The sequence below is a fragment of the Photorhabdus aballayi genome, from assembly GCF_026153155.1.
GTDB lineage: Bacteria > Pseudomonadota > Gammaproteobacteria > Enterobacterales > Enterobacteriaceae > Photorhabdus > Photorhabdus luminescens.
Genome location: NZ_JAPFCD010000023.1, coordinates 1 through 57671, shown reverse-complemented (window position 1 = coordinate 57671; position 57671 = coordinate 1). Strand labels below are relative to the sequence as shown.

Below are 57671 nucleotides of genomic sequence, written 5' to 3'. Positions count from 1 at the left end.
TTAGATATTCTTGCCTCTTGCATACACGACCTATGGTGTGCGAAATATTTAGTCGATAATAAGACGGCTATGCAAGACTCAGTAACAAAACTCGAAATTGAGTACAATTTGCAAATTAATTTTTTAAAACCTTATCAAGCATTCAATGAAAAAGAGAAAGCGTTTGAGAAAAGATTAATAAAGAGCGATTTAAGTATTATATCAGAAGTAATAAAAAATCTTTATTTATACGATGATAATATTATATCTGATGATTTTAATTATGAGACATTACTTTCTACAAACGATACTATTTTTTCTGATTTAATGACAATACTAGGCCATAGTGACAGCATAATAGAAGTTGCAGCAAAAAGAATCCATGCTAGCTGGTTTGATATAATGAAAGAGTTTTATGCCCATGATGAAAGAGTTCAATTCCAAGAAAAGCCAAACATTGACAATTCAGATTTTATAAAAAACAGAGATGGGATACGCATTGATCTCGCCGCTGTTTATATTGTGCTCATGGAGATAAAATATAACAGCCTTTATATGGAGATTTAAAATGATACATCTATTTTTGTCACCGCATTTAGATGATGTGGCTTTAAGTGCTGGCGGTTTAATACATAAATTAGTTTCAGAAAATCAAAAGGTGGTTGTTTTAACATTTTTTACTGGATATGACGAAAATCTTACATCTCATTACTTACACTCTGCTGGTAATGATAATATGAATTCATTTATAAAATTTTATTCAAAGCGAGCTAATGAGGATATCGCTTTTTGCAATAAATTATCAGCGATTCCAATACATGGTAAAATTTTAGATTGTATTTACAGAACCGATCAATATAGTGAACCTATGTATACAAATTCCGCCATGATTTATAGTGGCTTGATACATAAATCAGATTATGCATCCGATATGGCTCAAGATCTCATCGACAAAACATTGTTAAATTATCAACCTGATTATATATATGCTCCTTTGGGAATAGGTCAACATGTAGACCACATCATAATAAATAATCTTGTAAATAATATAAAAGGTTTACATAAGTTTAAAATATTACTTTATGAAGATTTTCCTTATGTTTTAGGTGAATACCCTACTATTAACCCAGATAGTTTGGAGAATGCTTTATTAAGAAATAACAAATTTAATAAGCACGTTATATTGGTGGATATTAATTTAAAAGAAAAAATGCAAAATATCTTATTTTATGAATCTCAATTAGAACCTCTGTTTGATAATGAATCAAATCTTTTAATTTCATTGGAAAAATATCATCACTCTATTAGTAAAGAAAAAATTAAAGAGCGTTTTTGGTTAATTAATTAAAAGGTTAACAATGAAAAGAGTATTTATAATATATCATGATCTTTTTTTGAATGGATATGGTGGGGTAGAAACGGTATGTTCAAATTTAATAAATCTGATTGGCCGTGCCAACATTGAAATTGATTTCATTTTCATATCCCTAAATGATAAAAACAGAATTGAAAATCCGACGTGGTTATCTAATACTCAACATATCTCCTTTGCGTCAAGTAATTACGAATCTTGCCAGGATATTGCATGCGAACTGTCCTTGATATTAGAAAGATTTCGCCCCGAGATTTTAATAAGCTTAGACATAACATCTTGCAATATTGCTCGGCTTTCCTGTGAAAAAATTAATTTTCCAATAAAAACTTACTCTTGGCTGCATACTTCCATTAGAAATCCTACCCCACAGAAAATTAAAGATTTATGTTGTGTTGATGAGCACCTTGTAATTAGCTCTGGTTTAAGAGATCAAATGTTATCCTTTGGGATAAAAGCGGATAAGCTTCATCTTATTTTCAATCCTATCAAGATGAACTCTTTGATAATTCCTCAACCAAAACATATAGCTAAATTCTTATATGTTGGAAGAATTCTTGCTTATCAGTCGAAAAATTTAACTGAACTATTTTTAGCTCTTTCGCAATTGCATGGTGATTGGGAATTACATATGGTAGGCTCAGGTGATGATGAGGTTTATTTAAAAGAATTATCTTCACAACTCAATATAAATAACAATATTATTTGGCATGGTTGGCAAGATCAGCCTTGGGAATTTGTGATGGATAACATAAAAGAGGTGTCAGCTTTTATTTTAACATCAAAATATGAAGGTTTTGGCATGGTATTAGCAGAAGCCATATCTTATGGTATCTATTGTATAAGTTCAGATTGTCAGTGTGGCCCGAACGATATCATCAATGATTTAAACGGTGAGCTTTATAAATCAGGTAATATTCTTGAATTATCTAAAAAATTACAGCTCATTATTGATGAACGTAAAATAAGAGATCATCAGGCAATAAAAAATTCTATTGCTTTTCTTTATGAGGATAATTTTCTGTTAAGAATCACTAAAGCTTTATCCCTCCAGCCATAACATAAGTATTACCGGCCAGAAAGTGTGATGAAAGTTAAACCTGATGCCCTCCTCATTTGGAGAGCATTTGTTTTGCAATGGTTTACCCCTTGTTTTTGATACTGTTGATAAACGTTTTTCGTGCAGTTGAAGATCCAAGGCGTTCCGCTTCATCCAACAATTTGAGTGCTTTATCAATATTGCCGTTCTTAATTTCCTTTTTAATTGCATCATTGAAATAACGTTCTGTATCACTCAAGACCGGTTTGACTTTTTGCGGCGTGGATGGCGTTACCGTGGCTTGTGTTGGCCCGACAATGATCGGTTCTTGTGCTGGAGTTGAGAAAACTTGACCAATCGTGATATTGCCGGCGTTTTGTTCTGATTTTACTTTCAGCTTCAACGTACCTGTTTGCATATGGCGGGCAACGGGATCTGGAATAGCGGGAACGGCATTACCGACGCCTTGAGCGTAAGCTTTGGCGGGATCAACCATTTGGGTGGATTGCTGTAAATCGGTATGGGTGGTGTAAACCAGTATATAAATTTGTTGTTGCCCCAATGCTGGTGTGAGCTTTAGTGTGCCTTCCAGCCGGTCGGTGGACATAACCCCCGGACGTTCATATGGAAAATAGCTGCTTGGGTAAAATGCGGCAGGGCGTAACCCTTGATCCAGTACTAAAACATTGGGTACGTAAACTTGTTTATCTTGTACTAAGCTGCTCAGGGTAATATCCAGAGAGCCTCGGTTTGCCGGCAGCGCGAATGCTGCTATCGGCCCCTGAATATCTCCCTCATTAAGATGTTGAGATGTGGCATTGAGGATAATGGTCTGAGTATCACTGGTATTAATCGGTTGCCAGCTCAGTTTTTGCAATGCTGTTATTGAGAGGGAAGGGGCAACAATATCCTGTGTCGTGGTTGCTGGAGTTGTTGTAGTGATAGATGTTGCATAGCTTATCAGAGGAGCTGTACTACAGAGTACAGCACTAAGGCAACATGAGAGCAGTTTAGTTTTCATTTCTTACCCTTCCCTTGTTCGGTTGAAAAGAAAGAGACTGATACCCACGGGCAAAAGGCATATCAGTCTAAAAGGCGATCATCTGATTTATCTGAGATCAAATCGTTATAACTGGATTACCACCAAGCTTCGAATTGTGCCCCAAAGGTGAATTCATCATCGTCGCCACGGCTGAATTTATGCGTTGCCGTATCACGGTAGGCCATGCCATTAATGTAACCGTCGTTGTTGCTTGCATGACCCCATTTTTCATCCCATTTTGCATAAGTAGCGAACAGGCGAATGGCCGGACGGGACCAAATGCTGTCGCCTGCCTGCCATTGTTGAGCGAGGGTGATTTTGTACTGATCATTGGTGTCATGAGTACGTTGGGATTTGACGTTATCATAGCCAATGTCCAGCAGTGTACTCATCGTTGATGTCCATTTGTACATTGGACGTACCCCAACCGTATACCATGTGTTGCCATTGTTGTTATCACGGTCAGTATCCTGATACATCGCTACGTACATCAGATCCCATTTTTCTGCAAGATTAATCGCGCCATGATTCAGAATACGCAACATGTGACCGTCATTGTTTACGCTGGCGCCTTCAGAATGACCGCTGTTGTAGGAGGTCATAGAATCGGTGGCGTACTGTACGACAAATTTATTAAAGCCTCCTAACATGCTCTGTGTATGTTCGGCGGTAAACATGAAACCATCTTTGGACGCATTACGATCAAGGTGGTAGTGCTCTCGCGCATTGGCGCGCCCATAGTCAAAACCAAGTTCCAGACTACCGCCTGGGTTAACTTCCAAACCGGATAGACGTATATCGTAGACATCATTGGAGGTGGGAATTTCTTTGCGCTGGCTAGCAATCCAGCCATAAGAACCGCCAGATTCGGTATTGCGGGTAACCGCCAGAGAGAGCTTGCTAAAGCCGAGATCGATATCTTGCAGGCCAGCGCCCGGACCAGAGATATCCCAATAATAGAAATCGATCATATGTACGTCATGGCGCTGGTAAAAGCGTTTACCTGCCCACAATGTTGAGCCCGGTAACCAGTCGATGATGTTCTTCGCTTGAACATTCACTTCACGGAATGCAGGATCGGTGGATTCCCAGTCATTTTGTTGCGCCACGGAATAAGCCACGTTGGTATCGAAGTAGAAACTCTTATTACCGTCCTTCCATAGCTCTTGACCTAGCTTAAGTTCAGCATAGGTTTCACATTCATTACCTAAACGGTATTTGCTTTGTGCGCCGGTGCTTTTGAAGCACTGTTGCTCACCGCCGCTGCCGGTCCAACCAATACCAGAACGGGCGTAGCCGTGGAATTCTACGGCCGATGCCTGAACAGACAGTAATCCGGCCATAATTGTTAGTGAGATAGGTAATATACGCATTGATTTCATCAGTTGTTCTCCTGTCGTTTTGTGATTAGCTCAGGCTTAAACACCGGGTTCTTTATGCAGACGCTGGCATGCCGTTCCGTCTTCTCGGAATAAATGGCAGCGGTGGGGAGGTAATCCGATGGTGAAGGTCGATCCTTCTTCCACCAGCACAACATCAGGCTGGCGATAAACCAGATTCTGACGAATGGCCGGGATTTCAATGTGAACCTGGGTTTCATTTCCTAACTGTTCGACAACCTGCACTATGCCTTCCAACGTGACATCAGCAATATCACTTGGCAGGAGGTGTTCGGGACGTATTCCCAGAGAGACATTACTGCCTACTTTTACCCCCTTGCTTTCTACGGGCAGCCAGATTTGCTGTCGGTTGGGCAGAGTAATTTGCACCTGATCAATAGCGGTAGCCGTGACTTTAACTGGCAGGAAATTCATTTTGGGCGAGCCAATAAAACTGGCGACAAAGCGGTTAACCGGATAGTGGTATAGTTCAAGCGGTTTGCCAACCTGGGCAACATCGCCACCATCCAGTACCACGATTCTGTCGGCCAGCGTCATCGCTTCAACCTGATCGTGGGTGACATAAATCATCGTGCGTTGCAATCGTTTGTGCAGGCGTGAGATTTCAATGCGCATTTGGACCCGCAGCGCGGCGTCCAGGTTGGAAAGAGGCTCGTCTAACAGAAAAACGCTGGGTTCAGCGACCAAAGTACGGCCAATAGCAACACGTTGACGTTGTCCGCCTGATAGGGCTTTAGGGCGGCGATCAAGCAGGTGAGCGAGTTGAAGCATCTCGGCAATTTGCTTTACCCGTTGCTGAATATCACTTTTTTTGGCGCCAGCCAGCTTCATGCCGAATGACATATTGTCTGCAACAGACAGGTGGGGATACAGTGCATAAGACTGAAAAACCATCCCAACGCCGCGTTTGGCGGGGGGCACATCGTTCATGCGGATGTTATTGATCAACAAATCACCGGAAGTGACATCTTCCAGACCCGCAATCATCCTTAATATTGTCGATTTTCCACAACCTGATGGACCGACAAAAACGATAAATTCGCCTTCTTGTATCTCAAGGTTGATGTTCTTGGAAATAATAGTTTCACCATAAGCCTTCGATACATTATGTAATGTGACGCTCGACATGTGTTCCCCCGGACTTATCACCGCAATTCGCGATGAAAAATAATAAACCAGAGTGTGTTTAAGATGACGGATGAGTAAATCCTCCATACCCAAGTTTTTTATGGGGGAGGAGTCAGGAGGATGAGATAAGCGTTGTTGAGTGGGTTAGGTATGAGCTACTGGATAAATTGTGAGACTCATCGCAAAAAAAGATGTCCCTTTTTGTGGTCAACGGCACGGTTCTGTTGTTTTTGGAATAGAGATCACAGCCATTCCGGGCAGGGCGTAGAGTAGGGGAGGATGAGTCTTTCCATTGTTGATCGCACACTAGGCCAGCATTCTCCGCCAATGTAACAAAACAGTTCACCCTGAACCTATTCAAACTACTATAAGGACGGAATGATGATAAAAACAACCTTAAAAGTAGGCGCTCGTACCCTGGCGCTTTCTGTTTTAGCCTCACTAGTACTTTCTGCCTCTGCTTTCGCAAAAATTGAAGAAGGTAAGCTAGTTATCTGGATCAACGGCGATAAAGGCTACAATGGCCTGGCGCAAGTTGGTAAGAAATTTGAAAAAGATACGGGTGTCAATGTTACGGTTGAGCATCCAAACAAATTTGAAGAGAAGTATTCACAAGTTGCAGCAAGCGGTGATGGTCCGGATATTATTTTCTGGGCGCATGACCGCTTTGGCGGCTACGCCCAGTCTGGTTTGGTGGCGGAAATCACGCCGGATCAGAACTTCAAGGACAAGTTATTTCCATTCACTTGGGATGCTGTGCGCTACGACGGTAAACTGGTCGGTTATCCTATCGCGGTTGAAGCTCTCTCTCTTATCTACAATAAAGACTTGGTGAAGACCCCGCCAAAAACCTGGGAAGAGATCCCTGCTCTGGATAAAGAGCTGAAGAGCAAAGGCAAAAGCGCCATTATGTTTAATCTGCAAGAGCCTTATTTCTCTTGGCCGTTGATTGCTGCGGACGGAGGGTATGCTTTCAAGCTGGAAAATGGCGCATACGATGTGAAAAACACCGGAGTGAATAATGCAGGTTCCAAGGCAGGGCTGAATTTCATTATCGATTTGGTGAAAAATAAGCATCTGAACGCAGATGCTGACTATTCCATTGCCGAAGCCGCGTTCAACAAAGGTGAAACGGCGATGACCATCAACGGTCCGTGGACGTGGTCCAACATCGACAAAAATAACATAAATTACGGCGTGGCGTTGTTGCCGACCTTTAAAGGTCATCCGTCTAAACCGTTTGTCGGCGTATTGACGGCAGGTATCAATGCCGCCAGTCCGAATAAAGAGTTAGCGAAGGAGTTCTTGGAAAACTATTTGCTGACCAACGAAGGTCTGGAGATGGTGAATAAGGATAAACCGTTGGGCGCTGTGGCGCTGAAATCCTATCAGGATATTCTGGCCAAGGACCCACGTATTGCGGCCACGATGGAAAATGCTCAAAGAGGCGAAATCATGCCGAACGTCTCACAAATGAGCAGTTTTTGGTATGCCGTGCGCAGTGCGGTGGTTAATGCGTTGACCGGCCGTCAGACCGTTGATGCTGCACTTAGTGATGCAGAAGCCCGTATAACCAAATAACTTGTGGGCACTCTTCTTCTGAAGGGTGTCTCTTTCCTGCAACCAGTAAGGATGCCTGTTTGCAGGAGGATTGATTAAGCTATCCGCAAAGCTGTTACGTCGTAGTAAAAAGGAAGAGCATTATGTCAGCGACGCTCGAAAAAACATCATGGTGGCAGCATTCTGCTCTGAAATGGTTTGCAGTGAGCCTGTGTATACTCTTTACCGGTTATCTGGTGGTATTGATGTACTCACAGGGCGAGTATCTATTCGCGATACTGACACTGGTATTGTTAGGAATGGGGACTTACGTTTTTGCCAACCGCAATACTTATGCCTGGCGCTATGTCTATCCGGGTATAGCTGGAATGGGGCTGTTTGTACTGTTTCCGCTTATTTGCACCATCGCCATCGCCTTTACCAACTATAGCAGTACCAATCAACTGACTTTTGAACGTGCCCAATCGGTCCTGATGAGCCGTCAGTATCAATCAGGGCAAACATTTACTTTTAAGCTCTACCCAAAATCGGAGTTGTGGGTTTTGGCGCTGAGCGCGCCGGGACAGATTAAGCAACTGGTATCCGAGCCATTTTCTCTGTCAGTAACAAAAGAGACGACTTTACATTTGCACGAGCAGGACAGTATTCAGAACGGTGAAGCGGCGACATTGCGCATTATCACCCAGAATCGACAGGCGCTGAACCAGTTGGTTGCTGTTCTACCGGATGGTAACCGGCTGAAAATGAGTTCACTACGTCAATTCGCTGGCGTTCATCCGCAATACTCTCTTGGGGAAGATGGTAAGACCCTTACCGATAATCAAACAGGTACGCTTTATCGCCCCAATACGGATACCGGTTTCTATCAGTCTATTAATGTTGAGGGAAAATGGGGCAATGAGACTCTGACGCCGGGATTTACTGTTGCCATCGGTTGGAAAAATTTTCTGCGGGTGATACAGGATGAAGGTATTCAGAAACCGTTCCTGGCTATTTTCGTTTGGACGGTTGTCTTTTCTCTGTTCACTGTGGTGCTGACTGTGGCTGTTGGCATGGTTCTGGCTTGCATTGTGCAGTGGGAGGCGCTGAAAGGCCGTGGTGTTTATCGCATGCTGATCATTCTGCCTTATGCAGTGCCGTCATTTATTTCCATTTTGATTTTTAAAGGATTGTTTAATCAGAGTTTCGGCGAGATTAATCTGTTGCTTAACGGCTTGTTTGGTATTAAACCTGCTTGGTTTGCCGATCCGACGATGGCCCGAACCATGCTGATTATAGTGAATACCTGGCTTGGGTATCCCTACATGATGATCCTCTGCATGGGATTGTTAAAAGCAATACCGGACGATTTGTATGAAGCGTCGGCAATGGATGGGGCGGGGCCGTTGCAGAATTTTTTCAAGATTACCTTCCCATTGCTGATTAAACCGCTGACGCCGCTGATGATCGCCAGTTTTGCCTTTAACTTTAACAACTTTGTTCTGATTCAGTTGTTAACCAATGGCAGGCCGGATCGCATTGGCACCACGACACCGGCAGGTTATACCGATTTATTGGTGAACTATACCTACCGTATTGCTTTCGACGGTGGTAGCGGTCAGGATTTTGGTTTGGCTGCGGCGATTGCCACAGTGATCTTTTTGCTGGTGGGTGCTCTGGCGATTATTAACCTGAAAGCCACCCGTATTAAATTTGACTAAGGAGGGAATGCAATGGCGATGGTTCAACCGAAATCACAGAAATGGCGTGTATTGGCGACGCATTTGTTGATGTTAACCTTTATTGCCATGATCGTATTCCCGCTGTTGATGGTGATTACGATCTCCCTGCGGCCGGGGAATTTTGCGACAGGTAGTTTGATCCCGGAAAGCATCTCTTGGGAGCATTGGAAATTAGCGCTTGGCTACAGTGTGGTGTCGCCGGATGGTCATGTTACACCACCCCCTTTCCCCGTTATGTTATGGCTGTGGAACTCTGTTAAGGTCGCCTTTATTACCGCCGCAGGTATCGTGACATTATCAACTACCTGTGCTTATGCCTTTGCCCGTATGCGTTTTCGCGGTAAAAGCACCTTGCTGAAAGGCATGCTCATTTTTCAGATGTTCCCGGCAGTCCTGTTCTTAGTCGCGTTATATGCCCTGTTTGATCGTTTGGGGGAATATGTGCCGTTTATCGGCCTTAATACCCACGGCGGCGTGATTTTTTCCTACTTGGGGGGCATTGCGTTGCATGTCTGGACGATTAAAGGTTATTTCGAAACCATTGATGGCTCTTTGGAAGAGGCGGCTGCGCTTGATGGCGCGACGCCGTGGCAAGCTTTCCGTATGGTGCTGCTACCGCTTTCGGTGCCGATTCTGGCAGTGGTATTCATTCTTTCCTTCATTGGCGTCATTACGGAAGTACCTGTTGCTTCGCTGCTTCTGCGAGATGTGAACAATTACACTTTGGCGGTGGGTATGCAACAGTACCTTAACCCACAGAACTATCTTTGGGGAGATTTTGCTGCCGCTGCTGTACTCTCAGCGCTCCCTATTACCATCGTCTTCTTGGTTGCTCAGCGCTGGTTGGTCAATGGTTTGACCGCCGGGGGAGTAAAAGGATAATCGCAATATTCACCAGTATATACAAAGAGGCAACTTGAAAGAGGACGGGTATAAATCCCTTTAATAGATTGAGATTAAAGGGATTCATGGAAGTATCAATTATTGCTGGTGGTGAACTTGACGATTTAATTGCCATGACAGGAGGTCGGTAAATACCTGCCAACGTTGGAACTGTTTGGTTTGGTCTGCTGTCATTGGTTGGGGGTCACCGAGTAACAATCCCGTTTGCTGTGCCCACGGTCGAAATTCACCTTTGCCTATCATGACATAAGCCCCTTGCGGTGTAATAGTGACTTCTGGGTTGTATCCTTGACACCAGATAGGGTCCAGATGTTCAGCCAGCAAATTACAGCCGGTACGGTAGTAAGCTGTATGTGACAAACTTAAATGGTAGAGAGTTGGCCAGATATCTTTATGACTGCCGACTCTGGTAGCATCAAAAAACGTGTTTTGGCGATAAGCGGGTGGTACGTAGAGATAAAACGGTACACCGTGGCCGATTGCCAGTTCGTGAGCATCTGGATAGCTGATACCCCGAATATTATGGTCACCGGTTGCTGCAATAATAGTATGAGAAGCTAATGACTGAGATTTTACCCAACTAATAAATTGCCCTAATTGATCATTGGCGTAACGTAGGGTATGAAAAACCTCTTGTAACTCATTACCACTAGCCAAATGACTTAAACGTTGTTTCTCGGTATCACTCAGCTTGATGTCGGTTTTCTGATAGCTTTCTGGTGATCTATACGGTGGGTGATGGGTAGTAGACAATGACATAATCAGAACATGTTCCCCATTCTTTTCTGCCTGAGTCAGGCGATCTTTAATATAACGGAACATGAACTCATCAGGCACGCCCCAAGTACCAAATTTGGCTTCTGGATAGCGTTTTTTCAGTCCATTTTGATCGATAAATTCACTGACTCCCAAGTTTGGCAGGAACTGATTCAAATTACGCCATGCTCCGTTACCCGATGTGACGAAAATGATTTTGTAACCATTCGCCAGATAGGGTTTAAACATATTGCTGGTGAAATCAAGACCCTGCGCTGTAGATTGGCTAATTGCACTGTTCGGGCTGCGAATCAAGAAACGGCTCAAACTGTCAATGGTGCCATCTCCTTCGGAAACGAAACGTTCAAAACGCCAGTCGTTTTGCCAGTGCTGGCGTAGGGTACCAAAAACATCAAGGTCTGGGCGATCCAGGCTTTGTAGGTGATAACCCATACTCTCCATGACGTTAAATATGACGTGAGGCGGATTTTTTTGAGCAGTGGGGTTATCGGCAGTTTTAGCCATAAACGGTGACAGATTTGCGGGGGTTGGTTTCTCTAGGAAATGTTTTAACAACCAGCTACCTTGTGCATCTGTTGCTTCTGGGAAGTGGCTATTTTTGTAATGATCATTAAATGCCCAGTTCAGCGCCATCGGAGCATTAGGTGTCAGCATATTAAGCATTTTGACTTCTGAAACTTGTGTATTGGCCTGACGTAGTGGAAAGGTACCTATGGAGCCTCGCATACCAATGAAGCAGACAGTCAAAATAACCAGTGTCGCGATAGCAGAAATGGGCAGGTTGGTTTTGCGCATTGTGTGTGAAATAAGATAGCGTTGCCAGAGCAGACAGAGCCAGAAAACAGTAACTGCAAATAGAGCTAAACAGAGCAAACTTTCGATAACAGGATAATCGTTCCATAGAGTGTGCAGCACGGCTTGCGTATCATCTTCCACTAAGCCGAAGATGAAAATATCGAATGACCGTTCATAAGTGGCATAGTAGTAAACATTGCTTACCGTCAAAGCGCCGACTACGGTACTGAGTGTTGTTGCCAACCACGGATAGGCGTGTTGCCATATGTTGAAGCTATTTTTATTAATGGCAAATAAGCTAGCAATCAGCAGACAAGGCACAAATAGCAAACTGGCAATACGAATATCAAATAGTCCACCGATCCAGAACATTCGTTCCACGTCTTGAGTAGAATCAGTAAAAAGCTGATAACTGCCATAAGTGAAGAGAAGATAGATTCTTCCCGCCATTTGGGTTACTACCGTTATCAGCCAGGGAAGTAACAGCGCGATAAAAGCTTGTTTAAATCTAGAAAACCACATAATGCCTTCTTATTATTAATAGATTGATAAGGTTAATTTAGTGTTTAGCAAATCAAGATCCTATCTTATTCAGCAATTTACTGCCTATCCTATTAGGTTATTTTATTTGCTGTTTTTTGCAGTAGAGTCGTCAGATGTCAGATGTCAGATGTCAGATGTCAGATGCCAGATATTAGATAGGAGTATAGTGATGACTAACTGTTCAAATACTATCAGGCTGGTTATGCCACAGTGGTTTGGTGGTGACTGTCTTGTCGATCTTGCCTCTAAAGCGTTTTCGTTACAACAATGGCCTGAAATGAAAACTGCCAGTATGAAAACTTATTTATCGGCCAGCTAAATATACCGGATAAATATCTTGATGTTTTTGGGATTTTATATTTCCTCCGTATCGGGTGAAAATTGACGGCGATTTTTATTCATTCCATACATTAATCGCGATTAATTAGCCATTTTGTGTGATATTTGTCACGTTTTTTTACGTTCGTATGATAAATATCGTGATCTTGTGGTCATAACATTGAGAGAGCGAAACTCTCTGTTATTTGTCTCCACTCCATCCTACTCAGTTGGACGCGGTCTATTGTTCTCGCTAACGCCACGTATTAAATGATGGCGATTTTACGCTGTCATTTTTTTACTGCGGAACAGGCTGGCGCTATTTAAAAGAACAACATGTGATGACGTGTTTAATAGCCTCTGGCGTTATCCTCGTTTCAGGATCATGGTTCAATTGTGTAAGGTTTCAAATATGGATGGATTAGTTTTCACCTGCCGAATTGGCGCACTATCCCAGACAACTTTTCAGGTATCGCAATTTACCTTGCAGGAAGAGCTATCACAGCTTTTTAGCCTGACATTAAAGGTGGCGAGTTCACGTGACGATATTCCCCTGAATGACCAACTGGGTCGCCGTGCATCCTTGACTATTACCCGTAATGACGTGGCCGAACGGACCATTTATGGGTTGATAACCGGGGCTGAACAGGGTAATACCGACGGCCGTCGCACTTTTTATATTTTCACTATCCGCCCCGATATGTGGCTGATGACGCTGAATCAGGATAGCCGTATTTTCCATTGGCAGTCCGTACCGGAAATCTTAACGAAATTGCTGAAAGAGCACCGTATTCTCTTTGTCCGCGATACGCTCTATAAACACTATACCGAACGGGAATACACCACGCAAAAACGTGAATCGGCCTATGATTTTTGGTGTCGACTGGCGGCGGAAGAAGGCATGGTCTTTTGGTTTGAGGAAAAACAGATGTTGTTCTGTGATTGCCATCTGGGCATGCAGGCGGATATCCAGCTTACGTACAATACTCACCCTGAAACCGACGAGACCGATACCACAGCGTACCAGTGGAGTTATGGCGAATACCTGTGCCCGAATGGCACGGTTCAGAAAGACCATAATTTTCTGAACCCCAAATATGCGCTCGAGCATCAGAAGCAAGCCGACGACGATAGCGGGTACGATTCGGTGTTTGAAAGTTACGGGCGTTTCCAGCGGGATGCGGAAGGAGAATCTTTCACCCGATTGCGGCTGGAGCAGTTACAAAACTACAGCAAAGTCGGCACCGCCAAAACCCACTGCATCCGGCTTCGGCCGGGCAAAATTTTTACCCTGCAATCCCATCCCATAGCAACCATGAACGCCCGCTGGCAGGTGATCTCGGTCACGCATCATGGATGGCAACCTGTCGCGTCAGACGACGGGGGCGAGGGGACAACCCTGACAAACGAGGTCGCCTTTATTCCCGGTCATCAGGACTGGCGGCCGCCTTATCGCTACAAACCTCTGGCGGACGGTGATGAAGTCGCCACGGTGGTCGGAGTGGGAAGCGAAGAGATTTATGTGAACGAACACGGCGCGATACGGATTCATTTCCACTGGAACCGTTACGATAAAGCGGATGACGGCGCTTCTTGCTGGGTACGGGTGGCACAAGGCTGGAACGGCAACGGTTTCGGTTTTATGGCGATCCCTCGCGTCGGGCAGGAGGTAATAGTCAGCTATCTCAACGGCGATATCGATCGCCCGATTGTGACGGGGTGTACCTATAACGGCCTCAACCGCCCGCCGCTTAATTTACCGCTGGAGAAAACCCGTACCACCTTTAAAACCCGGACTCACCGGGGACAGGGATTTAATGAACTGCGCTTTGAGGATGCCAAAGGAAGCGAGGAAGTGTTTATTCATGCTCAACGGGATATGAAAACGCAGATCCTCTGGGATAAAACCGCGCAGATAGGTAATGACCAGAAAACAGAAGTGGCGCATAACCGCACGGCGATAATTAAAAACGATGATGATGAAGCCGTGCAGGGCTTTCAGACGCTTGAAGTGGGTCAAAATCAGACGGTGACCATTAAAGGTCAGCAAGCCGTTTCCGTTGGTAAAAGTCATCAACTGAACGTCGCCGATAACCAGCAAATCACCGTGGGTAAACATATCACAGTGCACTCTGAAAGCGGGCAAATCATCATTGGGAACGCAGGCGGGCAGATAGTCATTGACCCGATGGGCAATATCCGTATCGAAGGGGCCAGCATCATGATGACCGACCATATCACCGGCAAGAAATCCGCCGGTGCGCTGTTTGACTACTCCGCCCGTTATACCCTGCTCAGCGAGCAAAGCGATAAGCCGTTGGTGGATGTCCCCTACACCATTACTACTGGCGATGGTCAGGTCATCCCGGGTAAAACTGACGCGCTGGGCAGAACGATGACGGTACAGAGTGCGGCAGAAGAAAATCTGCAACTGAGTTCACCAGAAAACCCACCTAAACCGAAGCAAACCTTATATCAGGCCAGTGATAACACACCGGTAGAGCATGTTATGGAATTTACGGAGGAATAAGTATGGCAATATCCAACAACGGCAAGATGTGCCCGGCTGTCACATCAATCACCTGTACAATGGAAATAGGCGTTTTTCCTGCTGATGAAGATCCCTGTTATCTGGCGAGAAAAGCCGAATACGCTCTGCGCCTGCCGGCAATGATTGTCACCAAACTGGGCGCTATTCGCTTTCTTAATCAAGTCATTATGAGTGGGTTGATTAAGGTTGAGGAGCTTAAGCATGACTTTCTATGGCCCTATAAAGCGGAAGTAGTGTTTGCTATCCGAGGAGAGCAGGATGTCCCTTTACCCATGTTGGCGGCCAGTCAAGACTCTAAGCAGCGTTATGGTGGTAATTTGCCGCAATCCAGTAATCCGTTCGCCCGGCCTTCTGCCGAAGACGCGGAGAAATTTGGTGTTGTTAGTATCCGTCGGCCCGACATTATTCTGGTTAAAGATGAGACTCTCCGCTGGCCGGGCAGAAATGCCGCCTACTTTGATGGTTCTGTGCATCCCGATAATCTGAAAATGTTGATTGAGGTGAAATTTCCGGGGGATGATCTAAGTAGAGATCAGGAATTGGATTATATGCTAATTGCGACAGAAAAACGTTTTGGTGTAATGCGCGTCATAGATAATCGCACTGAGGAGCAAAAGCAGTATGATGAAGCGTGGCGAAAACATTATCAACCCGGCTCCCAACACTATAAAAACCCCATCCCACTGGCCCCTCTACCGCCGGGTTCGCCGCCTGATGACGAAGCTTTACCCGCTCCTCCCGCAGAGGGGGTACCGGGGACCATTCTGCAACCCCTGACAAAAAATCCACCGCTGCTCAGTACTTCCCGCTGGTCGTTTTTACCCAGCTATGAAGACTGGGTTGTCCTCGGGCAGGAGGTGGCGGGTCTGGCTGAAAACGGATTGAATTATGTCCGCGACAGTACCCGGGAGCTTCTTGCCCAGTTTGGAGTCTGGTTCAATCAAGCCGGCAAGTGGGTGTGTGAAGAAATTATTGACCCGATAAGCCATCAGGCCAGCTACGCGTTTTCCTGGGTCAGTGAACAAACGGGGAAAATCGTGACCTGGACGGAGAGCGAAATAAAAGCCCAGTGGCAGACTGTGCAACAGGGCTCAGATATCACCCTGGAAGAGCTGAAAAACATTAGCTGGATGCAGATATTAAAAGAGATGGGTGAAGGCATGCTGGAAATGGTGGTGATTATTGCCGGTGTTGCTGTTGTTATTCTGGTCACCCTTGCCGTCGCTGCCGCGCTGATTGCACTGGTGGAAATTTTAGCTGCCGCTGCCGCAGTTAGCGCCGCCGCGTTAGCCGCCGTCCTGGCAATATTGGCGAGTGTGACATTTGCCACCGCTTCATAAATTAACGGAGAGAATATGGATACTTCAGATTACTTTGCCCAGTTGAGATCACAACTGGCCGCATTTACCTTCCTCAATGGCGATGGGCTGACTGTTTCTCGTCTTGGGATTTCTATCACCCTGTTTTTTAAACAAGGCTACACCCAGAAGAAAAAACAGCGCATTCTGGCCTGCTATCGCCGCTTTCGTGAAGAGTTTGGCCCTTACTTGCGTTTTCATCGTCATTCACTGAATGGATTAAAAAAATATTCACCGGAAAATATTACCAAAGTGGAAGAAGGCATTCTGAATCAGAAAAAAAACCAGCTTTCTAGCTGGGATATTAGTGACGCCAAAAATCTCTATGAAGCCCCTCGCTATCTGATGCATTACCTGGATTCCCGAGAAATTGATGGTGACGACAGTAGCTCTTACCTGAGTCTGGTGCTGCCCTGGGATTATCTGAAAGAACAAGAGGGCATGACCCGGTTTATGGCCTGGCTGGACTTTCTGTGTGAACAACTCGAACCGGACAGTGGGGACTGCGGTTATTGTCTGGTGCTGCCCAGAGATTACCATGACTACTTTCCCTTAGAGTACCAGCTAGCGCAGCGTTACCCTGCATTGCAGGTTAATTCTGCGGTTCATACAGCCAAATTACAGTATGGACATTCCATCCGTGGCATTAACTGGATCACCTTACTGTCCAAACGATTTGTAAACCGACTGGGTGGGGAATTCTGGATACGTCATGTGCTGGCCCGCCACCTCTACCCGGATGTGGTGATTACGCCTTACTCCAATGGTCTGATGATCCGGGCTGGTCAATACCCGGACTTAACGCCACTGCCGGGCAGTGTCCCGGAGAGTTATTTTGCTATTAACCAACTGATACGCCCAATACGGGTCATTCCCCGTGAAGGCCATTCCCTGCATTTTTATGGCGCTGGTCATTTTGATGATATTTCCACCTTAGCCTGGTATGCCCGTTATGACCGGGGACCGCTGCAAGTGACCCCTTTGAAAGGTAACCATCCGGCACTGGTCAGCGGGATCTGGCAAACCGATAGCCTGCCGGGTCAGCAGTACTTCTTTGCTCAGGGGGCGACGGCTTTTGATGTTGAAGGCGCAGAGACGGGCACAACTGTATGGCATCTGATACGGGAAGCGGCAAACATGTGGGAATAACAGATTATCCACTGCCTTATAATTTACGGAGAAAATGATGGAAACTGTAGATTACTTTGCCCAGTTGGGATCACAACTGACCGAGTTTACCTTCCTCAATGGCGATGGGCTGACCGTTTCTCGTCTTGGGATTTCTATCACCCTGTTTTTTAAACAGGGTTACACCCTAGAGAAAAAGCAACGCATTCTGGCCTGTTATCAGCGCTTTCGCGAAGAATTTGGCACTCACTTGCGTTTTCATCGTCATTCACTGAAGGGATTAAAAAAATATTCACCGGAAAATATTGCCAAAGTCGAAGAAGGTATTCTTAATCGGAAAAAAAACCAGCCCTCTAGTTGGGTAGTCAGTGACGCCAAAAATCTCTATGAAGCCCCTCGCTATCTGATGCGTTACCTGGATTCCGATGAAGCTGATGGTGACGATGGCAGCTCTTACCTAAGCCTCTCACTGCCTTGGGATTATCTAAAAGGGCAAGAGGGCATGACCCAGTTTATGGGCTGGCTGGACTTTCTGTGTGAACAACTCGAACCGGACAGTGGGGACTGTGGCTACAGCCTAGTTATCCCCAGAGATTACCATGACTACTTTCCCTTAGAGTACCAGTTAGCTCAGCGTTACCCTGCATTGCAGGTTAATTCTGCGGTTCATACAGCCAAATTACAGTATGGAAATTCCATCCGTGGCATAAACTGGATCACCCTGTTGTCCAAACGCTTTGTAAACCGACTGGGTGGGGAATTCTGGATACGCCATATGCTGGCCCGCCACCGCTACCCGGATGTGGTGATTACGCCTTATTCCAATGGTCTGATGATCCGAGCCGGTCAATACCCGGACTTAACACCGTTACCGGGCAGTGTCCCGGAGAGTTATTTTGCCATTAACCAACTGATACGTCCGATCCGGGTGATACCTCGTGAAGGCCATTCCTTGCATTTTTATGGCGCTGGTCATTTTGATGATATTTCCACCCTGGCCTGGTATGCCCGTTATGACCGGGGACCGCTGCAAGTGACCCCTTTGAGAAGTAACCATCCGGCACTGGTCAGCGGGATCTGGCAAACCGATAGTTTGCCGGGTCGGCAGTACTTCTTTGCTCAGGGTGCGATGGCTTTTGATGTTGAAGGCGCAGAGACGGGCACAACTGTATGGCATCTGATACGGGAAGCGGCAAACATGTGGGAATAACAGATTATCCACTGCCTTATAATTTACGGAGAAAATGATGGAAACTGTAGATTACTTTACCCAGTTGAAATCACAACTGACCGCGTTTACCTTCCTCAATGGCGATGGGCTGACCGTTTCTCGTCTGGGCCTCTCGATTACTCTGTTTTTTAAACAAGGCTACACCCAGGAGAAAAAACAACGCATTTTGGCTTGCTACCGGCGTTTTCGCGAAGAGTTTGGTACTCATCTGCGTTTTCACCGTCATGAGCTGGAAGGGCTAAAAAAATATTCACCGGAAAATATTGTTAAAGTTGAGGAGGGTATTCTTAATCAGAAAAAGAACCAGCTTAATGCTAGAGCTTTTAATTGAAATCTCCATAAAACCAGAGCAGGTTTTAAACTGTGATTAAAAGTTATTTTTTTAACGTATGATTTTAATCGGTATCTGGTTTTAATCGTTTTTTATCTTTTGGATATCAGCTTTTTGCTAAATTTAAACATTATGATATATCGTGATTTTACGTTTAAACGAATGTTAATCATATCCGATTTATTTTGACTGACACTGTTTTACCAATATTGTTTTATAAATATTGTTTTATTGACAATTCTGAGGGTTTTTATAAATCATCAACCCTTTATTCTGTCTTTATAAATCACTAATGATATAACTTAATAGTATAGAGATACCATTAATGCTTTTTAGGATAACGCCTTTTTTATCACTTAAATCCTGCTAAGTTAATCGATTTATCTTTTCTTTATCGAACTTTTTATTGATTTTTTTGTAAAATGCTGGTGAGAAAACACTTGAATATCAATCTATTATATTAATGTTATTTTACGTGATTATTTCTTTTCAACTCTCGATTAATGGTTAGTGAATTTCGACTAAATGTAATTAATCACGCTGCTGAAAATTTTGATTAGTTTTTTTAAATCAGTCTGTTGAGTGAAATGTTTAATCTCTATCTGTTTGTGTTTTTAAATAGTCATAGTTGGTTAGGTAAATATACAGTAAGTGAGGGGTAGTATTGCTGATATACCCGCCATCTTTCAAGTTGCCTCTTTGTTGGCTGCACTCGCTCACCCCGGTCACATAGTTCGCTATGCTCCCTGGAATTCGCTCCCTTGCCGTCGCGATGCATCTTGAAATCCATAGGGTATAAATGTTTAAACATAGCCAGGAATAGGTTGTTTTCAGTCACCCTATAATTTTTAAAAAGTTGACATTAATGAGGTGTTTATTTTCTTAATCTTTATCTGGTTAATCACCAGTAAAATGGAAATGTAAGTAAAAAAACAATATTAAAAACATGATAAGCTTGAGCTGTGGTTTTCATTCTTACAGGCTGTTTTTTTAATTGGAAATCTGTTTAATAAATGATTTTTATTGATTAACTGTGGTAGGTTTAATGGTTCTTACATTTTCTTAATCGTATTTAATGTCCTTATTTTCATTAAACTGATATTTAGGTTTTCTCGTTTTTCCCTTTTCTGTATTTGATTTTTTAGGTTTAAAACCAGTAAGGGTAGCAGATCAGCTAGTGGTATTAAGATTAACGCTAGTTTCTTGAATCATTTTTAATACTGCTAAACATCTTTGCTTTTTTGGGTTAATCTAAATGCCTCTCGATTTTCTAAAATGATAGCCTCTGATTTTTCGTAAACTTTTTACAGTCAGGAAAAATATTTTATTTAAGCAAGTTGGTTTAATGCGGTTAATACGGTTAAATGTTTTGATAAGATATATTCTTGTTATTGGGTTAACACTGTCATTTTTTCCACTTTGTTTAATCAATTTAAAACCTGTTTTTTCTGATGTTTTCTCCTCCAATGTCAGCATGACATCGGATTTTTTACCCATTTTAAAAAATCCTTAATCACTGCTTTTTACTTTTGATGATTAAAGTTTTTACCTGTTTTTTCGTGGTATGCTGGGCCTCTTTTCCAGCTTTTAAAACCATACTGACAGACAAAAAGCGGCTTTTCTTAACACCTGTATTTATCATTGGTGAAAACTCAGCAATCTCAAGGATGGTTGAGATTAAAACCACCCTCGAAGATTATCAATTTATCAGCGTTATTAAGCTAGAAAGGATAACGCCCTCGGAGGGGAAATGGGCGTTACGGCATTTAATCTCTATACCCGTCATCTTTCAAGTTGCCTCTTTGTTGGCTGCGCTCACTCACCCCGGTCACATAGTTCTCTATGCTCCCGGGGATTCGCTCCCTTGCCGTCGCGATGCATCTTGAAATCCATTGGGTATATCCTCTCATGCTTTTTTACGGCATCTATCCACATCTTTCAGTAATTGGTTGACATGATCATCATCGAACAAGGCTTCCAATGTGGTATTCAGTTTACGCCGCCAGTTAGGGTATTCCATTATCGTACCTGGAATATTGACCGGTTTATCCATATCCAACCAATCTTCGGGCTGCAACCCTAACAGCGCGCAGGCACTGTGGGCAATGTAACGATGTAACCCTTGGTTTATTACCGGTGACATGGCAACCTCTTTTGCTGTGTCACCGATATGTTCCGGGATACAGCCGTAGCGATGTAAGCCTGCTAATAACCCTTGTTTGCTAGCTTGACGGTCGGTATGTAACCCTTGCAGCAGGTTTTTATCAGGATATAGCTTGAGTGATTCCCCAAGTGTCAAGTCGTCGCTTTGCCAAAATCCACGCAAGGTAGGTAAATCATGCGTGGTGATGGTCGCCATTGCTTGTATCGGGTAATCCTCCGGTGCACGGTATTCCCCATTGCCATGACGCTCAAAGTAGAGCACTTTATAAGAATAGACTCCGCCATCGCGCAGTTTGCTCACAATTTCTTCCGGCACAATACCCAAATCTTCACCAATGACCAGACAGCGATGGCGTTGACTTTCTAATGCCAGAATTGCCATCAGATCATCAACTGGGTAGTGTACATATGCTCCTTTATCGGCAGTTTCACCATAGGGAATCCACCAAAGCCTGAGCATCGACATAACGTGGTCAATGCGTAGCGCACCGCAGTGAGTCATATTTGTGTGTAGCAGATTAATAAACGGTTGGTAAGCTTGGGCTTGCAGAACATGAGGATTCATTGGCGGTAGGCCCCAGTTTTGACCCAGTGGTCCCAGAGCATCCGGTGGCGCTCCCACTGATGCTTTGGTGCAGTAGACCTCCCGATTGCACCAAGTTTCCGATCCTCCTTCGGCCACGCCAACGGCTAAATCACGGTAAATGCCAATGGGCATGCCGCTTGTTTGGCTTTGAGCCAAGCAGTCTGCAAGTTGAGTATCGGCCAGCCATTGTAACCAGAGGAAAAATTCCACTTCCTGCGGGTGAGATTGGCAAAATGTTTGTACTGCTTCACCATGCGGATCGCGATACTTTTCCGGCCATACCGGCCAGCCCCAACAAGAGTTATCTTCAACATATAGCTGGCAATGCAGAGCATCATAGGCGGCTTGATAGTAGAGACATTCGCCACCCTGAATGACAAATTGGCGGAAAGAAATTTTTGGCGAATCATGTTCTGAGCGGGTGCTGAATTGTTGATGAGCCAGACGCAATGCTGCCATTTTCAACGCCATAACTGTGGTGTAATCCACCCATTCCGCGTTGCGGGCATCTTGTAACATGCGTTGAGTGGTTGCTTCTTGCCACCATCTTTGTGCTTCTTCACTGTGTTTGAAATCCTCAACCTGATTAACATCAATGTAAATCACATTAAGCCAGTTGCGTGAAGAGGGGCTGTATGGACTGGCGCTTTCTGGCATGGTTGGATGCAGTGCATGCAATGGGTTCAACCCGATGAAGGCGCCTCCGCGTTCTGCTATCTCTTTCAGCATGTGTTTCAGGTCGCCAAAATCGCCGATTCCCCAGTTGTTTTCTGAACGCAGAGTATAGAGCTGCACACAGGCGCCCCAGAGTTTTTCTCCCCTGAGCAAAGCATCTGGTTCGTAGCAGCGTTTGGGCGCCACGATAATCTGCATAGACCAGCATTGGTTTTCTTGTATCAAAGTGAGGCGATGGTATCCCAAAGCGAGCGTGTCAGGCAGCGTTAGCTGACGGCAGCAATATCCTTGAAATTTCTCTCCTTGCTCAGTTTGTATCTGCCATTGATAGTGTTCTTCATCTTTCAGAGTGAGAGTGAAGCGTTCACCTTGAGTAAAAACTTTTACTGTCGGCAAGGGTGAAACCGGCGCGTTGGCCGGTTTGTTTACGCTTATCGCATCCAACAAGCGATGTCGGGTTTCCGTTGGAATCGCTTGCGGCTTGCCATAAGCATTAATGTAGCTGGCGACAATGCCAGCCTCGGTCGCTAAATGATCGAGGCTCTTCTCCTCCATGATTTTTCCTTATCGGTTTGCTTGCCAGATGCGCTGTTGATAATCACGGATTGTTCGGTCAGAGCTGAACATGCCCATTCGAGCGGTGTTCAGGATGGCGCTACGTGTCCAATGTTGAGTATCGCGGTACAAGATATCGATCCGTTTATGTGCATCACAATAGGAGGCAAAATCAGCTAGCACCAGATAAGGATCGCCACCTTCAATCAAACTATGCAGCAGCATATCGAATGCTCGCTTATCGCTATAGCTGAACTCGCCGCTAGCCAGCGCCTTGAGGATGTTGTCCAGGTGCTGATTTTCTTGGAGTAGTTTCAGTGGGTCATAACCGGCAGCTTTTAAGGCTTTCACTTCTTCTACGGTATGTCCGAAAATGAAGATGTGGTCATCTCCTACCTGTTCGGCAATTTCAACATTTGCTCCGTCTAATGTGCCGATAGTCAGCGCGCCATTCAGTGCCAGTTTCATGTTGCCGGTACCGGAAGCTTCTTTGCCGGCTGTGGAGATTTGTTCTGAAACATCGGCAGCCGGTATCATGAGTTCTGCGACAGAAACTTTGTAATCGGGGATAAAAGCGATCTTGATGCGATCACGAACGATCGGATCGTTGTTAATTTTCTCCGCAGCCTGATTGATCGCAGAGATAATGTTTTTTGCCAGATAGTAGCCAGGCGCGGCTTTTGCGCCAAACAGGAATACACGTGGCACGATATCCAGCGCCGGATTTTCCTGAATTTGTTTATAGAGCGATAGGATATGCAACAGGTTCAGATGCTGACGTTTATATTCATGCAAGCGTTTAATTTGCACATCAAAAATGGCGTTTGGATCTAGCTTGAGCCCCATCACTTTATTAACGTAATTGGATAACAGGATCTTATTGCCTTGTTTGATAGCTCGGTACTCTTCGCGGAAAGCGGCGTCATCTGCATAGGGTTCGAGTGCCTTAAGGGCATCAAGATCGTTAACCCATTCGCGATTAAGCGTCCGGTCAAGCAGTCCTGACAGTGCCGGGTTACACTGTTTGAGCCAGCGACGTGGGGTAACGCCATTGGTCACGTTGAGAAACTTATTCGGCCATAGTTGATGGTATTCAGGAAACAGATCCTTAACGATGAGCTGTGAATGCAGCGCGGCTACCCCGTTTACGGCAAAGCCCGCGACGACGCAAAGATTCGCCATCCGTATCTGATGGTCATAATGTACAGCTAATTTTTCCCATACGGCTTGATCGCTAGGCCAGGCTGTATCCACCAGCTTTTTAAACCGGTAGTTAATTTCTTTAATGATGCTGTAATGGCGTGGCAGCAAGTGGCTGACCAGATCCTCATCCCAGCGTTCCAAACCTTCTGGCATCAGGGTGTGGTTGGTATAGGCAAAAGTATGGCTGGTTATCTCCCATGCGGTTTCCCAACTCATCAGGTGTTTATCCAGCAGAATGCGCATCATTTCAGGGATGGCAATCGTTGGATGGGTATCGTTAAGCTGGATAACTTCATACTTAGGCAGATCTTCTATTTTGCGGCCCGCCAGATGATGGCGACGCAGGATATCTGCGACGGAGCAGGCGCACTGGAAATATTGTTGCATCAGGCGCAGGCGTTTGCCTTCTTGATGATTATCATTCGGATAGAGAACTTTTGTTAACTTAGCGGCGTCAACACCTTGCTGCTCCGCCGCCAGAAACTGTCCGGCGTTGAATTTGTCGAGATCAAATGGCGCAGCATGGGTTGCTTGCCACAGGCGTAATGGTTGAGTAACACCATTGCGATAACCAATGACCGGTAGATCCCAAGCTTCTCCAATCAAGGTGAATTCAGGCGCCCAGGTTTCGCGTCCATCATCTGTTATGACGATTTTGCCGCCAAAATTAACCTCAACATCTAACTGAGCGTTGTGACGGAACCAAGGATAGGATTCTCGTTCCCAATTGTCTGGTTCTTCAATTTGTTGCCCTTGTTCAAAGGATTGGCGGAACAGGCCGTATTGATAATTCAGACCATAGCCAATTGCTGACTGACCGACGGTTGCCATAGAGTCTAGAAAACAGGCGGCAAGCCGTCCCAATCCACCGTTGCCTAAAGCAGGGTCGGTTTCCTGTTCCAGAAGATCGCTTAGAATGATATTTTCTTCTGCCAGGTAAGCCTGAACGTCTTCATACCAACCAAGGTTAAGCAGATTGCTTGCGGTCAAACGGCCAATCAGAAACTCCATAGAGATGTAGTTCACATGGCGTTGTTGGTCGGTATGGTTGATGACAGGGCATGCGGGCAACAATTCTGACAGCGCTGCGCTAACGGCTTGCCACCATTGATGTTGGGTCATTTCCTGTGCTGAACCGAGGCCAAAGCGCTGCCATTGACGTGTCAGCGCAGCCTGAAACTGGGCTTTATCTAATCTTGACTGTTGCATGGAGTCTTCATCCTGTAACTGAAAAGGAAAATTTAGACACTATGCTGAATGCTCTCAGGATCTAAAGCATCATCCTGGAGAGGTATTAGTCAGGGAGGAGTAGAAGGGCGTAGCCAATAACCTTATTTCGCATCATTTTTGCGCCCGTTGAGTCCACTTTCTTGTTGAGAACTGATGAGGTGAATTTGCCAATCGCTTCCAAAACTTATACGTAGAAAATGGAATTTGCTATTCAGGAATGTGATAGGGTGCGCAACTTAATGCTATGGGGTTCGCAAACATATTTGCAAAAGCCATCTATTTCACTAAATTTGGTTGGGCTGATTGATGACGTTATTACGGACCGTGAAATAAATCATCTATATCCGTTATCTTTCAAGTTGCCTCTTTGTTGGCTGCACTCGCTCACCCCGGTCACATAGTTATGTTATCTATGCTCCCGGGGATTCGCTCCCTTGCCGTCGCGATGCATCTTGAAATCCATAGGGTATAATTAATATTACTCATGGTTTCGGCGCAGGTTTCACTTATTGCTTCTTATTTGAGCACGGAAATTACGGAAATTAATGCTTATCCCATCAAAACTGAGTCGTCCTGTTCGTCTGAATAATACGGTCTTGCGTAAACGCCTGTTAGTCAGACTGAATGAGTCGTCTAACTATCGTCTTGTGCTAATAACTAGCCCCGCTGGTTACGGCAAAACCACATTGGTCTCTCAGTGGGCTGCCGGGCAGGATAGTCTGGGATGGTATTCTTTGGATGAGAGCGACAATCAGCCGGAACGTTTTGCCAGCTATCTTATCGCGGCGTTGCAGCAGGCGACGCAGGGACACTGTGTTAAAAGTGAAGTGTTGGCCCAAAAACATCAATATGCCAATTTACCCGCGCTTTTCGCTCAATTATTTATTGAACTGAGTGAGTGGCGGCGGCCCATTTTCCTGGTGATTGATGATTACCATTTGATTGTAAATAACATTATTCATGAGGCGATGCGGTTTTTCCTGCGTCACCAGCCTGAGAATCTGACGTTAACCATCTTGTCGCGTAATCTGCCTTCTCTTGGGGTGGCTAATCTGCGCGTGCGTGAGCAATTGCTGGAAATTGACAGTCAGCAATTGGCTTTTGATTATCAAGAAACGCAGCAATTTTTTGATAAACGTTTAACCACATCCCTTGATGCCGACGATTGTAAGCGCCTATGCAATGAAGTTGCGGGTTGGGCAACGGCGCTCCAGCTTATCGCGCTTTCAGCGCGGCAGTCGTGTGATGCCGCTGAACTATCGGCTAAACGCTTGTCGGGCATTAATGCCAGCCATCTTTCCGATTATTTGGTGGATGAGGTACTCAATCAGGTGGATAGTTCAACGCGCGAATTTTTGTTGCGCAGCTCTATCTTACGCTCCATGAATGATGGTTTGATTGTTCGTCTAACCGGCGAAGAGAATGGTCAGCAGCGTCTCGAAGAAATCGAACGTCAAGGGTTGTTTATCCAGCGTATGGATGACTCTGGCGAATGGTTTAACTTTCATCCGCTTTTTGCTTCATTTCTACGTCAACGCTGTCAGTGGGAAATGGCGTTGCAATTGCCGGAGTTGCACCGTGCAGCCGCAGAAGGTTGGCTGGCGCAGGGGTATCCGGGCGAGGCGATTCATCATGCTTTAGCAGCGGGTGATACTACCATGCTACGCGATATTTTGTTGCAGCATGCTTGGTCGCTGTTTAACCATAGTGAATTATCGCTGTTAGAAGAGTGTATGAATGCGCTGCCTTATGAGCAGCTATTGGAGAGTCCGCGTCTGGTGCTGCTCCAGGCTTGGCTGGCCCAAAGCCAACATCGTTATTCAGAGGTCAATACACTGTTAAATCAGGCGGAACAGGCGCTACAACAGAAACAAATCGCGATTGAATCGGATCTACTGGCTGAGTTTGACGCTTTACGAGCTCAGGTGGCGATGAACAGCGGCAAGCCGGAGATGGCGGATAAGTTGGCGAAACAAGCTTTGGCGGCACTGCTTCCTCAGAATGAATACAGTTGTATTGTTGCGACTTCCGTGGAAGGCGAAGTATTGCATTGTAGAGGTGAGTTGGCTGATGCCTTGACGCGGATGCAACAAACTGAGCAGCTTGCGCGTCGTTTCCATGTTCACCACTATGCGTTGTGGGCGCTGTTGCAGCAAAGTGAGATTTTACTGGCTCAGGGATATTTGCAGACGGCTTATGAGACGCAGAACAAAGCATTTGAATTGATTCGTGAACAGCATTTGGAACAGTTGCCGATGCATGAATTTTTGTTGCGTATTCGTTCACAGCTTTTGTGGTGCTGGTCTCGTCTTGATGAAGCCGAAGATGCAGCGCGTCGTGGGTTGGAAGTGTTGTCTAACTTCCAACCTCAACAGCAGTTGCAGTGTCTAACCCAGTTGGCTAAATGCTCTTTGACCAGAGGAGATATTGATAACGCTCGCCGTTATCTGGCGCGTTGTGAAAACCTGTTAAATAATGGGCAGTATCACAGAGACTGGCGCACGAATACTGACAAACTGCGAGTCATCATTTGGCAGAATATGGACGACAAAAGCGCCGCTATTCGGTGGTTGGCGCAGACTGAGCGGCCAGAAAGCGTCAGTAATCATTTTAATCAGGGCCAGTGGCGCAATATTGCTCGTGCTCAGATTCTGCTTGGTTTGTATGATGAGGCTGAGTCCATTTTGGATACACTGAATCAACATGCGAGAAAATTGCAATTAATTAGCGATCTGAACCGTAATTTACTGTTGTGTAACTTGCTTTACTGGCATATCGGACGCAAAAGCGAAGCGCAGAGTGCGCTCATTGAGGCATTGTCTCTGGCTAACCGCACAGGATTTATCAGCCATTTTGTCATTGAAGGTGAGTTGATGGCCCAACAGTTACGTCAACTTATTCAGCTCAATACCTTGTCTGAACTGGAGTTGCATCGGGCGCAGCGTATTTTGCGGGATGTCAACCGTCAACATCGTCATAAATTCGCCCATTTTGATGAAAGTTTTGTCACACAGTTGCTAACGCATCCTGATGTTCCAGAGCTTATTCGCAATAGTCCGCTTACGCAGCGTGAGTGGCAAGTGTTGGGATTAATTTACTCAGGCTATAGCAACGATCAGATTGCCGCAGAGTTAGATGTAGCGACGACAACGATCAAGACGCATATACGGAATCTGTATCAGAAGCTAGGGATTGCGAATCGCCAGGAGGCGATTCAGCAAGCACAGCAACTGATGCAGATGATGGGATTAGGTGTTTGACGGATATTTTAAGATCCTAGTGAAACTACCCGTCCTTTCAGGTTACGACTGACTATGTGTGCTGACAGGATTAGCGTGGTGCCGAGTAGCATGACTAACACGAGTGACTGTTTGAGCGCAAAGGGTAACGCCATAGCGATGAGCGATAGGGCGGAGCCGATAGCCATCTGGACGAATCCTATCAGTGCGGAAGCGACGCCGGCTTCGTCAGAATAAGGTTCCAGTGCATAACTGGTCGCAGGCCCCATAACGAATGCCATACCTGTGCAGGCTAAAGAAACCGGCAACATATAGCTTAACCAGTGATAGCTGACGGCGTTTGGCAGCAAGTGGATACCAGAAAACAGAGCCAGGCTAGCCAGCGCCATTAGAATTGCGCCTAACAGCAGGCAGGAAGGGCGGCCAATTCGGGGAATGATTTTCGTTGCGGTTAGGAAGGCGATCATCGTCCAGAATCCGTTGCCGCCAAAAATTAATGAAAATGCTAACGGCGAAACATGGCCTTCGATCATCAGTACTGTTGGCGCAAATGACACATAGGTAACGACTATTCCCATAACGCCGGCATTAACTAAGGCAAAATGCATAAACTGGGCGTTGCTAAGGATTTGAAAGTATTGTTTCAGCGGTAGCCCGCGAATTGGTTTGGTGTTGGCAGGGCGCGTTTCTGGTAACCAGGTAGCAATTATCAATAGTGTAATAACCGAGTAGCAAGTCAAAAACCAGAATGGCGCGCGCCAGTTGAACATTTCGGCCAGAATACCGCCAAGTAACGGTGCGAGGGCAGGAACGATATTTAGCGTACCGTTAATAAATCCATAGGCTTTGGCCGCCTCATCACCGTTTAGGCGATCACGCACACCACTAATGCAGACGACACTGGTACAGCAGACAGCGCATCCTTGAATAACTCGCGCGGCAATAAAAATTTCGGGAACAGTAGAAAGCGCAGCAATCACAGAACCGATGATATATAAGGTGATACCCGTTAAGGCCACTGGCCGACGGCCGAATTTGTCTACTAGTGGCCCGGCGACTAATTGGCCTAGCCCCATAATTAATAAAAACAAAGAAATCGTTGACTGAATAACTTCATTGTTAACTTTAAAATCCTCGGCGATGGCAGGGACTGTAGGCAGGAATACATCGACGCCCAAAGGTCCAAAAAGCGCCAGGCTAAGTAGTAGAAGAATGTAATTTCGCATGTGTGTTCTTTTGATATTTTAATAAATGGTGGTGGTTTTATTGGCAAATAAGCTCAGTGCAATTAATTTCTTAGTACGACCAAAGATCTTGGATACATCAGAAATCTTGCTGTAGTCGGTGTGTTCAAGGATCGCGCACGGACAGAACCCTTTACTTTTTTTAAAGTCTGAACTTTATACGAGCTATTCACCAGTGTAAACCGACTAGCTTGTGTGGGTATTTTAATGTTAGTTGAGAGTCTGACTATCTTCTTAGTATGAAAAAAGCACACTGTTTCTGACAAATCAGAAATTATCGAGAATCTTTCATGACATTTTATCATCCGTCAGAAAATAACCACGAGAGATATAAATGCTCTTATCATCAGCGCAAAAGTCGGAAGATGAGAGATTTTGGGTACAGTTTTGCAGGATTTCTAACAGAATTTCTTGTCATAACCCGATAGATCAGCAGTTCTGCATGCCATTAGTAAATCATTCAAAATAATAATGTATTTTATACAAAATACTTTAATTTTTTAAATGTTTTTTGGGTTTTTATATGTTCTTTGTTGATCTAAATTAATTTTTAGTAAATATTCTCTTACCTGTTAAAGATTATTGTGCTTTCTTGTAGTTAAAAATGATTAGCTAAGGTAATGAAATGATGGAAAATGGAAAACGGTTTGAAGATATGCTTTCTCGCTTTGTTGGTAACGGTCCTTACTTGGAAATAGATGGTGAAAAGTATATTGATGCAGCTTCGGGAACATTTAACCTTCCACTTGGGTACACTAATCGCAGAATAACAGAAAAATTAAAACAGCAGATCGATAGGTGTACACATCTAAGTTCAGCTTATACCCATGAAATGTCACAATATATTTTGGCTAAATTAGTTAAACATACTCCAGAGGGCATTGATAGAATATGGTTGCGTGATGTTTCCGGTTCTGGGGCAGTTGAATGTGCAATTCGCATCGCGCAAAAAGCAACGGGGCGTTCAGGAGTTATCTCTTTTTTTCTGGCTCATCATGGCCAGTCTTTAGCTACAGCGCAAATTTCTGGTAACGCTTTTAGGATTAAAGATTTCCATGTCAATATTGATGGTTCTTTAAAAATTCCGACCCCTGCTAGCGTCATGTCAGAATTTGAACCGAATACAGAGCATAATCAATATTTTGACTTGGAACAATTTATTCAATTAGGTTCAAATGACAATATTGCTTGTCTTATCATTGAACCTATCCAAGGAAACGGCGGAAATAACGTTTTCCCTGTCGATTTTTTCCGTAAGATCAGAGATATCTGCCATCAACATGACATTATTATTATCGCAGATGAAGTACAAACTGGATTTGGCCGTACCGGGACATTTTTCGCTTCAACCGGTTATGCCAAAGAATTAGAACCCGATATTATTGTTTTCGCTAAAGGCGCTGGTGGTATTGGTATTCCTACCGGTGGTGTGCTGATGCGGAGTTCATTAGATGTATTAGAGTCATTCGAACATTCCAGTACATCAGGCGCTAACCCTCTTTCATTAACAGCGCTCAACGAAATTATCGATATCATCGAAGAAGAACAGGTTCTGGAGAATGTGCAACGTAATGAAGCTTATTTACGTGATGGCTTATTAACATTACAACATAAATACCCAGAAATTACGGGTGTCAGGGGCGTCGGTTATATGTTTGGCTTTGATACGCCATCACCAGAATTTGCAGCACAAGCGATTGCAGTCGCTAATTCTCATAATTTAATCATCCGCGGCTCTCGTTATGGTAAAGGTCGTGCGCTTAAAGTTCGTCCCCCGTTGATTTGTACTCAGGAACATTTAAACGAAATTCTGTATAAGCTTGATCTGACTTTTGCTGATATGACATTAAATATGCTGGATACCAAGGAGGTAGCGTAATGAAAGCACTTAAATTTAATCGGGTGTGGGATGTGCAAATTCAGGATGTTGAACCGTTACGCTGTGTGGAGCCTGATGATGTCGTCGTTGATATTGCGGTGTGTGGCGTTTGTGGTACAGATGTTGGGATTATCACCGGATCTTATCCTGTTGCTATTCCGGGGACCACGCTGGGCCATGAAACAACGGGAGTTGTTACGCAAATAGGGAAGGGGATCACGCGTTTTAATGTGGGTGACCGTGTTGTCATCAATCCAACCTATTCTTGTGGGCATTGTCGGATGTGCCAGACCGGCAGTCCAAATCATTGCGAGAAAAAATTGGGAACCGAAGCGGGGGTTTCCTATGACGGGGCATTTGCTGAGCAATATCTGGCTAAAGAGAGTTCACTGATAAAGCTGGATGATCATGTCAGTATGGAAGAGGCATCACTGACTGAGCCACTCAGTTGTACGCTGACCGGGGTTGATAAACTGGGTATTACTCATACTAATATTCGTGCAGCGGTAGCTGGCGCGGGTCCAATGGGGATGCTCTACATTTGGGCTTTACATGCCAGAGGCGTTAAGGCTTTCATGGTCGAGAAAAACGAAAGTCGTGTTCAATTCGCCAAAGAAAATTTGCCGCCAGAATGTGAGCTATATACTGATTTTGATGAGGCATTGACGCAACAATATGGCGATAAATTAGCGCTTATCGATCTATGTGTGGATACGACCGGGCAGTTAACCGAATATATTTTTGAACATTTGGCGCCTGGCGGAAAATTGTTAAATGTCGCGCTTAAAGATAAGCATGCCAATCTTGATATCTTGAAAATTGCTGATAAGAGCCTTTCAGTGATTGGTTCCATCGATTCTCTGAATAACAGTTTTGAGCGTGCTTATACCATGATCCGTGATGGTGTTATTCCAGCCGGTCGTCTGGTCAGCCAAGTTTTTGATTTTAATGATTACTTGCAGGCTTTTCTCACTGTTGGCTGTGATATTGCGTGCAAAACTCAAAAACCACTGTTTACTCCGAACTGTAAAGTGCTTATCCGTATTTCCGATCTAAAATAATGGAATGTTTCACATGGATAGATTTAATGTGATTTTTGATATCGATGGGGTCATTGTTGACAGTGAACAACTGCACTTTGATGTTCTTTGTGATTTGGCTCCTGACTACACACAGCATATACAACCACAGCAACTTATTGGCCTGAGTTTGGCAGAAACGTTAGATTATATTGGAGTTCCAGCTCAACAGCAGAAAGAGATCACTGCGCAAATCGTCTCGGTTTACAAAGATAAGCTGTCTAAAAGTTACCTACGGCCTGGGATTTCCCGGTTGATAGCGGTTTTACAACAGCACAATATCCCTTTTGGCTTTGTCTCTACTGCGCCGCGGGAAGTGTGTTTGGCAAATATTGGATTACTGGAGTTGAATGAAAGCCCGGCTTTAATCTCGGGTGATGATGTTGCGAGGACGAAACCTCATCCTGATCCCTATCTTGCTATGTTGAAATTGAAGTCTATGGATGTTCATCAGACATTAGTGATTGAAGATACTGATTTGGGGATTACAGCAGCAACGCAGGCAGGTATTCCCTATGTATATGCTTGGCCCCATGCTTTATCAGTTGCGGAACAGTATCAACAGGCAACTCGTATTATCGGGACGCTGACCGATATTCCGCAATTTTCTAAAATTAATTTTGTGTAACTTATATGCCCTCTGTTAGTCATAGCGGAGGGCATTTTATTTATATAGAAGGAACATGAGTTGTCTGATCAGAATATTATCTCTTTGGTAAAACAACCCATTATGGCGACGCGCGCCGCTTTTTTTATTGCTGGTTTTAGTCTTGCAAGTTGGGCTCCTCTTATTCCTTTAGCTAAGGAACGGCTGCAACTTGATAATGGCGCTATGGGGCTGCTAATGTTGGCGTTTGGTATAGGCTCTTTCATCATGATGCCAATGGCTGGCATGTTAGCTGCACGTTTCGGTTGCCGGCAAATTTTCACTTTATGTGCTTTGATCGTGCTAGTGATGTTGCCAGGGTTAAGTATATTACCGACACCGCTAACGTTGGCTTGCGCTTTATTTATCTTTGGCGCAGGTATTGGCGCAATGGATGTTGTGGTCAATATCCATGCTGTCATGGTCGAGAAAATGGCTCGGCGGCCAATTATGTCTGGCTTTCATGCGTTATTTAGTTTGGGCGGGATCGCCGGTGCAGGATCGGTGAGTGCATTATTATCTGTGGGAATATCACCTCTCCAGGTGATGGCAATGGCGGTATTACTGATTATTTTACTGCTACTGCCGGTATGGAATGGGTTATTGAACGAAGCCGAAGCGGGTAATACGCCATTCTTTGCTGTGCCTCATGGGATCGTGATTTTATTGGGCTTTCTCTGTTTTGTCGCCTATATCATGGAAGGATCAATGTTAGACTGGAGCGGTATATTATTAACCAGCGTACATAATATCAGTAGTCATCAGGCGGGTATCGGTTATACCTTGTTCGCTATTGCTATGACATCGGGCCGTTTTCTCGGTGATAAGATCATTGCCCTTTATGGACACCGACGGGTTTTTATCAGCAGTGCTTTATTGGCCACTTCCGGGTTTATCCTTATTTACTCAGCATCAACGGCAATAATGCTAGGGCTTTCTTTCCTGATGATCGGGGCCGGATTATCCAATATAGCGCCAATGCTTTTTACCGCTTCTGGTCAACAGAAAATTATGCCTGATTCACTGGCCGTCGCTGCGGTTTCGACAATGGGATATTCAGGAATTTTGTTGGGACCTGCGCTCATTGGCGGATTAGCGCATATTGTGACATTACACGGCGCTTTTGCTTGTATTGCTTTACTCTCTATTTCCTTATTTGCAGGATATAAATTGATTGATTCTAGCGGAAGATAATAGAGGGAGTTCCTATGGGTTTGTCACAATATCATTGGCTTAATGAACCATCTGATTGGCAATGTGGAAGCGACTGGCTTAATGTCACTACAGATCATAAAACTGACTTTTGGCAACGAACATGGTATGGCTTTGAACGTCATAATGGTCATGTTTTTGGGCGTTATATTGAGGATGATTTCACCTTTCAACTCTGTATTGAAGGCTGTTTTGAACATTTGTACGATCAAGCGGGAGTCATGCTATTAGTCGATGAGAAACATTGGCTGAAAGGCGGAATTGAATATTCTGATGGTCATGCCACGATTGGCAGTGTACTGACACGTAACCATTCTGATTGGTCTATGGGCGTATTTCCTGGAGATTCTAGTAAATTCTGGTTACGTTTGACTCGTGAAGAGGGATATTTAAGACTGCAATATTCCACTGATGGTTTACGGTGGCCATTGTTGAGGTTGTCTCCTTTTTTTGAAGATAAACAACCCGTCTTTGTTGGTGCAATGTGTTGTTCTCCAGAACGGCACGGATTACAGGTGCGATTTTCTGATTTCCAATTGACGCCGCCAATAAAAAAACCATTGCATGATTTAAGTTAGATAGAGCTATTTTCGGAGAATTATCTCTACTGAGACAGGCTTTAAAACACCCGGGGCAATGTGCTTCGGGTGTTATGTATCAAGGTCAGGTGGTTAAACTCTTTCTAGAATAAAACTCGTGAAGTCAGCAGTTGCCTCTTCTGGAAGTTCTATAAATTGGTCTTTCAGCATGTAAACACGTAAAAGTCCTTCTTCATCTGTGTTTAATTAAAGTAGAGCAAATTCTCCCTACATATTTGATTAGTGCAATTGATTACCTAAAATTTCAAGAGGTTCCTGCATAAAGAATGGTAATTGTTTATTATATAGGTGCTCTGTTTTTTTTATGAGTGATTCTTGTTCAATCTGTTGAAATAATTTATCAAGCATTATAGATAAGCGAGCCTCTTCATTGGGTTTTACTCGGATCCCTTCAAGCGAAGGTAATATACTTTCACGCTCTCCGATTGAGTGATACGACGCATAAAAATCTACCTTTTCCGCTTGCCCTTTAGGGTAGAGAGCCCAAACAGCTTGTATTGGTAAACGGCCATAACTACCATCGCTTCTTTTTTGATGTAATCCAAGTAGGTATTTATTAACTAAATCAGGTAATTTTTCACGCTTAATCCAGTAGTCCGATGAGAATTTAGCGTCAAGAATTAATAGTATTGGCTCGGTACTACCCCCAATCCATATGCGTAGTACATAGTCAGGACTTCGGTACTGCCAATCTTTGCCTTGATGTTCGATACAGACATCCACTGGATCACCAGGCTGAGCTTTGTGTTTTGTCCAGATCTTGGGCTCATAAAATAGTTCTATTTCCATTCTTCGTGATTCATGTGAAAAATAGAAGTAATTATTGATTGCATTTATAGGACGTATTTTTTCCTCCCCCCCGAATTTAGCCTCACTGTAATCACGCCAACCTTGTTTGAGTAAATTTGCACCGGTATTTCGTAGTGCTGAAATTAGCTGTGTTAACACAGTAAACTCATATAGTGTACTCAAATGACGTAATCCAAATAGCAAATCCCCTATACCTATTTCTATATTGCCGAATTCATACCATCTAGCAATTTTTTCATATACCTTTAGATAGCTAGGTGTTCGAGCAACAAAAGGGGTTACAGTTGGAGGAATAGGCTTTAAATCTTTAGGTATTTTTACGACTGCATTCAGATTCTTACGCAAAAATCTCACGCGAGATAGTAGACTATCTAAATTTTTTGATAACCCTTCTAAAATAGGAAGTCGGTATTTATTTAAAATATGATCTAAATTTATATATTCGCCAAAATCTGAAATATTATCTTTCGTATTGCTTCCAAGGAAATCAGTTAGCAATACTTTTTTTGCTTTACTTAGTTTTTGTTCAAGATGTGCTAAGTAGGCATGGATAATTCTATTTTCTAGTAAATCTCTATTATGAATAGTTTCTTCCCAGGCTCCTTGTGTGATCTTGGTTGGATAGCCTCTCAATCTCAACGTTTGTTCTTCCTGATGACAAAAATGAATGAATTCTGGATGCTGAGTAAGCCAGGTAACACCCTGCGGTGAATTTGGTAAAGTTTTTTGCTTTATTTGCAATTCAGTCTCCCATTGTTCCCGGACTCTGGATAACAATTCAGGCCATACTGATTCACAAAGCTCTATTCCACTTTGAGCCTCTGCTATTAGACGAGTTATTGAATCTTCATTGCCTTTACCAGTGCTACCATCAACCCTTGAGCGAGAGAAACATAGCGATACTATACTTGCATAATGGGTATATAAATACTTAAGCATACTTTCAGCTAGCTCTGCGTTTACTAAGTTAGCTTGGATATTAACTAAGCTCCTAATCCGAATATCTATTTTTTGAAATGCCAAAATTATTTCGCTTCTACCTACAAAATTATAAAATGGCTTCCCAACGGTTTGATCTTCATCAAACAATACACACCAATTTTGTTTATCATCTATTGATGTAGTTAATGACATCTCATGAACGACGTCACCGATATACAATATTGGAGTTCCAAACTCTAGGGCTTTATCACGTACTATCAGTTGAATTCCTATTTGGGCATCTTCAGGTATTGACCAATCACCATGAATTGCATTCCCTTTACTAATTAATTCGCAAGCGAAACCTTTAAAAGTGCGCCCAGGATTGACCTCAAGGGTTAAATCCAACATTGTTTTTCCTTTTTAAACTACATAGCGATAGCTATTGAGGGCTTCTTCACCTTCTAAAATAATTTTGCGAAGGTGCTTAGCTGACATATTAAGACCATGTTTTTTTAATGCGGAATGCAGGCGCTTCAGTCGTTCAGCAAAACTATCTCCATAGCCGTTTAAACTAGGTAAAACATGTTGAAGAATAGCGCGATCTAGCGCGGTGATTTGGCCTTCGTATTCAACTAATAGAGCTCCAGCCACTTCTACAAAATTAGAAATTAAACGACGTTTGCGGTAAGATATAAGAATTCGTTTTCCTAGCTCTTCATGGTCATCCTCAAGAATACTGGTAATTTCACTCATAATTGAATGAGCTTCACCGGAAAGTCGGGTTCCTTTTCCTTCAAATAAAGATAACCAATCTATCGCAGAAACTGGTTCCATAGTAATGTCCTTTTTAGAGCTAGTATTTTCTAAATATATTTCACTTATTAGGTCATCGAAAGGTATTACTGCCGCACGATCAAGCATTCTTGGTGATAGTGGCTGTACTGTTTCATCACTATTTACTGTGCCTACAAAGCGGATATAATCTGGTACAATAATTCGCTCTTTCTCAGGATAACCCGTAAAAATTTCTCTCCTACTTTCACCGTCAGCTAAATCCAAGAAATTGCTAAAATAGTGTTCTGGGGAGCTTAGGTTCATTTCATCTAAGAGTAGTATAGAAGGCGTTACTTCTTCGGGGTTTTCGTCCTGCATTGTTAATAATAATTCCCAAAGACCCGTTGCTGCTGGTTGATAGGAGCCTGCGAGGCTATTGTAGTATCCCAATATATCGTTTGAAGACATCCACCCTCTTGATACTGAGATTGTGTGCTGTCTGTATCCAAGATTCATAGCTTGGCCTAGTCGCTTAATCAAACTAGTTTTCCCCGTTCCAGGTAAACCGGAACAAATAGTAAACTGGTTTTGTGCTAGCGTAGTTACAAGATTAATTAGTTGCTCAGGATCAAGATGCCTACTATAACTACATAATGCCTTGTCCAATTCCTCAAGGTATTCTTGTTGAGCCTTTACTTTATTCGTTGTGTCCAAGCGATTAGCTTTAGGAGAGCGAAAATCCCATTTAGTTTTGGATGTTTTATTTGGTTGTGTCATAGCTTCGAATCCAGCTTTGATATTGACAAACTGCTCTGTCAATTTCGCAGAAGATTCTTTGATTTGGGTTTTTACATTTTCAAGCGAATTTTCGCTTTCTTGTACCATCCTATCAATAGTACGATATTCGTTTCTTTTTTCTTCTATTGCATCTAGTAACTCTTGATGAGTTTCGTAATTTGAATGTTGTGCTTTCAAGTCTGACAAAAGTAGTTCTCTATTAGCAATTTCTCTCTGGAGTTCAGTATGACGGTCTTTGAGCTCTTGCATCACTTGTTCTTCTAATTCTGTTTTTCTCTTTTCCTCCATTTGACGAAGCTCATTTTCTTTTTCACTTTTCTGCTGTGCTATGGATTTTAGTTCGTCTGAAAGAGATTGTTTTTTATTTTCTAATCGTTCAACTTCAACACGTCTTATATTGGCTTCTTGTTCAATATGTTGAAGATGATTTGCTCTGTACTTTTCATAGAAAGCAGCCTCATTTTTTGTCAAAAATTCATTTAAGAAACGCTGGCCTTCTGGCATTCTCAGTAACTCATCTTTGAGTTTTGTCATATTTGAATCAAATTCAGCAGTTTCGGCAAGTAACCCTACAGTACGTAAATATCTAGGTTGTTCTGTTTTAAATTGACGTCCACTTTTTACATTCTTGCGCAGTACTTCAATACCTTTTTTTGTTAGTCGTCCACCATCTGCTCGGAATATAGAATCTTTTAATAATGGCTCCACATAGTTGAGAATCAAAGTTTCAGCATCTATGATATCAACCTGATCTTTAGGTGTAAGCTTATTGATAAATTGAGTTACATTAGTTAGAAATACCGTCAATCTTTGCCTTAAAGTAACGTCGATGAGTTGCTCTTCGCATAGCTCTCGCTTTAATTTTCCGATCATGTGATCACCCAAGATCTTGCCAGGTAACGGGGTAGTTGGATAACGTAGGTTTACTTTATATCCATCTTCGCCTTGCTCGGTTATATCGTAAGCAAATGGTCCTTGAATAAAATTTTCACCATCTATATTGGTTGAAAGCATAATGAGATTTGTAGAAGGAGTGTGAGCTAAGTGCAAAATTGGTTCATCTGGATTGAAATCATTATGGGCAGATAATACTTCAAGTAGATCTGTATTCTTAATTAGTTGCACTGCTTTATAATAAGCTATATGACTTTGTTGATTAGCTTCGGATTTATTCGCGCGTGTAACCTCCGCGAGTAATAGCTGATGTGGCTCGTATTTTCTTTCTAACTCATCGAATGGGCCTGTAATGAAGACTTTCTCTGTGTCGCAGAAGTGTTCTTCTATGTTTATCGGTGCATATCGTTTGTTACCATTCTCATCTCTGAATTCTTCTATTATTATGTCTAATTTTCCACGAGATTTTTTTTCTGTAGGATCGATCCAGCTTTCGCCTAGTGTACCAATAACATATCGATATTGTTCTGTATATTCTTTGCTCATTTTATTCTTTTCTCTATCTTTATTTCTAACTCTAGTCTAATTAACCCGAATTCTGGATAAGAAATTGACATGAAGTCTGTTCCGGGAGCAGTGTTTTAGTGTATGCCGAAACAGCTCCAAGGAGGAACAGGATATGGACAACTTAGTTGAAATTTTCTGTGATGTCGATGATTTTTGCCGTTTTTTCATCCCTTAATGGGAGCAATTTTGTCTCGATAACTGGCATCGTTTACGCCGCCGAAAAGGTCACATGTATCCCAGTGAAATCATAACCATTTTGATCCTTTTCCATCTGCCACATTACCGGGACTTTGAAAATTTTTATCTAGGACACATTTGTCAATATCACCACAATGATTTTTCCACCTTGCTCAGCTATCTCCGTTTTGTCTGTGTGGCCCCTTCCGTTTTGGCACCACTATGCAGCTATCTGACTAAATTAAAAGGAAAACCCACAGGCATTGCTTTTATTGATTCCACGAGTTTGAGTGTCTGCCATAACATTCGCATTCCCCGGAATAAGGTCTTTGCCGGGATAGAAAAGCGTGGAAAAAATTCAATGGGATGTTTCAAATTACACCGGGTTGTCAATCACTAGGGTGAAATTCTGGCGCTTAAAATCATGGCCGGTAATGTGGATGATCGGGAACCTGTTCGCGAATTAACAACAAAATTAACGGGTTTGCTTTACGGCGATAAAGGTTATCTTAGTCAGGAACTGGCAGACGATTTAGGCAAAACAGGTGTCACTTTTGTCACCTAAAAGCGCCAAAATATGAAAACCCAGCTGCTGGCTGAGTGGGATAAGATAATGTTATCAATGCGTTTCATCATCGAAACGATTAATGGGCAATTAAAAACTATTTCTCAAATAGCGCATTCTCGCCACCGAAGTATAACAGGATTTATGTTGACCGTTTTAGGTGGTTTGATTGCTTATTGCCTTAAATGGAAGAAGCCATCACTGAAAGTTTTCTATTCGGAAGATGATTTTTCGGTGACGGCTTGAACAGAATTCGGATTAAGTTAAATGCTTAGGTTTTCTCTAGAATAAAACCCGTGAAGTCAGCAGTTGCTTCTTCTGGAAGTTCTATAAATTGGTCTTTCAGCATGTAAACACGTAAAAGTCCCTCTTCATCTGTATTTAATTCAACTGAGCCAGTCGTAAAATTGAAGCTATTTACAGTAAAGGATTCAGGGCCAAATGTGCGATTCTGTAAGCCAAAATAAGCGGGCAAGGCCCTTTGTGGTATTTGTTGAGTCGATAAGCGTGCTGTACCCGTCAGTCTATATTTAACGTTAGGTTCCAACCCTGTTATAATTTGATCAATGACACCAGAGCTGGAATAGTTTTGGATGCTAAGAAAGTTAATGCTATTCTCGGATAAGATTTCTACAGTTTCAGGGGTTGGGATTCTCCAGCCATGATATCCTTCGTTAAATGAACCATTAATCAGTTCTTTATTGGCGTTTTTTGCATCAGAATAATCTACTCTATGTAGCATTTTCTTTATATTCATATATTCGTCCTTTTAAATGAATAACAATTAAATTTAATTTTGCTTAATGATTTTTTCCTGTAAACACTTTATCAATAATGAAAAAATATTCAATCATGTTTTTTGATTAAATATTAAGTTTGTGATAATTAATGTGAAAATAAATGAGACGGCTAAATTATTTTGATGGGAATTTATTTTAAAATAATTGAACTATATTTCAATTAAAATATTAATTTATGATTTTATTTTTTCAACCAATATTAAAACACCCGGAGCTTCCTTGTTCCGAGTGTGTTTTAATTTCAAACTACTTCGAAGTTAAATATTTAGGCTTTTTCTAAAACAAAACCGGTAAAGTCAGCGGTTTCTCCATCTGGGCGATGGCCAACTTGGTCTTTCAATAAATAAACGCGTAAAAGTCCCTCTTGATCTGTACTTAATTCTACCGAACCGGTTGTAAAATCGGTGCTGTTCACAGCAAAAGAATTAGGGCCATCGGTGCGACTCTGTAAACCAAAATAAGCTGATGAGGCCCATTCTGCTGATACGCGAGCTGTAGCTGTTAGTTTATATTTAGTGTTGGGTTCTAATCCTTCTATAATTTGATCAATGACGCCAGAACCAGTAACACTTTGAATTCTGATAAAGTGAATGCCATTTTCAGATAAGATTTCTACTGATTCAGGGGCGGGGATTCTCCAGCCGTTATATCCTTCTTCGAATGAACCGTTAACCAGTTCTTTATGAGAGTTTTTCTTGTTATCAGAATAATCTTCGTTATTCAGGATCTCTTGTACGTTCATATATTAGTCCTTTTTAAGTAAATAGAAATAAATTTAATTTCTTTAAGCGCTTTGTTTTTCGGGGGGGCACTTTATCAATAATAGGATAATACTCAATTGTATTTTTTATTGGTGGTGAGTTGTAATTTGAGTAAATTGGTATAAAAATAAAACAAATGAGGGTAATTTTCAATATATTCAGTATACATGGATTATTATTCTCATTATTTATTGGTATAAATTGGAATTTTATTTTTAAAACAGGAAATCAAGTTATTTATGAAAAATAAACTGTTCAGTTAATGATTATTAGAATACGGGCTTTTTTGTTTTATGTAGAGAATTTGTATGTCGATAAGTGATATATTTGTATATTAAAAGTTAAGTTTTAACTATGCATAAAATGGTTATGCGGAAATAAAATATTTGTGATGAAAAGAGATTTTATAATGTTGGTTAGAACTATATAGGTGAATTTTTATTTTAAATTCAAAATAGATATTTAAAACGACAATTATTTTCTTGTAAATCGTATTTTTCTTTATTACTGTCTGGTATTGAAACCAGACAGTTTGTTATATTAAATCCTATTTTCTGTCGTTATTGTCTATTAAAGGCTTCTACTTAAAATCAAATTATTTAACAAAAAAGAAAATTAGATTATCGACCTAAATAGCTATCCCAATCTTTCCAGACAGGTTGTAACCCGGCTTTAATTAATACGTCTGCGACCTGATAAACAGAACGGTTATCATGTGGCATAAATTGCTCCAATTCTTCGTGGCTACTATCTGCGTAACCACCGGGTTGGGTTTTCGAACCAGCGCTAACATTGTTGATTGCCAATGGTATGACATGATCGCGGAAGAATGGAGATTCACGGGTAGAAATAGAAAGCTCAACATCTGGCGCAAATAGCCGAAAAGCACAAATCAGTTGTACCAGTTCTGCTTCACTCATCAGCGATGCTGGCTCTATGCCCCCAGCACAAGGGCGCAAACGAGGGAATGAAATAGAGTAACGGCTCTGCCAGTAGGTGCGTTGCAGAAAGAATAAATGCTCCGCCACCATATAGCAGTCTGTTCGCCAATGACTAGAGAGGCCAATCAATGCTCCTAAACCGATTTTATCGATTTTTGCACGGCCAAGGCGATCAGGTGTTGCTAATCGCCAGTGAAAATCCCGTTTCTTACCTCGTAGATGATGCAACAGGTAAGTTGGCTCATGATAGGTTTCCTGATAAACCATCACACCATCTAGCCCCAGAGTTTTTAATTCTGTGTACTCTTCCTGCGTCATGGGCTGGACTTCCATCATTATCGAGCTGAAATATTCGCGGATAAGTGGCAGATAGCGGCGGAAATAATCCATACCAACTTTGCTCTGATGTTCTCCAGTGACTAATAACAGGTTGTCGAAGCCTAACGCTTTAATCGCCTGACATTCGGCAATAATTTCATCTTTATTCAGTGTCTTGCGTTTGATGCGGTTGCTCATTGAGAATCCGCAATAGGTGCAGTCATTGGCACACAAATTGGAGAGATAAAGTGGTACATAAAAACCAACGGTGTTACCGAAGCGCTGACGAGTCAGTTTCTGTGCCCGTTGTGCCAGTGGTTCGATATAGGGTTTCGCTGCCGGAGATAGCAAGGCCATGAAATCGTCCAGATTTAATTTGTGACTGCTTAATGCCCGTTCAACATCCTGCGCAGTTTTGCTATTAATGCGAAGGGTAATATCATCCCAGTCCAATTGCTGCCAGCGGTAACTAAAATTACCGCTCATCAGATGATGAATCATCAAAGCACCCCTAGAAAATCAGTCAGTGGACTGGATGCGACAGCATGTTGTTTTGGACTTGCCAGGCCAGCTTGATAGGATAATTCACCCGCTTCAATCGCTATTTTGAAGGCTTGAGCCATTTTGACTGGATTACGCGCAACGGCAATGGCAGTGTTGACTAATACGGCATCCGCGCCCAGTTCAATCGCTTCCAATGCATGGCTTGGCGCACCGATGCCGGCATCAATGACCACCGGCACTTGTGCTTGCTCGATAATAATTTGCAGGAAATCTCGGGTGAGTAGCCCCTGATTGGAGCCGATCGGTGCGCCTAAAGGCATGACCGCCGCGCAACCCACTTCTTCCAGACGCTTACACAAAACGGGATCAGCACTGCAATATGGCAGAACGACAAACCCATCTTTAACCAACATTTCTGCGCCTTTGAGGGTTTCAACCGGGTCAGGCAATAAGTATTTCACATCAGGATGGATCTCCAATTTGATCCAGTTGGTCGCCAGTGCTTCACGGGCCAGACGAGCAGCAAACAGGGCTTCTTCTGCGGTCTTGGCCCCAGAAGTATTTGGCAGTAATTTGACGCCAAGTTTTTGCAATGGCGCCAAAATAGCGTCATTACCGCTCTGTAAATCAATACGTTTCATCGCCATCGTGACAAGCTGGCTGCCGGAAGCGGCTATAGCCTGAGTCATTAAATTTGCATTGGCGAATTTGCCTGTGCCGGTAAATAGACGGGAATTAAAAGTCGTATCAGCAATTTTTAACATATCAACCTCCAGCAATAGCCTGAAATAAAAGGATATTGTCTCCATCATTAATTCGATGCGTATTCCACTCTGAACGCGGAATAATGGTTTGATTAATAGCCAGCGCCATTCCCGGTTGTGTTTGTTCAAGTTGTTCTAGCAATTGCTGTATAGCCAGAGGAGCCATAAGCTCCATCGGCTGGTCGTTTACCGTAATTTTCATGCCATATCTCCGCAGATCGGGCATTGCTGCGACGGGTTAAGTTGTAGTGTGCTCCAACTTTGCTGCTTACCATCAAACAGTCGGAGTTTGCCGCTTAACGGAGAGGGAAGCCCAGTTAACATTTTGATGGCTTCTAATGCCTGTAATGTGCCGATAATACCGACTACCGGACCTAATACCCCCGCAGTTCGGCAATTTCGTAGAGGTTCTTCCTGTTCAGGGTAGAGACAGCTATAGCAGCCATGAAGATAAGGGGGTTCAAATACCATAAGTTGGCCGCTAAAACCGACAGCACTACCGCTAATTAATGGTTTTCGCGTTGCCACACAAGCAGCATTGATCGCGTGGCGGGTTGTCATATTGTCACTACAATCGAGAACTAGATCGACTTGCTTCACGATTGTTGTCAGAGATTCCAGATTCTGGCGTTGATTAAGGACCATTGTTTTTATCAGCGGATTCAATGCATTGAGTTGATTGGCTGCAAGTTCAGCTTTTGCGGCAGGGATCTCTTCGGTGCGGTAAAGTATTTGCCGTTGTAAATTGGAGATGTGTAATTGGTCATCGTCAGCGAGATAAATTGTTCCCACACCTGCTCCGGCCAGATAGAGAGAGGCGGGAGCGCCTAGCCCGCCCAGTCCGACAATCAGTACGCGGCTGGATTTCAGTTTTTCCTGCCCTTCCGGGCCAATATCTTCGAGCAACAGTTGTCGGCTGTAACGCATAAATTCTTGATCATTCAGCATAAGAACCTCTCTATCCCTTCAACTCAATGCCTTCAACCAGATGAAGCAGTTGTGCAGTTGCCTGACGCCAATCTTTTGCTTTAGTAATTGCGCTCACCAGCGCCACACTGCCGACTCCGGTTGCAATGACATCCGGTACGCGTTCAAGAGAAATACCTCCGATGGCGACAGTGGGATAGTCTGGTGTGTTTTCTACCTGTAGTTTCAGTGCTTCCAGTCCTTGTGGGGTAGATGGCATCTCTTTGGTCGTGGTTGGGAAAATGTGGCCGAGAGCGATATAAGACGGCCGCAGAGATTTTGCTAGCGCTAACTCTTGTTCGTCGTGGGTAGAGATGCCTAACCGCAATCCCGTTTTTTGGATGGCGCTCAGATCAGCGATCGCTAAATCTTCTTGCCCCAGATGGACACCATAAGCGCCATGCTTTATTGCCAGTCGCCAGTAGTCGTTAATAAACAGACGAGCGTTGTATTGGCGACCGAGCATAATGGCTTGCTTAATATCTTCTTCCACCTGATCTTCTGATAGGTCCTTAATTCTCAACTGAATTGTGGCGACGCCTGCCTGTAACAGGCGGGAAATCCACTCTAGCGAATCCACGACCGGATACAGCCCTAATCTGTGTTCAGTTGGGGCGAATGGCGCGTTAGGCTGATTGTTCATGGGATACATCCTCTACGCTGTGATACAACTCGCCACCGTGGGCGCGGAATGCTTCGGACATCTGTTCCATGCAGGCGGCGTAATCGCGTACTTCTTGAGAAATCTTCATAGAACAGAATTTAGGCCCGCACATAGAACAGAAATGCGCAATTTTACCGGAGGCTTGTGGCAGGGTTTCATCGTGATAGGCGCGAGCGATATCGGGATCGAGCGCCAGATTAAATTGATCTTCCCAGCGGAATTCAAAACGTGCTTTGGACATGGCGTTATCGCGGATTTGTGCGCCCGGATGGCCTTTGGCGAGATCAGCGGCGTGAGCAGCGATTTTGTAGGTAATCAGCCCTTGCTTCACATCATCTTTATTTGGCAAACCGAGGTGTTCTTTTGGCGTTACATAACAGAGCATGGCGCAGCCAAACCAGCCGATCATAGCTGCGCCGATGCCGGAAGTGAAGTGGTCATAACCGGGTGCAATATCTGTTGTGAGTGGGCCAAGGGTATAGAAAGGGGCTTCGTGACAATGTTCCAATTCTTCCGTCATATTGCGGCGGATCATCTGCATAGGAATATGTCCGGGACCTTCGATCATCACCTGAACATCATATTCCCAGGCAATTTTGGTCAGTTCACCTAATGTGTGTAGTTCTGCAAACTGCGCTTCATCGTTGGCATCTTGAATAGAGCCGGGGCGTAGGCCGTCTCCCAATGATAGGGAAACATCATAAGCGGCGCAGATTTCACAAATTTCACGGAAATGTTGGTAGAGGAAGTTTTCTTGATGATGAGACAGGCACCATTTCGCCATAATTGAACCACCGCGGGAGACAATTCCAGTGAGGCGTTTGGCTGTCATCGGTACATAGCGCAGTAATACACCGGCATGAATGGTGAAGTAATCTACCCCTTGTTCTGCTTGTTCCAACAAGGTATCACGGAATATTTCCCAGGTGAGATTTTCCGCTACGCCATTGACTTTCTCTAGCGCCTGATAAATAGGGACTGTACCGATGGGAACCGGGCTGTTACGTAAGATCCATTCGCGAGTTTCGTGGATATAACGGCCAGTAGAGAGATCCATGACCGTATCTGCACCCCAACGAGTAGACCAGATTAACTTTTCTACTTCTTCCTCAATAGAAGAGGTGACTGAAGAGTTACCGATATTGGCATTAACCTTCACCAGAAAATTGCGACCAATAATCATCGGTTCTGATTCAGGGTGATTAATATTGGCGGGAATAATTGCCCGACCGGCTGCGACTTCCTGACGGACAAATTCTGGCGTGATATTTTCTGGCAACTGAGCGCCAAAACTTTGTCCAGCATGTTGTTGGCGTAACACATCACCGCGGATACGTTCGCGTCCCATATTTTCCCGCAGTGCGATAAATTCCATTTCCGGTGTGATGATGCCTTTACGGGCGTAGTGCAGTTGAGTAACGCATTTGCCTTTACGGGCTTTTAATGGATGGGGGCGATGATTGAAACGCAAATGATCGAGACCGGCATCCGTTAGGCGCTGCTGCGTAAAATCAGAACTGAGGGTAGCAACAGGTTCAGTATTTTGGCGTTCGGCGATCCACGGTTGGCGTAGTTTGGTTAACCCAACATGTACATCCAGTTTGGCATCAGGATCGCCATAAGCGCCGGAAGTATCATAAACCGGGATGGCTTCGTTTTCTTCATATTGAGGTTCTTCTTTGGTGCCGCCAATTAAAGTAGGTGATAACTGGATTTCACGCATTGGAACTTGGATATCGTCGCGGGAACCTTGAAGATAAATTCGTCGTGAATTTGGGAATGTCACTCCTTGAATAGAATTAATAAATTCTTGAGCAGCATCGCGTTGTGCTTTACGTGGGCGTGCCGGATTGGGTTTTGGCGAGATATCGGTTGTAGGGATAACATTATTATGAGACATAGCAAATTCCTAACTGTGTTATTGGGAAAGTTGCTTGTCTGGAGCTCGCAGGAGTAATAATTGATGGCTGGACAGACCCGTGAAAAATTGGGTGGGCTGACAGCGGTTGATTACTCTTGTTCCCTTCGCAGGTATTAACCCGATCAGGTTCCGCGGATCCCGAATTAACGGTCTCAGCCTGTGTATGCTGCGATAAGACAGCTTACGCTAGGCACTCCGACAAGAAAGTAAGCAGTAGTATAGAAGGGATTGTGAAAACTACAACCCTTACTGATTGAAAGTATTTACAGTGACCAGGTTAATTGTTTCCAGCCATGTTGTTGTGCTTGGGTTTTTAAACGGGTATCGGCATTGACCGTAATTACCTCATCGGCAAATTGACACATTGGTAGATCATTAATTGAATCACTGTAAAAACGAATAATTTCAGGATAATTATTTTGTTGTTCCAGCCACTGTTTTATTCGTTTGACTTTCCCTTCACGAAAAGTCGCAATACCGTCTATTTGGCCGGTATAACAGCCATTTTCCACCACCATATCAATGCCCAGAGCAGTGTGAATGCCCAATTCGATAGCAATCTTTTTCACAATAAAAGAAACTGTGGCTGAGATGATCATCACTGGGACTTGCTGCTGTTGATACTCAGTAATAAGCGCTTTGGCTTGCGGATAAAATCGAGGTTTGATTTTTTCGTTAATAAATTCAGTCAGCCAAAGATCAACTTGTTCTTGTGGAATTTGATGCAGTGTTTGCAGGCTAAATGCCAGATAACCACTCATATCCAGTGAACCAGCGTTGTAATCAGCCATCATTTTTTTATCTGCTTCGATAAAACTTGGATCAGTAATGATCCCTTTTTCCCATAAAAACTCTGTCCAGATAGCGCTGGAATCCCCGGAAATTAAGGTGTCATCCAGATCAAACACGGCAAGCAATTGTGACATGGTGTTGTGTTCCTCAGGTCAAAGTATATTGATAGTTGAGAATAACGCTTATTACAGTTAAATCGAGCCATATGGTATATGGCAATAGTAATAAAGCACGCTTTTTTGATTAAAAAGCGTATGATTTATACAGATATGTATAATAAATTAAGATCCCATAATGATGATTCAACAACAAGTAACAGATATAGAACGGGGCTGGTGGGTTATCAGTGACGAGAATCGTATTTGGCTTCCTAAAGGAGAATTACCTTTTGGAATGGCAAATCAATGGTCTCTGCAAGGAAAAATAGCCTTGCCTATTGGTGAGTGGCAAGGTGAGAAAGTTTGGCTTATTCGTCAGAAAATGGCTGCAAATATGGTTTCTTTACGAAACATTATTTCAAGTGAGCGCGGTTTATTTCAATTAGCTGGCCGGGGAGTGCAATTGGCGGAATTTTATCGCTCTCATCAATATTGTGGTTATTGCGGTAGTGAAATGCATCATAGTATTAATGAATGGGCTTGTTTGTGTCATCACTGCCATGAACGTTATTATCCGCAGATTGCACCTTGTATTATTGTCGGTATTCGTCGGGATGATCATATTTTGCTGGCTCAACACCAACGTCATCGTGGAGGCATATATACAGTTCTTGCGGGATTTGTTGAAGTCGGTGAAACACTCGAAGAAGCTGTGGCCCGTGAAGTGATGGAAGAGAGTAATATTAAAATTCGCAACTTACGTTATGTGGCTTCTCAACCGTGGCCTTTTCCTCATTCATTGATGATGGCATTTCTGGCTGATTATGGCGGTGGTGAGATCCGTCATGATCCGAAAGAGCTAATTAGCGCAGGTTGGTATCACTATGATCAACTGCCATTGATTCCGCCACACAATACTATTGCCCGTCGGCTGATTGAAGATACGGTTGCTCTGTGCCGAAATACATAATGTACAGTTGCGCAATTCAACGGGAGAGATCTACCTATCATGTTACAATGGCGTCTAATCATTGTAGTCAGATTATATTGCGGCCAATAAATAGATGGAGCCTGTCATGAATGAGCTGAAAAACGACCGTTATTTGCGAGCTTTACTACGTCAACCCGTTGATGTTACACCTGTTTGGATGATGCGCCAGGCTGGCCGCTATTTACCTGAGTATCAAGCTACTCGTGCTGAAGCCGGTGATTTTATTTCTTTGTGTAAAAACACTGAACTCGCTTGTGAAGTTACTTTACAACCTTTGCGGCGTTATCCGCTGGATGCGGCGATTCTCTTCTCTGATATTCTCACCATTCCTGATGCTATGGGACTGGGACTCTATTTTGAAGCAGGTGAAGGGCCTCGTTTTAAATCTCCTGTTTTCAGTCGTGCTGATGTGGAAAAGCTGCCAGTACCCGATCCGGAAATGGAACTGGGTTATGTGATGGATGCAGTACGTGCGATTCGTAAAGCGTTGGCGGGGCAGGTTCCTTTGATTGGCTTTTCCGGTAGCCCGTGGACACTGGCGACTTATATGGTGGAAGGTGGCAGCAGTAAAGCATTCACTAAAATTAAAAAAATGATGTACGCCGAACCTACCGTAATGCATTTGTTGCTGGATAAGCTGGCAGACAGCGTTATTCTTTATCTCAATGCTCAGATTAAAGCAGGCGCTCAGTCTGTAATGATTTTCGATACTTGGGGGGGAGTATTGACGGGGCGGGATTATCGGGAATTTTCTTTGCATTATATGCACAAAATTGTTGATGGCCTGATCCGTGAGAATGAAGGTCGTCGTGTGCCGGTGACACTGTTTACTAAAGGTGGCGGGCAATGGCTGGAAGCAATGGCTGAAACCGGTTGTGATGCGCTTGGTTTGGACTGGACGGCAGATATTGCCGATGCACGCCGTCGTGTGGGAAATAAAGTCGCTTTGCAGGGCAACATGGACCCATCCATGTTATACGCTTCTCCAGAGCGGATTGAACAGGAAGTTTCGACAATTTTGCAAGGTTTTGGGACAGGTTCTGGTCATGTCTTTAACCTTGGTCATGGTATCCATCAGGATGTGCTGCCGGAACACGCGGGTGTATTTGTTGAGGCGGTACATAAACTTTCAGCTAAATATCATCAGTAAAAATATGATTAATACGAAAGCGTTACGCCAGGAACAAATAGAAAAAGCTCAACAAGTTATCCGTTATGATGATTTTTCCCCACCTAAATTGATTGCTGGCGCTGATGTGGGTTTCGAACAACAGGGGGCGATTACTCGTGCAGCGATAGCGGTTCTTTCTTATCCTACCCTTGAACTGGTGGAATATCAGGTAGCCCGCATTGATACTACGCTGCCTTATATCCCCGGTTTGCTCTCTTTCCGTGAATACCCAGCATTGATGGCTGCCTGGCAGTTGTTGAAACACATACCTGATCTGGTGATGGTGGATGGTCATGGCATTGCTCATCCACGCCGTTTAGGTGTTGCCAGCCATTTTGGTTTATTGGCGAATGTACCTACCATTGGTGTGGCGAAACGTCGTTTATGTGGTGAAAGTGAGCCATTGGGAGAACAGCCCGGCAGTTGCCAACCTTTGTTTGATAAAGAGGAACAGATTGGTTGGGTATGGCGAAGTAAAAAACGTTGTAATCCATTGTATATTTCTACAGGGCACCGAATCAGTCTTGATAGTGCATTGCTATGGGTGGAACGTTGCATGAAAGGTTATCGCTTGCCTGAAACAACCCGCTGGGCAGATGGTGTAGCCTCAAATAGGCCATTTTTTGAACAAATGATGCAGAAAAATCCTTAAATTCGGTGTAAGCGTGTGGATATTCTTGAATTTCAGGTAAACTGCGGAGCAAATTGTGCATAATGAGTAAAAACTAATGTTACGAAACCCGATACATTTACGGCTGGAAAAACTTGAAGGCTGGCAGCATCTGACCTTTATGGCAAGTCTGTGCGAGCGGATGTATCCAAATTACCAGATGTTCTGTCGCCAGACAGCGTTTGCAGAACCTGCTCTTTACCGCCGTATTCTGGATTTGGTGTGGGAAATATTAGTTGTAAAAGATGCCAAGGTGAATTTTGATAATCAGCTGGAAAAGTTGGAGCAAGTTATTCCCTCTGCGGATGATTACGATATTTACGGTGTGTACCCGGCAATTGATGCATGTATTGCATTAGGGGAAACTATTCATGCTCGTCTGAGTGGTGAAACATTGGAGCATGCAATTGCAGTGAGTGAAATTTCGATTCGCACCGTTGCGATGCTTGAAATGACTCAGGCCGGAAAAGAAATGACCGATGAAGAACTGAAAATGTTACCTGCTATTGAACAAGAGTGGGATATCCAATGGGAAATTTATCGCTTATTGGTTAGCTGCGAAGAGCGGGATATTGAGTTGATTAAAGGATTGAAAGCTGACCTCCGGGAGTCAGGAACGAGTAACATTGGTATAAATTTAACGCAGTAAAGTGAAAAAACGTGATTTAATGCTTTAAATGCCATGTTCAAAGGCTTCACTTTTGCCCCCACTCTGTTCTACATTTGGGGGGTGAAAAGAAGTGGCTATCGGTGCGTGTATGCAGGGGTGCTGTCATTCGGCATATCCGTCGCACTCGATGCTTTGCAAACGATAAACACACTGTAAGGATAATCTATGAATAAGACTGAATTAGTTGATGCAATCGCAGAAAGCACAGACCTGACTAAAGCTCAGGCAAAAGCTGCTCTGGAATCAACTTTGAATGCAATCACCGAATCCCTGAAAGCGGGCGATTCAGTACAACTGGTCGGTTTTGGTACTTTCAAAGTTAACCACCGTGCAGAACGTACTGGTCGCAACCCGCAAACCGGTAAAGAAATTACAATCGCGGCTGCAAACGTACCTGCATTTTCTGCTGGTAAGGCTCTGAAAGACGCAGTTAAATAATTTCATTGCAAAAAAGAAAAAATAGAAGGGGTATTATTTATCCCCTTTTGTTGGTTCGTCAGGGGCTGATGACACTAGGATTCGTCTTCGCGCTCAGCGCCTGTACCAATCAACCTAAAGAACCTTCTTTCAGCGCAAGTGGATTCATTGCAGATGATGGCGTTGTCCGCTTGTGGCGTCTCAACGATCAGAATAGTAAACCTCGGGTGCTAATGAGTGTTTACAGCCCTTACCGTAATAACAATACTGTCGTGACTTTTTATGAATATAAGCAGGGCGATTTGCGCCAAATTCGTCGTGAGATTTTGAATGATAAAAATCCACTGTCTGAACAACTTCGTTTGGATAAATCCGGTGATGTGGTTTTTATGCAAAAACAGTCGAAAACGCGGCGTGAACTCCTTTCCAGCGATGATATTGTTCGTATGCAGTTTGACGCTAAACGGACGCTTGAATTAAGTGATGCGTTAATAGTGGGAAATGTGCGTTTGATGCAAGGGCACTGGAATAACGGTAAAGTCACTACTTGTGCAGGTGAAACGATTTCTATTGAGTTTGAACCTTACGCGAGATCATGGCTTGAGCAGCGCGAAAAAAGCAGCTACGGCCAATTAACCATTGCCTGGTTGGAAGCGCCTGCTGGTCGCGAATTATTGTTGGTAGCCAATAATGACTTTTGTCGTTGGGAACCGACGAAGGACAGCCTCTGACCTTCGTCAATTTTATGATTACTTCAACCGGTTAATTGCCCGATATCCGATATCCTTGCGGTAAAAACAGCTATTCCATTCAATCTCTTCTGCTTGTTGGTAAGCATTTCTCTGTGCATCTATAATAGTTTCTCCCAATGCTGTAGCACACAGAACGCGCCCACCTGCGGTAACCACGTCATTGCCTTGCATTGCTGTACCTGCATGGAAAACCTTGCTGCTTTCATTTTCTTGTTGGGGCAAGCCATGAATAATATCCCCTTTGCGATAATCAGCAGGGTACCCGCCGGCAGCGAGCACCACCCCCAGAGCAGGGCGCTCATCCCAATGAGAAGTTTTACCAGCAAGCTCGCCTTTTGCTCCGGCCAGACAGAGTTCAACAAGATCAGAACGCATACGCATCATGATGGGTTGCGTTTCCGGATCGCCAAAGCGACAATTAAATTCAATCACTTTCGGTTCGCCATTCTGGTTGATCATCAAACCGGCATAAAGAAAACCAGTATAGACATGGCCCTCAATAGCCATACCATTAACGGTAGGATAAATAATCTCTTCCATAATACGCTGGTGGATTTCATCGGTGACGACTGGAGCGGGAGAATAGGCTCCCATACCGCCGGTATTTGGACCCGTGTCTCCGTCACCTACGCGTTTATGATCCTGACTGGTTGCCATTGGAATAACATTCTTGCCATCGACCATAACGATAAAACTAGCTTCTTCACCGGCTAAAAACTCTTCAATAACAATACGGTGACCTGCATCGCCAAATGCATTTCCGGCTAGCATATCTTTTATCGCAGATTGGGCTTCTTCCGGTGTCGTTGCAACAATCACACCTTTACCCGCAGCCAGCCCGTCAGCTTTTATAACAATAGGGACGCCGACTTTATCTAGGTAGGCAAGAGCGGGTTCGATTTCGGTAAAATTCTGATAAGCCGCAGTTGGGATTTGATGGCGTGCCAGAAAATCTTTGGTAAAGGCTTTTGAACCTTCTAATTGAGCGGCTGCTTGAGTTGGACCAAAAATAGTCAATCCGGCTTTTTGGAATGCATCGACGATACCCATCACCAACGGTGCTTCGGGGCCAACGATAGTTAGTCCAATATCATGGCTTTGTGCGAATGCTAATAGGCTATTGATATCTGTTGCCGAGATGTCAATGTTTTCGAGATTACTTTCCAGAGCAGTTCCTGCATTTCCTGGAGCGACATAGACTTTACCAGCTAAAGGAGATTGGGCTGCTTTCCATGCCAGAGCATGTTCGCGTCCACCGCTGCCAACAATTAAAATATTCATCAGATTAACTCCTGCTATTGATTAGTGGCGGAAATGGCGCATGCCGGTGAAAATCATAGCAATACCGTGTTCATCAGCCGCAGTAATCACCTCGTCGTCACGGATTGAACCGCCGGGTTGGATAATGCAACTCACGCCGACAGCCGCGGCGGCATCAATACCGTCACGGAATGGAAAAAAGGCGTCAGACGCCATTGCACATCCCTGAACTTCTAAGCCTTCATCGGCTGCTTTGATTCCTGCGATTTTTGCGGAATAGACACGGCTCATTTGGCCTGCGCCAATACCGATGGTCATATCATTTTTTGCGTAAACAATGGCATTGGATTTGACAAACTTAGCAACCTTCCAGCAAAACAGAGCATCTTTCATTTCTTGCTCAGTGGGTTGACGTTTGGAAACTACACGTAAGTTAGTTGCTGCTACCATACCAAGATCGCGATCTTGTACCAGTAGACCGCCATTAACTCGTTTAAAATCAAGACCGGCAATTCGGGTTTGCCATTCACCACATACCAGAACGCGGACATTTTGCTTGGTAGCCAGCACCGGTAATACATCTTTATTCACTGAGGGGGCGATAATGACTTCGACGAATTGGCGGTCGATAATCGCTTGTGCAGTTTTAATATCAAGTTCGCGGTTGAAAGCAATAATACCGCCGAAAGCGGAGGTTGGATCTGTTTTGAATGCGCGATCATAAGCTTCGTGGATATCTTTCCCAATTGCTACACCGCATGGGTTAGCGTGCTTAACAATAACGCACGCAGGCTCCGCGAATTCCTTAACGCATTCCAGCGCTGCATCGGTATCGGCAATGTTGTTATAGGAAAGCGCCTTGCCTTGTAACTGAGTTGCAGTTGCAATAGATGATTCAGAGAGATTTTCTTCTATATAGAAAGCGGCGTCCTGATGGCTGTTCTCACCGTAGCGCATATCCTGCTTTTTAATAAAATTCAAATTCAGAGTACGAGGGAAACGTCCTGATGGCTGAGTTGTATCACCATAATAAGGAGGAACCAGTTTGCCAAAATAGTTAGCAATCATGCTGTCATAAGCCGCAGTGTGTTCAAAAGCTTTAATGGCTAAATCGAAACGAGTCGGTTGTGTTAGTGACCCCTGATTGTTATCCATCTCTTCAATGATTTTTTCGTAATCATTGCTATTAACCACAATTGCTACATCTTTATGGTTCTTCGCCGCAGAGCGAACCATAGTTGGACCGCCGATATCAATGTTTTCAACGGCATCTGCCAAAGTACAATCCGGTTTAGCGACGGTCTGAGCGAATGGATATAGATTCACAACCACCATATCGATCGGTGAGATTTGGTGTTGCGCCATGATTTCATCATCTTGCCCACGGCGGCCAAGGATTCCGCCATGTACTTTAGGATGCAGTGTTTTAACTCGGCCATCCATCATTTCAGGAAAGCCGGTGTAATCTGAAACTTCGGTAACCTTTAGATCTGATTCAGCGAGTAAACGAGCTGTGCCGCCAGTAGAAAGTAATTCGACACCGCGTTGAGATAAGGCTTTTGCAAATTCAACAACCCCTGATTTATCGGAAACGCTAAGCAGGGCACGACGGATTGGACGAAGCTGTTGCATTGATTTGATCCCTTGGATTTTGTCAGGCAGTAACATGTTATTGGGAAGAACCCACTATAATCAGGACATAAAAAATGGGCACTGCAATAACATTTCAATATAGTCAGATAAAATCACTTGATGATTTTAACCACCGAATTGTAACGAAAACGTTTGCGTGATGCTCGATAAATTTTCATTCAACTAGTCATATGTGGATAAATCTGTTGGTAAGTGGGTATAAAGTAGAGCTTTGCTGTGGGATTAATCAAACGATCAATTTTTTTCAAAATAATTATTGCCAGCATCGAAGAATCCCCTATAATGCGCCACCACTGACCGACACAACGCTGATAAACGTTGTCAGGCTAGGAAGAGAAAAGCGAATAAGCGCTTGACTCTGCGGGCAAAAAGCGTAATATACGCAGCCCGGCTGACCGAGAATATTAATTTTTATGTCAGCCTGCTCTTTAACAATTAATCAGACAATCTGTGTGGGCACTCACAAGACCGTATCACAAAAAAATACGTTTTAAAGTCTTGAAGAGTGAACAACAGTTAATTCATTACGAACTAACAGTACAATTCTTTGAGCATCAAGCTTT

The 57671-nt window shown here is 43.7% G+C and carries 45 protein-coding genes, 2 pseudogenes and 1 riboswitch (1 of these 48 running past the window's edge); of the genes and pseudogenes, 26 read left to right on the top strand and 21 right to left on the bottom strand.

Going from position 1 to position 57671, the window contains the following annotated elements; genetic code table 11:
* The 3 genes in view from OO184_RS13050 to waaB are tightly spaced (at most 10 nt apart) and all read left to right on the top strand, a layout consistent with a single transcriptional unit that may run on beyond the window.
* Positions 1-546, top strand: the 3' portion of a protein-coding gene (locus OO184_RS13050; protein WP_265379556.1) for a hypothetical protein. The gene continues 201 nt to the left of window position 1, outside the view; the window shows 546 of its 747 coding nt (coding positions 202-747); the start codon falls outside the window, past its left edge; its stop codon occupies positions 544-546.
* 1 nt (position 547) lies between these two features.
* Positions 548-1327: a PIG-L family deacetylase gene (locus OO184_RS13045; RefSeq protein ID WP_265379555.1), complete on the top strand. Its 780-nt coding sequence runs from the start codon at positions 548-550 to the stop codon at positions 1325-1327.
* A gap of 10 nt (positions 1328-1337) precedes the next feature.
* Positions 1338-2411 carry a lipopolysaccharide 1,6-galactosyltransferase gene (waaB, locus tag OO184_RS13040; RefSeq protein WP_265379554.1) on the top strand — a complete coding sequence of 358 codons (1074 nt, stop codon included), beginning with the start codon at positions 1338-1340 and terminating at the stop codon, positions 2409-2411.
* 82 nt (positions 2412-2493) lie between these two features.
* On the opposite strand, the gene malM is transcribed toward waaB, so the two are convergent.
* From malM to malK, 3 genes are all read right to left on the bottom strand, one after another.
* Positions 2494-3411, bottom strand: a complete 918-nt coding sequence (gene malM, locus OO184_RS13035) for a maltose operon protein MalM (RefSeq protein WP_265379553.1) — start codon at positions 3409-3411, stop codon at positions 2494-2496.
* 116 nt (positions 3412-3527) lie between these two features.
* Positions 3528-4814 (bottom strand): maltoporin, encoded by a 1287-nt coding sequence (locus tag OO184_RS13030; RefSeq protein WP_265379552.1) that lies wholly within the window; start codon positions 4812-4814, stop codon positions 3528-3530.
* A 36-nt stretch (positions 4815-4850) separates the two neighbouring features.
* Positions 4851-5960 (bottom strand): maltose/maltodextrin ABC transporter ATP-binding protein MalK, encoded by a 1110-nt coding sequence (gene malK / locus OO184_RS13025; protein WP_265379551.1) that lies wholly within the window; start codon positions 5958-5960, stop codon positions 4851-4853.
* Positions 5961-6341: 381 nt separating this feature from the next.
* On the opposite strand from malK, the gene malE reads away from it, so the two are divergent.
* The 3 genes from malE to malG all read left to right on the top strand — a co-directional run bounded on the left by malE (position 6342) and on the right by malG (position 10123).
* Entirely contained in the window at positions 6342-7541 is a 1200-nt protein-coding gene (malE, locus tag OO184_RS13020; RefSeq protein WP_088374185.1) for a maltose/maltodextrin ABC transporter substrate-binding protein MalE, read from the top strand.
* Between the two features lie 122 nt (positions 7542-7663).
* Positions 7664-9220: a maltose ABC transporter permease MalF gene (gene malF, locus OO184_RS13015; RefSeq protein WP_265379550.1), complete on the top strand. Its 1557-nt coding sequence runs from the start codon at positions 7664-7666 to the stop codon at positions 9218-9220.
* A gap of 12 nt (positions 9221-9232) precedes the next feature.
* The gene (malG, locus tag OO184_RS13010) at positions 9233-10123 is read left to right on the top strand and encodes a maltose ABC transporter permease MalG (RefSeq protein ID WP_265379549.1); all 891 of its coding nucleotides are present in this window, start codon (positions 9233-9235) and stop codon (positions 10121-10123) included.
* A 99-nt stretch (positions 10124-10222) separates the two neighbouring features.
* On the opposite strand, the gene OO184_RS13005 is transcribed toward malG, so the two are convergent.
* The gene (locus OO184_RS13005; protein WP_265379548.1) at positions 10223-12238 is read right to left on the bottom strand and encodes an LTA synthase family protein; all 2016 of its coding nucleotides are present in this window, start codon (positions 12236-12238) and stop codon (positions 10223-10225) included.
* 190 nt (positions 12239-12428) lie between these two features.
* Here OO184_RS13005 and OO184_RS13000 point away from each other — a divergent pair, with 190 nt between their 5' ends.
* The 6 genes and pseudogenes from OO184_RS13000 to OO184_RS12975 all read left to right on the top strand — a co-directional run.
* Positions 12429-12578 carry a hypothetical protein gene (locus OO184_RS13000; RefSeq protein ID WP_265379547.1) on the top strand — a complete coding sequence of 50 codons (150 nt, stop codon included), beginning with the start codon at positions 12429-12431 and terminating at the stop codon, positions 12576-12578.
* Between the two features lie 411 nt (positions 12579-12989).
* Positions 12990-15107: a type VI secretion system tip protein TssI/VgrG gene (tssI, locus tag OO184_RS12995; protein ID WP_265379546.1), complete on the top strand. Its 2118-nt coding sequence runs from the start codon at positions 12990-12992 to the stop codon at positions 15105-15107.
* Positions 15108-15109: 2 nt separating this feature from the next.
* Positions 15110-16468, top strand: a complete 1359-nt coding sequence (locus OO184_RS12990; RefSeq protein WP_265379545.1) for a VRR-NUC domain-containing protein — start codon at positions 15110-15112, stop codon at positions 16466-16468.
* A gap of 15 nt (positions 16469-16483) precedes the next feature.
* Positions 16484-17635, top strand: coding sequence for a DUF3396 domain-containing protein (locus OO184_RS12985; RefSeq protein WP_265379544.1), 1152 nt, complete (start codon positions 16484-16486; stop codon positions 17633-17635).
* Positions 17636-17672: 37 nt separating this feature from the next.
* Positions 17673-18824, top strand: a complete 1152-nt coding sequence (locus OO184_RS12980) for a DUF3396 domain-containing protein (protein WP_265379567.1) — start codon at positions 17673-17675, stop codon at positions 18822-18824.
* Positions 18825-18861: 37 nt separating this feature from the next.
* Positions 18862-19152: pseudogene (locus OO184_RS12975) on the top strand (hypothetical protein); the annotation flags it as partial.
* 1275 nt (positions 19153-20427) lie between these two features.
* On the opposite strand, the gene OO184_RS12970 reads toward OO184_RS12975, so the two are convergent.
* Positions 20428-20673: a hypothetical protein gene (locus tag OO184_RS12970; protein ID WP_265379543.1), complete on the bottom strand. Its 246-nt coding sequence runs from the start codon at positions 20671-20673 to the stop codon at positions 20428-20430.
* A gap of 170 nt (positions 20674-20843) precedes the next feature.
* Between OO184_RS12970 and OO184_RS12965 the strand changes: the two genes are divergently transcribed.
* A complete protein-coding gene (locus OO184_RS12965; protein WP_265379542.1) occupies positions 20844-21062 on the top strand; it encodes a hypothetical protein in 219 nt (72 codons plus the stop codon).
* A gap of 20 nt (positions 21063-21082) precedes the next feature.
* On the opposite strand, the gene malQ is transcribed toward OO184_RS12965, so the two are convergent.
* Both malQ and malP read right to left on the bottom strand, forming a co-directional pair.
* Positions 21083-23155: a 4-alpha-glucanotransferase gene (gene malQ, locus OO184_RS12960; protein WP_265379541.1), complete on the bottom strand. Its 2073-nt coding sequence runs from the start codon at positions 23153-23155 to the stop codon at positions 21083-21085.
* 9 nt (positions 23156-23164) lie between these two features.
* Complete coding sequence (gene malP, locus OO184_RS12955) at positions 23165-25567, bottom strand: maltodextrin phosphorylase (RefSeq protein WP_265379540.1); 2403 nt, start codon at positions 25565-25567, stop codon at positions 23165-23167.
* A gap of 566 nt (positions 25568-26133) precedes the next feature.
* Between malP and malT the strand changes: the two genes are divergently transcribed.
* A complete protein-coding gene (gene malT, locus OO184_RS12950; RefSeq protein ID WP_265379539.1) occupies positions 26134-28848 on the top strand; it encodes an HTH-type transcriptional regulator MalT in 2715 nt (904 codons plus the stop codon).
* Between the two features lie 8 nt (positions 28849-28856).
* On the opposite strand, the gene OO184_RS12945 is transcribed toward malT, so the two are convergent.
* Positions 28857-30053, bottom strand: coding sequence for a multidrug effflux MFS transporter (locus OO184_RS12945; protein WP_265379538.1), 1197 nt, complete (start codon positions 30051-30053; stop codon positions 28857-28859).
* A 646-nt stretch (positions 30054-30699) separates the two neighbouring features.
* Here OO184_RS12945 and OO184_RS12940 point away from each other — a divergent pair.
* The 5 genes from OO184_RS12940 to OO184_RS12920 are packed head-to-tail and all read left to right on the top strand — an operon-like array spanning position 30700 to position 35465.
* On the top strand, positions 30700-31950 hold the full coding sequence (locus OO184_RS12940; protein WP_376712560.1) for a class-III pyridoxal-phosphate-dependent aminotransferase: 1251 nt from the start codon (positions 30700-30702) through the stop codon (positions 31948-31950).
* The gene (locus OO184_RS12935; protein ID WP_265379536.1) at positions 31950-33011 is read left to right on the top strand and encodes a zinc-dependent alcohol dehydrogenase; all 1062 of its coding nucleotides are present in this window, start codon (positions 31950-31952) and stop codon (positions 33009-33011) included. The genes OO184_RS12940 and OO184_RS12935 overlap by 1 nt, the downstream gene beginning before the upstream one ends.
* Positions 33012-33024: 13 nt before the next feature.
* Positions 33025-33657, top strand: a complete 633-nt coding sequence (locus OO184_RS12930; RefSeq protein ID WP_265379535.1) for an HAD family hydrolase — start codon at positions 33025-33027, stop codon at positions 33655-33657.
* Positions 33658-33717: 60 nt separating this feature from the next.
* Complete coding sequence (locus OO184_RS12925) at positions 33718-34869, top strand: MFS transporter (protein ID WP_265379534.1); 1152 nt, start codon at positions 33718-33720, stop codon at positions 34867-34869.
* Positions 34870-34883: 14 nt separating this feature from the next.
* Entirely contained in the window at positions 34884-35465 is a 582-nt protein-coding gene (locus tag OO184_RS12920) for a DUF1349 domain-containing protein (protein WP_265379533.1), read from the top strand.
* A gap of 240 nt (positions 35466-35705) precedes the next feature.
* Here the strand turns inward: OO184_RS12920 and OO184_RS12915 are convergent, their stop codons facing one another.
* A complete protein-coding gene (locus OO184_RS12915; protein ID WP_265379532.1) occupies positions 35706-37628 on the bottom strand; it encodes a hypothetical protein in 1923 nt (640 codons plus the stop codon).
* 12 nt (positions 37629-37640) lie between these two features.
* The gene (locus OO184_RS12910) at positions 37641-40232 is read right to left on the bottom strand and encodes a DUF8727 domain-containing protein (RefSeq protein WP_265379531.1); all 2592 of its coding nucleotides are present in this window, start codon (positions 40230-40232) and stop codon (positions 37641-37643) included.
* A gap of 133 nt (positions 40233-40365) precedes the next feature.
* Between OO184_RS12910 and OO184_RS12905 the strand changes: the two are divergent.
* Positions 40366-41241, top strand: a pseudogene (locus tag OO184_RS12905) (IS982 family transposase).
* A 25-nt stretch (positions 41242-41266) separates the two neighbouring features.
* Here OO184_RS12905 and OO184_RS12900 read toward each other — a convergent pair.
* From OO184_RS12900 to OO184_RS12860, 9 genes are all read right to left on the bottom strand, one after another.
* A complete protein-coding gene (locus OO184_RS12900; protein ID WP_265379530.1) occupies positions 41267-41752 on the bottom strand; it encodes a hypothetical protein in 486 nt (161 codons plus the stop codon).
* A 308-nt stretch (positions 41753-42060) separates the two neighbouring features.
* Complete coding sequence (locus tag OO184_RS12895) at positions 42061-42537, bottom strand: carbohydrate binding domain-containing protein (RefSeq protein WP_049585692.1); 477 nt, start codon at positions 42535-42537, stop codon at positions 42061-42063.
* Positions 42538-43176: 639 nt separating this feature from the next.
* A complete protein-coding gene (thiH, locus tag OO184_RS12890; protein WP_265379566.1) occupies positions 43177-44301 on the bottom strand; it encodes a 2-iminoacetate synthase ThiH in 1125 nt (374 codons plus the stop codon).
* A gap of 14 nt (positions 44302-44315) precedes the next feature.
* Positions 44316-45083 (bottom strand): thiazole synthase, encoded by a 768-nt coding sequence (locus tag OO184_RS12885; protein ID WP_265379529.1) that lies wholly within the window; start codon positions 45081-45083, stop codon positions 44316-44318.
* Between the two features lies 1 nt (position 45084).
* Positions 45085-45285 carry a sulfur carrier protein ThiS gene (thiS, locus tag OO184_RS12880; protein WP_165578634.1) on the bottom strand — a complete coding sequence of 67 codons (201 nt, stop codon included), beginning with the start codon at positions 45283-45285 and terminating at the stop codon, positions 45085-45087.
* The gene (locus tag OO184_RS12875; RefSeq protein ID WP_139656720.1) at positions 45282-46031 is read right to left on the bottom strand and encodes a HesA/MoeB/ThiF family protein; all 750 of its coding nucleotides are present in this window, start codon (positions 46029-46031) and stop codon (positions 45282-45284) included. The genes thiS and OO184_RS12875 overlap by 4 nt, the downstream gene beginning before the upstream one ends.
* 10 nt (positions 46032-46041) lie before the next feature.
* Positions 46042-46692 (bottom strand): thiamine phosphate synthase, encoded by a 651-nt coding sequence (thiE, locus tag OO184_RS12870; RefSeq protein WP_265379528.1) that lies wholly within the window; start codon positions 46690-46692, stop codon positions 46042-46044.
* On the bottom strand, positions 46676-48613 hold the full coding sequence (gene thiC, locus OO184_RS12865) for a phosphomethylpyrimidine synthase ThiC (protein ID WP_265379527.1): 1938 nt from the start codon (positions 48611-48613) through the stop codon (positions 46676-46678). Before thiC ends, thiE begins: the two co-directional genes overlap by 17 nt.
* Positions 48614-48716: 103 nt before the next feature.
* A riboswitch (TPP riboswitch) is annotated at positions 48717-48842 on the bottom strand.
* A 55-nt stretch (positions 48843-48897) separates the two neighbouring features.
* The gene (locus tag OO184_RS12860; protein ID WP_265379526.1) at positions 48898-49560 is read right to left on the bottom strand and encodes an HAD family hydrolase; all 663 of its coding nucleotides are present in this window, start codon (positions 49558-49560) and stop codon (positions 48898-48900) included.
* A gap of 160 nt (positions 49561-49720) precedes the next feature.
* Here OO184_RS12860 and nudC point away from each other — a divergent pair, with 160 nt between their 5' ends.
* The 6 genes from nudC (at position 49721) to OO184_RS12830 (ending at position 54174) form a co-directional block, all read left to right on the top strand.
* A complete protein-coding gene (gene nudC / locus OO184_RS12855; protein WP_283256298.1) occupies positions 49721-50494 on the top strand; it encodes an NAD(+) diphosphatase in 774 nt (257 codons plus the stop codon).
* Positions 50495-50600: 106 nt separating this feature from the next.
* The gene (hemE, locus tag OO184_RS12850; RefSeq protein WP_265379525.1) at positions 50601-51665 is read left to right on the top strand and encodes a uroporphyrinogen decarboxylase; all 1065 of its coding nucleotides are present in this window, start codon (positions 50601-50603) and stop codon (positions 51663-51665) included.
* Between the two features lie 4 nt (positions 51666-51669).
* Positions 51670-52338: a deoxyribonuclease V gene (gene nfi / locus OO184_RS12845; protein ID WP_265379524.1), complete on the top strand. Its 669-nt coding sequence runs from the start codon at positions 51670-51672 to the stop codon at positions 52336-52338.
* 76 nt (positions 52339-52414) lie between these two features.
* Entirely contained in the window at positions 52415-53005 is a 591-nt protein-coding gene (locus OO184_RS12840) for a YjaG family protein (protein WP_265379523.1), read from the top strand.
* A 186-nt stretch (positions 53006-53191) separates the two neighbouring features.
* Positions 53192-53464 carry a nucleoid-associated protein HU-alpha gene (gene hupA / locus OO184_RS12835; protein ID WP_012776594.1) on the top strand — a complete coding sequence of 91 codons (273 nt, stop codon included), beginning with the start codon at positions 53192-53194 and terminating at the stop codon, positions 53462-53464.
* Positions 53465-53532: 68 nt separating this feature from the next.
* The gene (locus OO184_RS12830) at positions 53533-54174 is read left to right on the top strand and encodes a DUF1481 domain-containing protein (RefSeq protein WP_265379522.1); all 642 of its coding nucleotides are present in this window, start codon (positions 53533-53535) and stop codon (positions 54172-54174) included.
* Positions 54175-54192: 18 nt separating this feature from the next.
* Here OO184_RS12830 and purD read toward each other — a convergent pair whose 3' ends face one another.
* A complete protein-coding gene (gene purD / locus OO184_RS12825; protein ID WP_265379521.1) occupies positions 54193-55476 on the bottom strand; it encodes a phosphoribosylamine--glycine ligase in 1284 nt (427 codons plus the stop codon).
* Positions 55477-55497: 21 nt separating this feature from the next.
* On the bottom strand, positions 55498-57087 hold the full coding sequence (gene purH / locus OO184_RS12820; protein WP_265379520.1) for a bifunctional phosphoribosylaminoimidazolecarboxamide formyltransferase/IMP cyclohydrolase: 1590 nt from the start codon (positions 57085-57087) through the stop codon (positions 55498-55500).
* Positions 57088-57671 lie beyond the last annotated feature (584 nt).

What these genes read in the sequence shown, in the direction of transcription:
- OO184_RS12875 (WP_139656720.1), bottom strand. Translation starts at nt 46,031, where the DNA reads ATGCTGAATGATCAAGAATTTATGCGTTACAGCCGACAACTGTTGCTC.
- OO184_RS12990 (WP_265379545.1), top strand. Translation starts at nt 15,110, where the DNA reads ATGGCAATATCCAACAACGGCAAGATGTGCCCGGCTGTCACATCAATC.
- OO184_RS12920 (WP_265379533.1), top strand. Translation starts at nt 34,884, where the DNA reads ATGGGTTTGTCACAATATCATTGGCTTAATGAACCATCTGATTGGCAA.
- thiC (WP_265379527.1), bottom strand. Translation starts at nt 48,613, where the DNA reads ATGTCTCATAATAATGTTATCCCTACAACCGATATCTCGCCAAAACCC.
- OO184_RS12940 (WP_376712560.1), top strand. Translation starts at nt 30,700, where the DNA reads ATGGAAAATGGAAAACGGTTTGAAGATATGCTTTCTCGCTTTGTTGGT.
- purD (WP_265379521.1), bottom strand. Translation starts at nt 55,476, where the DNA reads ATGAATATTTTAATTGTTGGCAGCGGTGGACGCGAACATGCTCTGGCA.
- malK (WP_265379551.1), bottom strand. Translation starts at nt 5,960, where the DNA reads ATGTCGAGCGTCACATTACATAATGTATCGAAGGCTTATGGTGAAACT.
- OO184_RS12830 (WP_265379522.1), top strand. Translation starts at nt 53,533, where the DNA reads ATGACACTAGGATTCGTCTTCGCGCTCAGCGCCTGTACCAATCAACCT.
- OO184_RS12935 (WP_265379536.1), top strand. Translation starts at nt 31,950, where the DNA reads ATGAAAGCACTTAAATTTAATCGGGTGTGGGATGTGCAAATTCAGGAT.
- OO184_RS13030 (WP_265379552.1), bottom strand. Translation starts at nt 4,814, where the DNA reads ATGAAATCAATGCGTATATTACCTATCTCACTAACAATTATGGCCGGA.
- OO184_RS12965 (WP_265379542.1), top strand. Translation starts at nt 20,844, where the DNA reads ATGGTTGAGATTAAAACCACCCTCGAAGATTATCAATTTATCAGCGTT.
- OO184_RS12840 (WP_265379523.1), top strand. Translation starts at nt 52,415, where the DNA reads ATGTTACGAAACCCGATACATTTACGGCTGGAAAAACTTGAAGGCTGG.
- OO184_RS12910 (WP_265379531.1), bottom strand. Translation starts at nt 40,232, where the DNA reads ATGAGCAAAGAATATACAGAACAATATCGATATGTTATTGGTACACTA.
- malE (WP_088374185.1), top strand. Translation starts at nt 6,342, where the DNA reads ATGATAAAAACAACCTTAAAAGTAGGCGCTCGTACCCTGGCGCTTTCT.
- tssI (WP_265379546.1), top strand. Translation starts at nt 12,990, where the DNA reads ATGGATGGATTAGTTTTCACCTGCCGAATTGGCGCACTATCCCAGACA.
- OO184_RS12985 (WP_265379544.1), top strand. Translation starts at nt 16,484, where the DNA reads ATGGATACTTCAGATTACTTTGCCCAGTTGAGATCACAACTGGCCGCA.
- malP (WP_265379540.1), bottom strand. Translation starts at nt 25,567, where the DNA reads ATGCAACAGTCAAGATTAGATAAAGCCCAGTTTCAGGCTGCGCTGACA.
- nfi (WP_265379524.1), top strand. Translation starts at nt 51,670, where the DNA reads ATGATTAATACGAAAGCGTTACGCCAGGAACAAATAGAAAAAGCTCAA.
- OO184_RS12930 (WP_265379535.1), top strand. Translation starts at nt 33,025, where the DNA reads ATGGATAGATTTAATGTGATTTTTGATATCGATGGGGTCATTGTTGAC.
- OO184_RS13005 (WP_265379548.1), bottom strand. Translation starts at nt 12,238, where the DNA reads ATGTGGTTTTCTAGATTTAAACAAGCTTTTATCGCGCTGTTACTTCCC.
- malG (WP_265379549.1), top strand. Translation starts at nt 9,233, where the DNA reads ATGGCGATGGTTCAACCGAAATCACAGAAATGGCGTGTATTGGCGACG.
- OO184_RS12885 (WP_265379529.1), bottom strand. Translation starts at nt 45,083, where the DNA reads ATGTTAAAAATTGCTGATACGACTTTTAATTCCCGTCTATTTACCGGC.
- malT (WP_265379539.1), top strand. Translation starts at nt 26,134, where the DNA reads ATGCTTATCCCATCAAAACTGAGTCGTCCTGTTCGTCTGAATAATACG.
- OO184_RS12915 (WP_265379532.1), bottom strand. Translation starts at nt 37,628, where the DNA reads ATGTTGGATTTAACCCTTGAGGTCAATCCTGGGCGCACTTTTAAAGGT.
- malQ (WP_265379541.1), bottom strand. Translation starts at nt 23,155, where the DNA reads ATGGAGGAGAAGAGCCTCGATCATTTAGCGACCGAGGCTGGCATTGTC.
- thiH (WP_265379566.1), bottom strand. Translation starts at nt 44,301, where the DNA reads ATGAGCGGTAATTTTAGTTACCGCTGGCAGCAATTGGACTGGGATGAT.
- OO184_RS12970 (WP_265379543.1), bottom strand. Translation starts at nt 20,673, where the DNA reads ATGGGTAAAAAATCCGATGTCATGCTGACATTGGAGGAGAAAACATCA.
- OO184_RS12860 (WP_265379526.1), bottom strand. Translation starts at nt 49,560, where the DNA reads ATGTCACAATTGCTTGCCGTGTTTGATCTGGATGACACCTTAATTTCC.
- OO184_RS13045 (WP_265379555.1), top strand. Translation starts at nt 548, where the DNA reads ATGATACATCTATTTTTGTCACCGCATTTAGATGATGTGGCTTTAAGT.
- OO184_RS12900 (WP_265379530.1), bottom strand. Translation starts at nt 41,752, where the DNA reads ATGAATATAAAGAAAATGCTACATAGAGTAGATTATTCTGATGCAAAA.
- malM (WP_265379553.1), bottom strand. Translation starts at nt 3,411, where the DNA reads ATGAAAACTAAACTGCTCTCATGTTGCCTTAGTGCTGTACTCTGTAGT.
- thiE (WP_265379528.1), bottom strand. Translation starts at nt 46,692, where the DNA reads ATGAACAATCAGCCTAACGCGCCATTCGCCCCAACTGAACACAGATTA.
- OO184_RS12980 (WP_265379567.1), top strand. Translation starts at nt 17,673, where the DNA reads ATGGAAACTGTAGATTACTTTGCCCAGTTGGGATCACAACTGACCGAG.
- hupA (WP_012776594.1), top strand. Translation starts at nt 53,192, where the DNA reads ATGAATAAGACTGAATTAGTTGATGCAATCGCAGAAAGCACAGACCTG.
- malF (WP_265379550.1), top strand. Translation starts at nt 7,664, where the DNA reads ATGTCAGCGACGCTCGAAAAAACATCATGGTGGCAGCATTCTGCTCTG.
- OO184_RS13000 (WP_265379547.1), top strand. Translation starts at nt 12,429, where the DNA reads ATGACTAACTGTTCAAATACTATCAGGCTGGTTATGCCACAGTGGTTT.
- OO184_RS12895 (WP_049585692.1), bottom strand. Translation starts at nt 42,537, where the DNA reads ATGAACGTACAAGAGATCCTGAATAACGAAGATTATTCTGATAACAAG.
- nudC (WP_283256298.1), top strand. Translation starts at nt 49,721, where the DNA reads ATGATGATTCAACAACAAGTAACAGATATAGAACGGGGCTGGTGGGTT.
- purH (WP_265379520.1), bottom strand. Translation starts at nt 57,087, where the DNA reads ATGCAACAGCTTCGTCCAATCCGTCGTGCCCTGCTTAGCGTTTCCGAT.
- thiS (WP_165578634.1), bottom strand. Translation starts at nt 45,285, where the DNA reads ATGAAAATTACGGTAAACGACCAGCCGATGGAGCTTATGGCTCCTCTG.
- OO184_RS12945 (WP_265379538.1), bottom strand. Translation starts at nt 30,053, where the DNA reads ATGCGAAATTACATTCTTCTACTACTTAGCCTGGCGCTTTTTGGACCT.
- hemE (WP_265379525.1), top strand. Translation starts at nt 50,601, where the DNA reads ATGAATGAGCTGAAAAACGACCGTTATTTGCGAGCTTTACTACGTCAA.
- waaB (WP_265379554.1), top strand. Translation starts at nt 1,338, where the DNA reads ATGAAAAGAGTATTTATAATATATCATGATCTTTTTTTGAATGGATAT.